Annotated in this window: 55 protein-coding genes, 1 tRNA gene and 2 pseudogenes (2 of these 58 running past the window's edge); 37 read left to right on the forward strand and 21 right to left on the reverse strand. The window is 66.6% G+C overall.

Translation table 11 applies throughout. The features are described 5' to 3' along the window. A protein-coding gene (locus HWX62_RS26535; protein WP_006488584.1) for a YggT family protein crosses the window boundary here: on the forward strand, positions 1-235 show its 3' end. The gene continues 329 nt to the left of window position 1, outside the view; only the last 235 of its 564 coding nucleotides appear in the window; its start codon lies off the left edge, out of view; the stop codon is at positions 233-235. A 13-nt stretch (positions 236-248) separates the two neighbouring features. On the opposite strand, the gene HWX62_RS26540 is transcribed toward HWX62_RS26535, so the two are convergent. From HWX62_RS26540 to HWX62_RS26550, 3 genes are all read right to left on the reverse strand, one after another. Next, positions 249-599 carry a DUF190 domain-containing protein gene (locus HWX62_RS26540; protein ID WP_175930100.1) on the reverse strand — a complete coding sequence of 117 codons (351 nt, stop codon included), beginning with the start codon at positions 597-599 and terminating at the stop codon, positions 249-251. A gap of 23 nt (positions 600-622) precedes the next feature. Continuing rightward, a complete protein-coding gene (crcB, locus tag HWX62_RS26545) occupies positions 623-1,009 on the reverse strand; it encodes a fluoride efflux transporter CrcB (RefSeq protein WP_175930099.1) in 387 nt (128 codons plus the stop codon). Positions 1,010-1,225: 216 nt separating this feature from the next. Then, complete coding sequence (locus HWX62_RS26550) at positions 1,226-1,396, reverse strand: hypothetical protein (protein WP_175930098.1); 171 nt, start codon at positions 1,394-1,396, stop codon at positions 1,226-1,228. A gap of 13 nt (positions 1,397-1,409) precedes the next feature. Between HWX62_RS26550 and HWX62_RS26555 the strand changes: the two genes are divergently transcribed. Further along, positions 1,410-2,621, forward strand: coding sequence for a S53 family peptidase (locus HWX62_RS26555; protein ID WP_175930097.1), 1,212 nt, complete (start codon positions 1,410-1,412; stop codon positions 2,619-2,621). A 37-nt stretch (positions 2,622-2,658) separates the two neighbouring features. On the opposite strand, the gene HWX62_RS26560 is transcribed toward HWX62_RS26555, so the two are convergent. The 3 genes from HWX62_RS26560 to HWX62_RS26570 form a co-directional block, all read right to left on the reverse strand. After that, entirely contained in the window at positions 2,659-3,528 is an 870-nt protein-coding gene (locus tag HWX62_RS26560) for a Sir2 family NAD-dependent protein deacetylase (RefSeq protein ID WP_175930096.1), read from the reverse strand. A gap of 180 nt (positions 3,529-3,708) precedes the next feature. After that, positions 3,709-4,089: a DUF4406 domain-containing protein gene (locus tag HWX62_RS26565; protein ID WP_175930095.1), complete on the reverse strand. Its 381-nt coding sequence runs from the start codon at positions 4,087-4,089 to the stop codon at positions 3,709-3,711. Then, positions 4,086-4,685, reverse strand: a complete 600-nt coding sequence (locus HWX62_RS26570; RefSeq protein ID WP_175930177.1) for an NUDIX domain-containing protein — start codon at positions 4,683-4,685, stop codon at positions 4,086-4,088. Before HWX62_RS26570 ends, HWX62_RS26565 begins: the two co-directional genes overlap by 4 nt. 90 nt (positions 4,686-4,775) lie before the next feature. Between HWX62_RS26570 and HWX62_RS26575 the strand changes: the two genes are divergently transcribed. The 3 genes from HWX62_RS26575 (at position 4,776) to HWX62_RS26585 (ending at position 6,812) form a co-directional block, all read left to right on the forward strand. Then, positions 4,776-5,531 carry a DeoR/GlpR family DNA-binding transcription regulator gene (locus HWX62_RS26575; protein WP_175930094.1) on the forward strand — a complete coding sequence of 252 codons (756 nt, stop codon included), beginning with the start codon at positions 4,776-4,778 and terminating at the stop codon, positions 5,529-5,531. Positions 5,532-5,661: 130 nt separating this feature from the next. After that, a complete protein-coding gene (locus HWX62_RS26580) occupies positions 5,662-6,273 on the forward strand; it encodes a chromate transporter (protein WP_175930093.1) in 612 nt (203 codons plus the stop codon). Next, entirely contained in the window at positions 6,270-6,812 is a 543-nt protein-coding gene (locus HWX62_RS26585) for a chromate transporter (protein ID WP_175930092.1), read from the forward strand. The genes HWX62_RS26580 and HWX62_RS26585 overlap by 4 nt, the downstream gene beginning before the upstream one ends. 182 nt (positions 6,813-6,994) lie before the next feature. Here HWX62_RS26585 and HWX62_RS26590 read toward each other — a convergent pair whose 3' ends face one another. Together HWX62_RS26590 and HWX62_RS26595 are read right to left on the reverse strand one after the other, a co-directional pair. After that, the gene (locus HWX62_RS26590) at positions 6,995-8,185 is read right to left on the reverse strand and encodes an enolase C-terminal domain-like protein (RefSeq protein WP_175930091.1); all 1,191 of its coding nucleotides are present in this window, start codon (positions 8,183-8,185) and stop codon (positions 6,995-6,997) included. Between the two features lie 330 nt (positions 8,186-8,515). Further along, on the reverse strand, positions 8,516-8,860 hold the full coding sequence (locus tag HWX62_RS26595) for a cupin domain-containing protein (RefSeq protein ID WP_006496617.1): 345 nt from the start codon (positions 8,858-8,860) through the stop codon (positions 8,516-8,518). Between the two features lie 289 nt (positions 8,861-9,149). Between HWX62_RS26595 and HWX62_RS26600 the strand changes: the two genes are divergently transcribed. Further along, a tRNA-Gly gene (locus HWX62_RS26600) sits at positions 9,150-9,224 on the forward strand. Between the two features lie 149 nt (positions 9,225-9,373). Beyond that, positions 9,374-10,150 (forward strand): tRNA (guanosine(46)-N7)-methyltransferase TrmB, encoded by a 777-nt coding sequence (gene trmB / locus HWX62_RS26605; RefSeq protein WP_175930090.1) that lies wholly within the window; start codon positions 9,374-9,376, stop codon positions 10,148-10,150. Between the two features lie 112 nt (positions 10,151-10,262). Here the strand turns inward: trmB and HWX62_RS26610 are convergent, their stop codons facing one another. The 3 genes from HWX62_RS26610 to HWX62_RS26620 all read right to left on the reverse strand — a co-directional run bounded on the left by HWX62_RS26610 (position 10,263) and on the right by HWX62_RS26620 (position 12,068). Next, complete coding sequence (locus tag HWX62_RS26610) at positions 10,263-11,093, reverse strand: undecaprenyl-diphosphate phosphatase (RefSeq protein WP_175930089.1); 831 nt, start codon at positions 11,091-11,093, stop codon at positions 10,263-10,265. 79 nt (positions 11,094-11,172) lie between these two features. Then, positions 11,173-11,754: a DUF1439 domain-containing protein gene (locus HWX62_RS26615; protein WP_175930088.1), complete on the reverse strand. Its 582-nt coding sequence runs from the start codon at positions 11,752-11,754 to the stop codon at positions 11,173-11,175. Then, positions 11,751-12,068 (reverse strand): YkgJ family cysteine cluster protein, encoded by a 318-nt coding sequence (locus HWX62_RS26620; RefSeq protein WP_175930176.1) that lies wholly within the window; start codon positions 12,066-12,068, stop codon positions 11,751-11,753. Before HWX62_RS26620 ends, HWX62_RS26615 begins: the two co-directional genes overlap by 4 nt. 175 nt (positions 12,069-12,243) lie before the next feature. Here HWX62_RS26620 and hemN point away from each other — a divergent pair, with 175 nt between their 5' ends. From hemN to ureG, 16 genes are all read left to right on the forward strand, one after another. Beyond that, a complete protein-coding gene (gene hemN, locus HWX62_RS26625) occupies positions 12,244-13,635 on the forward strand; it encodes an oxygen-independent coproporphyrinogen III oxidase (protein WP_175930087.1) in 1,392 nt (463 codons plus the stop codon). A gap of 94 nt (positions 13,636-13,729) precedes the next feature. Then, a complete protein-coding gene (locus HWX62_RS26630; protein WP_175930086.1) occupies positions 13,730-13,987 on the forward strand; it encodes a hypothetical protein in 258 nt (85 codons plus the stop codon). Between the two features lie 104 nt (positions 13,988-14,091). Further along, a complete protein-coding gene (locus tag HWX62_RS26635; protein ID WP_175930085.1) occupies positions 14,092-14,748 on the forward strand; it encodes a protein-L-isoaspartate O-methyltransferase in 657 nt (218 codons plus the stop codon). Between the two features lie 14 nt (positions 14,749-14,762). Continuing rightward, positions 14,763-15,086, forward strand: a complete 324-nt coding sequence (locus HWX62_RS26640; RefSeq protein ID WP_006488544.1) for a rhodanese-like domain-containing protein — start codon at positions 14,763-14,765, stop codon at positions 15,084-15,086. A 346-nt stretch (positions 15,087-15,432) separates the two neighbouring features. Next, the gene (gene urtA / locus HWX62_RS26645; protein ID WP_175930084.1) at positions 15,433-16,740 is read left to right on the forward strand and encodes an urea ABC transporter substrate-binding protein; all 1,308 of its coding nucleotides are present in this window, start codon (positions 15,433-15,435) and stop codon (positions 16,738-16,740) included. A 144-nt stretch (positions 16,741-16,884) separates the two neighbouring features. Then, positions 16,885-18,504, forward strand: a complete 1,620-nt coding sequence (gene urtB / locus HWX62_RS26650) for an urea ABC transporter permease subunit UrtB (RefSeq protein WP_175930083.1) — start codon at positions 16,885-16,887, stop codon at positions 18,502-18,504. Between the two features lies 1 nt (position 18,505). Then, on the forward strand, positions 18,506-19,693 hold the full coding sequence (urtC, locus tag HWX62_RS26655) for an urea ABC transporter permease subunit UrtC (RefSeq protein ID WP_175930082.1): 1,188 nt from the start codon (positions 18,506-18,508) through the stop codon (positions 19,691-19,693). Further along, positions 19,690-20,547, forward strand: a complete 858-nt coding sequence (gene urtD, locus HWX62_RS26660) for an urea ABC transporter ATP-binding protein UrtD (RefSeq protein WP_175930081.1) — start codon at positions 19,690-19,692, stop codon at positions 20,545-20,547. The genes urtC and urtD overlap by 4 nt, the downstream gene beginning before the upstream one ends. 4 nt (positions 20,548-20,551) lie before the next feature. Continuing rightward, positions 20,552-21,244 carry an urea ABC transporter ATP-binding subunit UrtE gene (gene urtE, locus HWX62_RS26665; protein ID WP_175930080.1) on the forward strand — a complete coding sequence of 231 codons (693 nt, stop codon included), beginning with the start codon at positions 20,552-20,554 and terminating at the stop codon, positions 21,242-21,244. A gap of 152 nt (positions 21,245-21,396) precedes the next feature. Then, entirely contained in the window at positions 21,397-22,272 is an 876-nt protein-coding gene (locus HWX62_RS26670) for an urease accessory protein UreD (RefSeq protein ID WP_175930079.1), read from the forward strand. 236 nt (positions 22,273-22,508) lie between these two features. Continuing rightward, positions 22,509-22,811, forward strand: a complete 303-nt coding sequence (gene ureA / locus HWX62_RS26675) for an urease subunit gamma (protein ID WP_006406310.1) — start codon at positions 22,509-22,511, stop codon at positions 22,809-22,811. An 8-nt stretch (positions 22,812-22,819) separates the two neighbouring features. Beyond that, positions 22,820-23,125 (forward strand): urease subunit beta, encoded by a 306-nt coding sequence (locus tag HWX62_RS26680; RefSeq protein ID WP_011544772.1) that lies wholly within the window; start codon positions 22,820-22,822, stop codon positions 23,123-23,125. A 28-nt stretch (positions 23,126-23,153) separates the two neighbouring features. Then, positions 23,154-24,860, forward strand: a complete 1,707-nt coding sequence (ureC, locus tag HWX62_RS26685; RefSeq protein ID WP_175930078.1) for an urease subunit alpha — start codon at positions 23,154-23,156, stop codon at positions 24,858-24,860. A gap of 18 nt (positions 24,861-24,878) precedes the next feature. Beyond that, positions 24,879-25,505 (forward strand): urease accessory protein UreE, encoded by a 627-nt coding sequence (gene ureE, locus HWX62_RS26690; protein ID WP_175985264.1) that lies wholly within the window; start codon positions 24,879-24,881, stop codon positions 25,503-25,505. Beyond that, complete coding sequence (locus HWX62_RS26695) at positions 25,492-26,172, forward strand: urease accessory protein UreF (RefSeq protein ID WP_175930076.1); 681 nt, start codon at positions 25,492-25,494, stop codon at positions 26,170-26,172. The genes ureE and HWX62_RS26695 overlap by 14 nt, the downstream gene beginning before the upstream one ends. Positions 26,173-26,188: 16 nt before the next feature. Then, complete coding sequence (gene ureG, locus HWX62_RS26700) at positions 26,189-26,836, forward strand: urease accessory protein UreG (RefSeq protein WP_175930075.1); 648 nt, start codon at positions 26,189-26,191, stop codon at positions 26,834-26,836. A gap of 66 nt (positions 26,837-26,902) precedes the next feature. Here ureG and waaA read toward each other — a convergent pair whose 3' ends face one another. From waaA to HWX62_RS26720, 4 genes are all read right to left on the reverse strand, one after another. Next, on the reverse strand, positions 26,903-28,264 hold the full coding sequence (gene waaA / locus HWX62_RS26705; protein WP_175930074.1) for a lipid IV(A) 3-deoxy-D-manno-octulosonic acid transferase: 1,362 nt from the start codon (positions 28,262-28,264) through the stop codon (positions 26,903-26,905). Positions 28,265-28,301: 37 nt separating this feature from the next. Then, positions 28,302-29,186, reverse strand: a complete 885-nt coding sequence (locus tag HWX62_RS26710; protein WP_175930073.1) for a Kdo hydroxylase family protein — start codon at positions 29,184-29,186, stop codon at positions 28,302-28,304. Between the two features lie 23 nt (positions 29,187-29,209). After that, positions 29,210-30,238, reverse strand: a complete 1,029-nt coding sequence (gene waaC / locus HWX62_RS26715) for a lipopolysaccharide heptosyltransferase I (RefSeq protein ID WP_347879944.1) — start codon at positions 30,236-30,238, stop codon at positions 29,210-29,212. A 138-nt stretch (positions 30,239-30,376) separates the two neighbouring features. Beyond that, a complete protein-coding gene (locus tag HWX62_RS26720) occupies positions 30,377-31,771 on the reverse strand; it encodes a phosphomannomutase/phosphoglucomutase (protein ID WP_175930071.1) in 1,395 nt (464 codons plus the stop codon). Positions 31,772-32,017: 246 nt separating this feature from the next. Between HWX62_RS26720 and HWX62_RS26725 the strand changes: the two genes are divergently transcribed. From HWX62_RS26725 to HWX62_RS26745, 5 genes are read left to right on the forward strand one after another with little or no spacing between them, the layout of a single operon-like run. After that, on the forward strand, positions 32,018-33,274 hold the full coding sequence (locus tag HWX62_RS26725) for an oligosaccharide flippase family protein (RefSeq protein WP_175930070.1): 1,257 nt from the start codon (positions 32,018-32,020) through the stop codon (positions 33,272-33,274). Then, positions 33,271-34,095, forward strand: a complete 825-nt coding sequence (locus HWX62_RS26730) for a glycosyltransferase (RefSeq protein WP_175930069.1) — start codon at positions 33,271-33,273, stop codon at positions 34,093-34,095. Before HWX62_RS26725 ends, HWX62_RS26730 begins: the two co-directional genes overlap by 4 nt. Before the next feature lie 43 nt (positions 34,096-34,138). Continuing rightward, positions 34,139-35,275 (forward strand): glycosyltransferase family 4 protein, encoded by a 1,137-nt coding sequence (locus tag HWX62_RS26735; protein WP_175930068.1) that lies wholly within the window; start codon positions 34,139-34,141, stop codon positions 35,273-35,275. 15 nt (positions 35,276-35,290) lie between these two features. Continuing rightward, positions 35,291-36,313: a UDP-glucose 4-epimerase GalE gene (gene galE, locus HWX62_RS26740; protein WP_175930067.1), complete on the forward strand. Its 1,023-nt coding sequence runs from the start codon at positions 35,291-35,293 to the stop codon at positions 36,311-36,313. Between the two features lie 27 nt (positions 36,314-36,340). Beyond that, the gene (locus HWX62_RS26745; RefSeq protein WP_175930066.1) at positions 36,341-37,447 is read left to right on the forward strand and encodes a glycosyltransferase; all 1,107 of its coding nucleotides are present in this window, start codon (positions 36,341-36,343) and stop codon (positions 37,445-37,447) included. A gap of 88 nt (positions 37,448-37,535) precedes the next feature. On the opposite strand, the pseudogene HWX62_RS26750 reads toward HWX62_RS26745, so the two are convergent. From HWX62_RS26750 to HWX62_RS26760, 3 genes and pseudogenes are all read right to left on the reverse strand, one after another. After that, a pseudogene (locus tag HWX62_RS26750) lies at positions 37,536-39,419 on the reverse strand (nucleoside-diphosphate sugar epimerase/dehydratase). Between the two features lie 12 nt (positions 39,420-39,431). Further along, positions 39,432-40,448 (reverse strand): glycosyltransferase family 4 protein, encoded by a 1,017-nt coding sequence (locus HWX62_RS26755; RefSeq protein ID WP_175930064.1) that lies wholly within the window; start codon positions 40,446-40,448, stop codon positions 39,432-39,434. Between the two features lie 5 nt (positions 40,449-40,453). Then, entirely contained in the window at positions 40,454-41,425 is a 972-nt protein-coding gene (locus HWX62_RS26760; RefSeq protein ID WP_175930063.1) for an SDR family oxidoreductase, read from the reverse strand. 488 nt (positions 41,426-41,913) lie between these two features. Between HWX62_RS26760 and HWX62_RS26765 the strand changes: the two genes are divergently transcribed. From HWX62_RS26765 to HWX62_RS26805, 9 genes and pseudogenes are all read left to right on the forward strand, one after another. Continuing rightward, entirely contained in the window at positions 41,914-42,882 is a 969-nt protein-coding gene (locus HWX62_RS26765) for a glycosyltransferase family 4 protein (protein WP_175930062.1), read from the forward strand. Between the two features lie 235 nt (positions 42,883-43,117). Continuing rightward, positions 43,118-45,163, forward strand: a pseudogene (locus HWX62_RS26770) (glycosyltransferase family 2 protein). A gap of 4 nt (positions 45,164-45,167) precedes the next feature. Next, a complete protein-coding gene (locus HWX62_RS26775; protein ID WP_175930060.1) occupies positions 45,168-47,708 on the forward strand; it encodes a glycosyltransferase family 4 protein in 2,541 nt (846 codons plus the stop codon). A 227-nt stretch (positions 47,709-47,935) separates the two neighbouring features. Continuing rightward, on the forward strand, positions 47,936-48,772 hold the full coding sequence (locus HWX62_RS26780; RefSeq protein WP_244136100.1) for a glycosyltransferase: 837 nt from the start codon (positions 47,936-47,938) through the stop codon (positions 48,770-48,772). Between the two features lie 100 nt (positions 48,773-48,872). Continuing rightward, complete coding sequence (locus HWX62_RS26785; RefSeq protein ID WP_175930058.1) at positions 48,873-49,856, forward strand: glycosyltransferase family 4 protein; 984 nt, start codon at positions 48,873-48,875, stop codon at positions 49,854-49,856. Position 49,857: 1 nt separating this feature from the next. Next, positions 49,858-50,907, forward strand: coding sequence for a glycosyltransferase (locus tag HWX62_RS26790; RefSeq protein WP_175930057.1), 1,050 nt, complete (start codon positions 49,858-49,860; stop codon positions 50,905-50,907). A 27-nt stretch (positions 50,908-50,934) separates the two neighbouring features. After that, on the forward strand, positions 50,935-51,525 hold the full coding sequence (locus tag HWX62_RS26795) for a histidine phosphatase family protein (RefSeq protein WP_175930056.1): 591 nt from the start codon (positions 50,935-50,937) through the stop codon (positions 51,523-51,525). Beyond that, positions 51,522-52,397, forward strand: a complete 876-nt coding sequence (locus HWX62_RS26800) for a hypothetical protein (protein WP_175930055.1) — start codon at positions 51,522-51,524, stop codon at positions 52,395-52,397. The genes HWX62_RS26795 and HWX62_RS26800 overlap by 4 nt, the downstream gene beginning before the upstream one ends. 173 nt (positions 52,398-52,570) lie before the next feature. Then, positions 52,571-53,644 (forward strand): phytanoyl-CoA dioxygenase family protein, encoded by a 1,074-nt coding sequence (locus HWX62_RS26805; protein ID WP_175930054.1) that lies wholly within the window; start codon positions 52,571-52,573, stop codon positions 53,642-53,644. A 54-nt stretch (positions 53,645-53,698) separates the two neighbouring features. On the opposite strand, the gene HWX62_RS26810 is transcribed toward HWX62_RS26805, so the two are convergent. The 3 genes in view from HWX62_RS26810 to HWX62_RS26820 are tightly spaced (each overlapping or abutting the next) and all read right to left on the reverse strand, a layout consistent with a single transcriptional unit that may run on beyond the window. Then, positions 53,699-54,751: a hypothetical protein gene (locus HWX62_RS26810; RefSeq protein ID WP_347879942.1), complete on the reverse strand. Its 1,053-nt coding sequence runs from the start codon at positions 54,749-54,751 to the stop codon at positions 53,699-53,701. Continuing rightward, positions 54,639-55,763 carry a glycosyltransferase gene (locus tag HWX62_RS26815; RefSeq protein ID WP_175985266.1) on the reverse strand — a complete coding sequence of 375 codons (1,125 nt, stop codon included), beginning with the start codon at positions 55,761-55,763 and terminating at the stop codon, positions 54,639-54,641. Before HWX62_RS26815 ends, HWX62_RS26810 begins: the two co-directional genes overlap by 113 nt. Then, a protein-coding gene (locus HWX62_RS26820) for a glycosyltransferase (protein WP_175930051.1) crosses the window boundary here: on the reverse strand, positions 55,760-56,203 show its 3' portion. The gene runs 789 nt beyond the window's last position; 444 of the gene's 1,233 nt are visible here — the last part of the coding sequence; its start codon lies off the right edge, out of view; the stop codon is at positions 55,760-55,762. The genes HWX62_RS26815 and HWX62_RS26820 overlap by 4 nt, the downstream gene beginning before the upstream one ends.

Consider the following 56,203-nt stretch of genomic DNA (forward strand, 5'->3'; position numbering starts at 1 on the left):
CAACCTCGTGATCTGGATGACGATCCTGATGGCGCTGCTGTCGTGGCTCAACCCGCGCTCGCCGGCGATGCCGATCCTCTACCAGCTCACCGCGCCGTTCCTGAACCCGCTGCGCCGCGTGATCCCGAACCTCGGCGGCATCGACCTGTCGCCGATCCTGCTGTTCGTGATCGTCCAGGTGCTGCTGATGATCGTCACGCGCGCGGCCGTGTCGCTGACGATGTTCGGCATCTGATCCGGGCCGCCACCTACGCCGCCGGCCCCTGCGCCGGCGGTGCATCGAGCGTGTCGATCACGCCGAACCGTGCGGGCATCGTCGCGTAGCACACGCGTACTTTCTCGTGCGACAACCGCTCGAGCAACTGCCGCGCTTCGTCCTCGGTGACGATGAATTCGACCTCGATCGCGAGCGACCCCTGCAGTTCGAAGAAGCGATCCTCGTGCAGCACGCGATGCCGGCCGAAACCGGCCATCGCGCGAAACGCGGAACCGCCCGCGACGCCCATCCGGTTCGCCTCTTCCAGCAGCCACTCCCATAGCGGCTTCCAGTGCAGCCGGTGCTGCTCGTGCACATAGAAGCGCAAGAACACCCTGTCCATCGCTCCCTCCGATGGCGGCCCGCTCAGGCCGCCGCGAGCCACGCGCGCGCGGTCCACATGCCGAGCGCCGTCAGCGCGAACGATCCAGTCAAGTGTAGGGCAGCCACCGCCAACGCCCATCCGAATTCGCCGTCGAGCGCGTGCGTCATCACTTCGACCGAATAGGTCGAGAACGTCGTGAGGCCGCCGAGAAAACCCGTGATCACGAACAGTCGCCACTCCGGCGGCAACCCGACGCGGACCGTGAACACGACGGCGGCCACGCCGATCACGTAGCCGCCGATCAGGTTCGACGCGAGCGTGCCGAGCGGCACGGCCGGAAAAAATTCGTTGAGCGCGAGGCTCAGGAACCAGCGCAGCAACGCGCCGAACCCGGCGCCGACGAAGATCGCGACGATCGAATAGAACAAGGGCACCCCTCACGGACGGCGCCGCGCGGCGCACGCGGCCTACGCTGAACTGTATGCGCAATCGCGTCGCACCGGCAATGCCGGCCGGCGGCGAATCGCACTGCGAACGCGTGACGCCCTTCATCGATTCCGCACGCGCACCGCCACGGATATTTACCGGACAATTACATCCGACATTACAAATCTTTTTTAATCGGCCGATTATTTATCGGATTTTTAAAAATCGGCAAAGCCGGTCGATTCCGCGCAGGCGAACCCTGCAAAACGTCCGTCCCGCGCCGGCTCCACGTATTTTCCCTTATCAGACATTCCCGTATCCGGCCGATATTCGATGTCATTACCGCCATCGATTTCGTAAAATTGTTTCGCAGGCCATTCCATCGACATGGAGACTCGAAAAATGAACAATATCCGCCCGTCGTCCATGTTGATCCCGGTGCTGTGTGCGGCGCTGCTCGCGTCGGGCGTCGCGCTCGCCGACGGCAACGAGCCGCCGTCCTACGTCGAGGGCAATCGCGCACCGAAAGGATTCGCGCGGCCGCCGTTCCACACGAAGCCGCGCGCGAGCACGGCGACGATCGCCGGCCTCACGCCGGCACTCGCCCGGCATGCATACGGATTCGACGCGATCGCGAACCAGGGCGAAGGGATGGTCGTCGCGATCGTCGACGCATACGACGACCCGAGGATCGAATCCGATCTCGGCGTGTTCAGCAACGCGTTCTCGCTGCCGGCCTGCACGTCGTCGAACGGTTGTTTCACCAAGGTGTATGCGCACGGTGCGCGGCCCAGGACCGATTCGGGCTGGTCGCTCGAGATCTCGCTCGACGTCGAATGGGTGCATGCGATCGCCCCGAAGGCGAGGATCGTGCTGGTCGAGGCCGCATCGGCCAGCTTCAGCGACCTGATGGCCGCGGTCGACGTCGCGGTCAAGCGCGGCGCGTCGGTCGTGTCGATGAGCTTCGGCGGCAACGAATTCAGCAGCGAGACCGGCTTCGACGGCCACTTCAACGTACCGGGCGTGACGTTCGTCGCGTCGTCCGGCGACAGCGGCACCGGCACCGAATACCCGGCCGCGTCGCCTTATGTCGTGTCCGTCGGCGGCACGACGCTGTCGTCCGATGCGTCCGGCAATTACATCGGCGAAGCGGCGTGGAGCGGCAGCGGCGGCGGCGTGAGCAGCGTCGAGGCCGAGCCGGCCGGCCAGGCCGCCTGGCCGATTCCGGTGGCCGGCAAGCGCGGCGTGCCCGACGTCGGCTACGACGCGAATCCGTCCAGCGGTTTCGCGGTGTACGACTCGGTCGCCTACCAAGGGCAGGCCGGCTGGTTTCAGGTCGGCGGCACGAGCGCGGGTGCGCCGCAATGGTCGGCGCTCGTCGCGATCGCGAATTCGTTGCGCACGGCAGCCGGCAAGAAATCGTTGAGCGGTGCCTACGACACGCTCTATACGGTCGGCAAGACCGGCTACGGCAGCGACTTCCACGACGTGACGACCGGGTCCAACGGCACGTGCGGCAGCATCTGCAACGCGGCGGGCGGCTACGACTACGTGACGGGCCTCGGTTCGCCGATCGCGCCGGCGCTCGTGCAGGCCCTCGTCGCGCGGCCGTAATCGCGCGGCGTCGGCTGCTCAGCGCGTAGCGCCGAGTTCAACCGCCGCGCCACGCGCGGTCGAGCGCGTTCAATGTCGCGAGCGCCCCGCCCTTCAGCCCGATCACGTCCGCCCGGCGCGCATGCGCCTCGCGCACGTTGATGCGAATCACGTCGGCGCCGAGCCGTTCGCTCAGCAGGCGCACGGTCGGAATCGCGGTACCCGCGCCGATCTCGACCACGGCGACGCGCCCGGCCTGCGCGATCCAGTCTTCCAGTGCACGTTCCTGCGCGTCGTAGCGCGCGCCGAGCCAGCCGGTATCGCCGAACATCAGGATGTTCGGCCGCGCAAGCCCGCCGCAGCGCGGGCAGCGCGGCATGTCGCCCACCAGGCGGCACGTCGCTTCGTCGACCTCCGGGACGAACGGCGCCGCGTCCCACGTGTGGTCCGTGCACGGGCGCAGGCATTGCATCGCATGAATCGAGCCGTGGATCTCGACGATGCGCGCCGGATCGAAGCCGGCCTTCTGGAACTGGCCGTCGACGTTGCTCGTCAGCACGAAACCGCCGTTCGGCATCGCATCGATCCAGCGGCGCAGGATCGCGAAACCCGCGTGCGGTACGGTCGCGCGATAGAGCGCGAGACGGTGCCCGTAGAACCCCCATGCGAGCGGCGCGCGCGCACGAAACGCGTGCGGCGACGCGATCTCGTGGAATTCGAAACGCTCGTGGCGCAGTGCCGGATACGCGCGCCAGAAACCGTCCGTGCCGCGAAAATCGGGCAGTCCGGAATCCACGCCGATGCCGGCGCCGGCCGTGACGAGCAAGGCGTCGGCGCGCGCGAGGGCATCGACGGCGGACGCGACGAGATCGGCAGGAAGCGGCGCGGCGGCGGAGTCGGCGGAGTCGGCGGAATCGGGAAGCGGCATGGTGGAAAAGCGGTAGCGTCGAACGTTGCGCGAGTGGCGTCGCGATCATACGCCGGTTCGGGTGTCGCGCCGCATCGACAATGCAACGGGTGGCGCTGCGCGTGCGGCGGCCGGCAACGCGAATACCGGCTGTCCGCAGGCGCCGCACCGGCGATGCGGCAACCCGGCGCCCCCGCTCGCTCAGTCGGCCGAATCGTCGTGCGCAACCGGAATCTCGTCGACCGCGAAATAGACCGGCTTGCCGAGTTGCCGCGCAAGCGCGACGTCCGCATCCGCCCCGCGCGACGCGCCGTCGATGCGCAGCACCGCATCGCAGCGTCGCAGCAGCCGGTGCGCGGCCGGATACAGGAAGGCCTCGCCGATCGCGTCGCCGACCTGCGTCGAGCCGGCCGCGGCGACGAGCGGCAGCGACACCCATTCGCCGATCATCGGCACGTGCCCGCGGCGATACACGGCGAGCGCCGCGGCTTCCAGCCGGCGCAGGTTCGCGGCGATGCGGGACGGGTCGCCTTCCGTGCCGCTGCGATACGGGCCGGCGACCAGCACGAGCCGGGGCGTCATGCTGCGCGTGCGCCGGCGGTTTCCCGCAGCGCGACGTACTGCAGCAGCATGATCGTCTTCGCGTCGACGATCTCGCCGCGCTCGACCGCGTCCAGCGCCGCCTGCAGCGGCATCTCGACGACTTCGAGATCCTCGCCCTCTTCCGCGACGCCGCCGCCGGCCCCCGTGCGCAGCGACGCATCGTATTCGCCGACGAAGAAATGCAGCTTCTCCGTCACGGAGCCCGGGCTCATGAACGCCTCGAACACCTTGCGCACGCCGCGCACGCGATAGCCGGTCTCCTCCTCGGCCTCCGCGCGGATGCGCGCTTCGGGCGTTGCGTCGTCGAGCAGGCCGGCCGCCGCCTCGAGCAGCATGCCGTCGTGCCCGCTCACGAACGCCGGCATCCGGAACTGGCGCGTCAGCAGCACGTCGCCCGTCTCGGCATGACGCAGCAGGATCGTCGCGCCGTTGCCGCGATCGTAGGTCTCGCGGCTCAGGCGCTGCCACGTTCCGTCGCGGCGCAGGAAATCGAACGTCACCTTCCGCAGCACATACCAGTCGTCGGACAGCACCGTCGTATCGACGATGCGCACGCGCTCCCGCGTTGCAGCGATGCCAGCCATTGCAGCCTCCGGTTCGACAAAGGACGGTGCCCATGGTAACGTGCAGGTTCGTGCAATTTCAAGAATTTTCGTGCAATCACGATGCTGACGACCCAACGCAAGAAGGCGATCCTCGATGCGCTCGCGCGCGACGGCCAGGTGCTGGCCGCCGAGCTGAGCGTGCAATTCGGCGTGTCCGAGGACACGGTGCGCCGCGACCTGCGCGAGCTCGCGGCCGAGGGGCTGCTGCAGCGCGTGCATGGCGGTGCGCTGCCGGCATCGCCGGCCGTGGCGCCGTTCGCGCAGCGCGAGACGCTCGAAACCGCGGAGAAGCGGCGCATCGCGCGGCGGGCCGCGCAGATGATCGCGCCCGGGCAGGTGGCGATCGTCGACGGCGGCACGACCTCCGCGCTGCTCGTCAGCCAGTTGCCGGCCGACCTGCGCGCGACGATCGTCACGCACAGCCCGAGCGTCGCGGTCGCGCTGGCCGCGCATCCGTCGATCGACGTGATCCTGATCGGCGGCCGGCTCTACAAGCACTCGATCGTCGCGGTCGGCGCCGCGGCGATGGAAGGCATCGCGCGCATTCACGCGGACCTGTACTTCATGGGCGTCACGGGCGTGCATCCGGTCGCCGGCCTGAGCACCGGCGATTTCGAGGAAGCGGCAATCAAGCGCGCGCTGGCCGAACGCGCGGCCGAGACGGTCGTGCTCGCGTCGCAGTCGAAGCTGCGCGCGGCGTCGCAGTTCGTGATCGGCGATATCGCGCTGGCGCAGATGATCGTCGTCGAGAAGGAAACCGACGCCGCGCTGACGAGGCCGATCGAGGCTGCGGGTGTGACGGTCGTGCGGGCGTAGCGGGCGGCGCGCTCGTACGCGCGAATCGGCTGCGGGCGGCACCGCGCCCATGCCGAAGCAATGTCAGCGTGCTGACAGGCACCGCTTGCTAACATGAGCGGTCGCCCGATCGCTCCGTGCTCGCCACCCGATGCCCCCGCCCTCCGTCACGACTCCCCCGGTACCGCCCGCAGGCGACGCACCGCCGCCGAGCGTCCTCGCGCTGTTCGTCGCGTTCACGCAGATCGGCCTGACCAGCTTCGGCGGCGGACTGAGCGGACGGATGATGCGCGATTTCGTCTACGAGCGGCGCTGGCTCGACGAAGAGGCGTTTCTCAACGGCCTCGCGCTGTCGCAGGCGTTGCCGGGCGTCAACGTGAAGAACCTCGCGATCTGGATCGGCTACCGGCTCGCCGGCTGGCGCGGCGCGGTGGCCGGCTTCACCGGCATCATCGCGCCGCCGGCCGTGCTGATCGTGCTGTTCGGCGTCGCGTTCTCGACCCTCACGCGCTTCCCGCTCACGCATGTCGCGCTCGCCGGGGCCGCGGCCGCGGCGATCGGGTTGTCGATCTCGATGGCGATCACCGCGGTGCGCCGGCTGCCGCGCCGCGTGCTGCCGTTCGCGGTGACGATGCTCACGTTCGTGTCGGTCGCGGTGCTGCATTGGCCGCTCGTGTGGACCGTGCTGATCGGCGGCACGCTGAGCGTCGCGCTCGAATACCGCCGTGCGGCCGCCGCGCCGGCCGGGACCGACGCACGATGAACACATCTGCGCGGTACGCAGCACTGTTCGGCGTGCTCGCGCCGCTGTCGATCGCGACGATCGGCGGCGGGCAGGCGGTCATCGCGGATATCCAGCGGCAAGTCGTCGATGTCCATCACTGGATGAGCGCCACGCAATTCGTGAACGACTTCGCGATCGCACGGATGGCGCCGGGCCCCGGCTCGTTGCTGGCGACGCTGATCGGCTGGCAGGTGGCCGGCTTCTGGGGTGCGGTGATCGCGACGCTCGCGCTGTTCGGCCCGACCGCGTTCCTGATCTACGGCGTCGCGCATCTATGGCGGCGGCACCGCGGCGCGCGCTGGCAGATCGCGCTCGAAGCCGGCCTGCGCCCGGTCGCGGCCGGCATGATCCTCGCGTCGGTGTGGGTGCTGCTGCAGGCGCTCGATGGCGGCTGGGCCGCCCGCGCGATCGCCGCGGCGTCGACGCTGTGCGTGATCTACACGCGCGTTCATGCGCTGCTGCTGATCGCGGTCGGTGCGCTGCTGCTCGTTGGCGTGCACGCGCTCGGCGGCGTGTAGCGCGCGGCATCGCGGCGCGGCCGAGAACCGGTTCGCTCCGCCGATTCGCAATGCTCGGCGATTGAGCGTGCGCGCACCGCGCGTGGCTCGCTCGTACGTTCGCGTGACGGCCGGGAAGTCGTTTCGTCATGCAGATCATGTGCGGTTTCTCGATGCGTGTCGCGATCGATGTGCTTGCGCGGTCAGCGGCGCGAGTCAGCAGCGTGATACGGTTCCGATGCCGATACCGCGCGGAATACGTCGCGTGCGTTGGCATGCAACTCGAAACCAATACCCGACGCCTGCGGCGCGCGCGCGTATCCCGCGTCGACAATTTCACCATCGGCGAGTCCGCTGAAGGGTTCGAACGCGAACGGGCTGACTTCCGCGCCGCCGAGCCCGAGCGCCGCGACGACGTGCAGCGAGAACAGATGGCCGCCGTGCGGCCAGAACGCGTCGCGCCGCCAGCCGCGCGACACGAAGTGATCGACGATCTGCAGATAGCCGGGCAGCCCGTAGCTGTGCACGGGATCGAACACCAGCACGTCGCGGTCGGCACGCAGGCCGCCGTAACGGTCGAGCAGCTTCGCTTCCGCGAGCGAGAACAGCGCCTCGCCCGCCGCGATCGGCGGCGCGTACCGCGCAGCGACGTCTGCCTGGAGCGGCAGATCGAGCGGGTCGCAGATGTCCTCGAACCACCACAGATCGAACGGCGCGAGCATGTCGACGGCCTGGTAGACGGTCGTCGCGTCGTACGTGTTCATCGCATCGACCGCGAGATGCGAAGGGCCTGCCAACTGCGCGGCAGCGGCTTCGATGCGGCGCCGGTCCTGATCGAGATCCGCGCCGCCGATCTTGATCTTCGCGTGCGTGTAGCCGAGATCGACGATCCGGCGCATCTCGTCCGACAGCCGCGCGAGATCGTCATGCGGATAGCGATAGCCGCCGCCTGCGTACACGCGCACGCGCGGTGTCGCCGTGCGTCCTAGACGATCGGCGAGAAAACGATTGAGCGGCAGATCGGCGATTTTCGCGGCGGCGTCCCAGATCGCCATGTCGAGCGTGCCGACCGCGACGCAGCGTTCGCCGTGCCCGCCCGGCTTTTCGCCGGCCATCATCGCGCGCCACGCACGGAACGGATCGAGGTTCGTGCCGGCTTCGTCGGCGAGCGTGTCGGCGGCGGCCAGCAGACGCGGCGCGAACCGTTCGCGGATCAGCCCGCCCTGCGCGAAGCGGCCGATCGACGCGTAGCCGTAGCCCGTCACCGGGCGGCCGTCGCGCACGACGTCGGTGACGACCGCGACGACGCTCGTCGTCAGGCCGCCGGACGGAATCGCCGGATCGGCATAGCGGGACACGGGAATCGCGCGTTCGTGGATCGCGGTGATGCGCATGATCGGGGCTCCGGAAGGACGCCCGGCGCTGGCGCAAGCTTCATGCGCCGTAGCTGGGACGGTGGGCGGATCGCTGCATCTTAGGGGTTTGTGCGACGGCGTGCAGGAGCGGTAACTAGCGTCGCCGCGTCGTCACCGGGCAACCCGGCGTCGCATTCGTCACGGGTTGCGGTGGGTTAACGGAAGCGAGCGCCTAGCCGGTGACCGCGCTCGGCGCGCTGCTTCCGAACCGAACCGAGTCCGATCGAGCCGGAATCCTCGGTGGCCGTCCCGGCTCCGCGAACCGGGAGGATGCGGGGCGCGTGGGTTCGGTCGAATCGACCACCCCGCTCAGGCAAAGACGAAGTACTTGCGCACCGTCTCCACCACTTCCCACGTCCCCTTCATGCCGGGTTCGATCACGAACACGTCGCCGGCTTTCAGGTGCTGCGGCTCCTCGCCTTCCGGCGTGATGATGCAGTAGCCATCGAGGAAGTGGCAGTACTCCCATTTTTCGTAGTTCACCTCGAACTTGCCCGGCGTGCAGATCCAGGTGCCCATGATCTTGCTGCCGTCCTTCGAGACGTACGCGTTGAGGTTCACGGTGTGCGGATCGCCGCCGATGCGCTTCCACTTGGTCGCGTCGAGGACAGGCGTCGGGCAGGTTTTGCGCAGAACGGTGATGAAATCGGACATGTCGGCTCCAGACTGACGATCGTTTAAGAGGCCTGTCACGTTAGTTCGAAAGCCTTGCCCGGGCTTGTATGCGTCCGACACCGACTCGTCTATTTTCGACATTGGCTGGCGTGCAAGCGTGCCGCCATCGTGTTGTCGTCGAGCCTCGGCGTCTTCTCTCGTTACAGTCGCCCTGCCTGCGTCACCGGCGCATCGGGAAGGCGCGCGCCACGAACTCGAAGTCCGTTTGCGGCGGCCTCAACGCACTACTTGTAACATCGCCACCAAACCCTGTACAATCACCCGTTCTGCGGGCGTCGTATAATGGCCATTACCTCAGCTTCCCAAGCTGATGACGTGGGTTCGATTCCCATCGCCCGCTCCACTTTCCGGCTGCACGGCAGCCTGCGCATGAGCCGCCTCGTCGAAGGCGGCTTTTTTGTACCATGCGCCGAATCGCCCGGCAGCGCTGCTGCGTAACGGGCCCTCGGGGCCCTCGGGGCCCTCGCCCGAACCGAGCCTTTTTCAGTACCGATGATGCACGACGACCCGAACGAAGCCGGCCAGCCGCCGCACGACGACGCCATTCCCGACGAGGCCGACCAAGCCGCCGAAGGCGCCGACGAAGTCAACCCGCTGCACCGCCGCCGCATCCGCAGCTTCGTGACGCGCGCCGGCCGCGTATCGACCGGCCAGCGCCGCGCGATCGACGAGTTCGGCCCGCGCTTCGTGGTCCCGTATGCGCCGGAGTTGCCCGACTGGGACGCGATCTTCGGCCGCAGCGCGCCGCGCATTCTCGAGATCGGTTTCGGGATGGGCGCATCGACGGCGGAAATCGCCGCGCACCGCCCGGGCGACGATTTCCTCGGCGTCGAGGTGCACGAGCCGGGCGTCGGCGCGCTGCTGAAGCTGATCGGCGAGCAGGATCTGACGAACATCCGCATCGTCCAGCACGACGCGGTCGAGGTGCTCGAGCACATGATCGCGCCGGAAAGCCTCGATGGCGTGCACATCTTCTTCCCCGATCCGTGGCACAAGGCGCGTCACCACAAGCGCCGGCTGATCCAGCCGCCGCTCGTCGCGCATCTCGCGTCGCGCCTGAAGCCCGGCGCGTACATTCACTGCGCGACCGACTGGCAGAACTACGCGGAACAGATGCTGGAAGTGCTCGGCGCGGAACCGACGCTCGAGAACACGGCCGCCGACTACGCGCCGCGCCCCGACTACCGCCCGGTGACGAAGTTCGAACGGCGCGGGCTGCGGCTCGGCCACGGCGTGTGGGACCTGGTGTTCCGCAAGCGCGCAGGCTGAGCGACTTCGCCGCGGCGGCACGCGCCGCCCTCTTCCGGACAAAGAAAAGCCCGATCGGCATCTGCCGGTCGGGCTTTCTTTCATGTGCGGCGCGATCGCCTGCGTGTCGGCTTCACGCCCAATTCAACCAGCCGCTGTAACCGACCAGCAGCACGAACAACCCGAACGCGATCCGGTACCACGCGAACACCGTGAAATCGTGCGTCGCGACATAGCGCAGCAGCCAGCGCACGCACACGAACGCGCTGACGAACGACGCGACGAGCCCGAGCGCGAACAGCCCGAGCGAATCGACGGTGAACGCCTGCCAGTCCTTGACGGTTTCGTAGAGCGTCGCGCCGAAGATGATCGGAATCGCGAGAAAGAACGAGAATTCGGTGGCCACGCGGCGGTCGAGACCGAACAGCATCCCGCCGATGATCGTCGAGCCCGAGCGCGACATGCCGGGCACCAGCGCGAAGCACTGCGCGATGCCGACCTTGAGCGCGTCGAGCGGCGTCAGCGCATCGACCGACACCACGCGCGGCGGCTCGCTGCGTTCGCGCTGCCGCGCCTCGGCCCACAGGATGATCGCGCCGCCGACCACGAGCGCGAACGCGACGGGCACCGGCGAAAACAGCACGGCCTTGATCTTCTTCTCGAACAGGAGGCCGAGCGCGATCGCGGGAATCGTCGCGATCACGACGTTCAGCGTGAAGCGCTGCGCATCGGGCCGGCTCGGCAGCCCGGACACGACGGACACGATCCGCTGCCGGTATTCCCAGCAGACCGCGAGGATCGCGCCGAACTGGATCACGACGTCGAACGTCTTCGCGTGCGAGTCGTTGAAATTCAGGAAGCTGCCCGCGACGATCAGGTGACCGGTGCTCGACACCGGCAGGAATTCCGTCAGCCCCTCGACGACGCCGAGGATCAATGCCTTGCAGATCAGGATCCAGTCCATCCGTGGCCCAACTCCGAAATGGTCGAAAGAAAAGGCCACTCTTGCGCGCGCGGCCCACCCGGCCGTGCGCGCCCCGTCGTCACTTTTCGACGATCGCCACGCGTATGCCGTTTGTAAGGATCGTAATTGTACCGGGTTCGTAGTTCACCCCGGCAAATTGCAGCTGTTCCGGCTTGAACGTGTAGATCGGGTAGTTGGTCAGCAACTGCGTCGCGAGCAGGCCGGCGGCGGCGCCCACCTGCTGCGCGTACATCTGCGCGTCGCCGTCGAGCACGAGGCTGTCGACAGCCGGCGCCTTCAGCACCACCGAGCGGCTCGGCGCGTCGTACGCGAGTTGCCCCGACACGGTGAACTTGCCGCTGACGGGCGCACGCAGGAACGGGCTCGCGAAATGGGCATCGAGCTGCACGGCGACGCGGTTCTGGTCGGGCAGCAGGTTGACGGCGGGGTTCGCGAGCGACACGTCGACGACCTGCGCGACCGTCTTCTGGTAAGGAAACTTGCGTGCGACGGCCTTCTGCACGTCGCCGCGCGAGAACGTGTAGTGATCGGGGATGAACGGGAACGTCGACGCGCACGCGGCAAGCGATACGCACACGCCGACGGCGCCGATAGCGCCAGCGAGAAAACGGCGCCGGCCGGGCGCGCGAGGGACGGTCATGCTGAACTCTCTCCTGAATGCGCCGGCCGCGTCGCGACCTCGAGGCGCGTGAGCCACGCGAGCGCGTCGTCGCGCGACGCACCGCACATGTCGGCGGACGGCTGCAGCCCGGAGCAGCACGCGGGGCGCTCGGGCCGGCCGAAGATCATGCAGCGCAGGTCGTCGCCGAGCTGCGCGCAGCGCACGCCGGCCGGCTTGCCGTCGGGCATGCCCGGAATCGGGCTGGAAATCGACGGCGCGATGCAGCACGCGCCGCAGCCCTCGCGGCACGCGTGCGGCGGCGGGACTTCGGCGGGCGCCGGGCGGACAGGTATTTCGACGGACACTCGGCTCTCTCGACGAACAACGGAAAAACGGGTGCGGCGACCGGACGCGGCGTCCGGCAGCCCCACCCCGCATTGTGCCATCGCCGGCTGCGACGTTATTACACAATGCAGGCCAATCGCGCGTTCATATACTCGAAAGCATCTAAAAAAGCGCGAGACCGCCATGCGTTCTGGTTCTGCCGACACGATGTTCCGTCCCGATTTGCTCGCGAAATACGGCGCGAACGGGCCGCGCTATACGTCGTACCCCACCGCGCTGCAGTTTCGCGACGATTTCGACCCGGCCGATTATGGTCGAGCGGCGAGCGACCCGGGCGCATCGTCGAGCGACCTGTCGCTGTACGTCCACATCCCGTTCTGCAATACCGCGTGCTTCTACTGCGGCTGCAACAAGATCGCGACCAACAACCGCCGCCGCGCGCGCCCGTATCTCGACCAGCTCGAGCGCGAGATGGCGCTGCAGGCCGCGCTGTTCGATCCGTCCCGCCGCGTCACGCAACTGCACTGGGGCGGCGGCACGCCGACCTTCCTGTCCGACGACGAAACGGCGGAGCTGATGGCGGCCACGCGCGAGCATTTCGCGCTCGCGCCGGACGCCGACGCCGAGTTCTCGATCGAAATCGACCCGCGCACGGTCACGCCGGCCACGCTCGTCCACCTGCGCACGCTCGGCTTCAACCGGCTGAGCCTCGGCGTGCAGGATTTCGATCCGGTCGTGCAGCAGGCGATCAACCGCATCCAGCCGCGCGCGATGACGGCCGACCTGCTCGCCGCGGCGCGGGCGACGGGCTTCCATTCGGTGAGCGTCGACCTGATCTACGGGCTGCCGCACCAGACGGTCGCGGTGTTCGCGCGCACGCTCGAAACGATCATCGAGCTCGCGCCCGATCGCCTGTCGGTGTTCGGCTACGCGCACATGCCGCACCTGTTCAAGATGCAGCGGCAGATCGACGATGCGACACTGCCGCCGCCGGAAACGCGCATCGCGCTGCTCGGCCTCGCGATCGACATGCTGACGTCGGCCGGCTACGTGTACATCGGGATGGACCATTTCGCGCGGCCGTCCGACGAGCTCGTGCGCGCGCAGCGCAACGGCACGCTGCAGCGCAATTTCCAGGGCTACAGCACGCGCGCGGATACCGACCTGATCGGCTTGGGCGTATCGTCGATCGGCAAGGTCGGCGACGTCTACGCGCAGAACGCGAAGGACCTGCCGGCATACGGCGCGGCGCTCGACGCGGGCCGGCTGCCGATCGTGCGCGGCGTACGGCTCACGCCGGACGACCGGCTGCGCCGCGACGTGATCACGCAACTGATGTGCAACCTCGAGCTGCCGTTCTCGCATGTCGAAGCCGCGCACGGCATCCGCTTCGCCGATCGTTTCGCACGCGAGCTCGACGCGCTGCGCCCATTCGAGCGCGACGGGCTGCTGACGATCGCGCGCGACCGGCTGACGATCCATCCGGCCGGCCGGATGGTCGTGCGCAACATCGCGATGGCGTTCGACGCGTACCTCGGCCAGACGCCGCGGCAGCGCTACTCCCGCACGGTCTAGGGCCGCTTCGCGCGGCCACCGACGGGCGCCGGCCGCGTGCAGGCGGCCGGTTTGATAGAGTGTGAGACTTACATCCGCTTCGCCAGCCCCCAAGATGCGCACCACCAAAGCGACCCATGCGGTCGAACGCCTGAAGGCCCGCTCCGGCAACCCGCAATTCGCGGCCGTCGCGATGGCGGGCGGCCTGTTCTATCTCGTCGACCGCTCGGGCGGCACCGCCGAGAAGCGCTGCGAGCCGTTGCCGCTCGACGAATTCGTCAAGTTCGTCGACGAATTTAGCCCCAAAAAGCCGCGCAAGGCGAGCAAGCTCGACCTCGCGTTCGAGGCGCAGATCAAGAAGAGCAAGGGGTAAAGGTCTGTTGCAGGCCGCCTGAAGGCTTCCCGGCCGTGCCGTTTGGTACAATCACGAAGTTTCTCTATCCCCGCTGATGGCCGACCCGGCTGCGTGACCACACCATGAATATCGAAAACGCGCGTTTCAACATGATCGAACAGCAGATCCGTCCGTGGGACGTGCTGGATCTGGATGTCCTGGGCCTGCTGTCGATCGTCAAGCGTGAAAACTACGTTCCGGCCCAATACCGCGATCTCGCGTTCGCCGATCTCGAACTGCCGCTGCCCGGCGGCGCCAGCAAGATGCTGTTCCCGCGCGTCGAAGCGCGCGTGCTGCAGGAGCTGGGCGTCAAGAAGCACGAGAACGTGCTGGTGATCGGCGCGGGCTCGGGTTACCTCGCCGCGCTGTTCGCGCATCGCGCGCAGCACGTGACGGCCGTCGAGATCGATCCGGCGATCGCGAAGTTCGCGGAAGACAACCTGCGCAACGACGGCGTGACCAACGCCGAAGTCGTGCTCGGCGACGGTTCGCGCGGCTGGGCGGCGAAGGCGCCGTACGACGTGATCTGCGTCGCGGGCGGCCTGCCGGTCGTGCCGCAGGAAATGCTCGAACAGCTGAAGATCGGCGGCCGCCTGTCGGCGTTCGTCGGCGGCCGTCCGGTGATGAAGGCGCAGATCATCACGCGCATCGACGACAAGCAGTACCGCGTCGCCGACGTGTTCGAAACCTACATCGACCACCTGGTCAACGCGATCGAACCGTCGCGCTTCAAGTTCTGAGCGGCGGAGCCTCCATGCAGATCCTGACGCCCGCGATGCTCGCGGAATGGCTCGGCGACACGGCGCGCCCCGCGCCGGTCGTGCTCGACGTGCGCGAGCCGTGGGAAATCGCGACCGCGCAGATCGCCGGCAGCGTATCGATTCCGATGCAGCAGATTCCCGCGCGCAGCGAAGAGCTCGACGACGAAGCGGAAATCGTCTGCGTGTGCCATCACGGGATGCGCAGCGCGCAGGTCGCGATGTTCCTCGAATCGCGCGGCTTCACGAAGCTGTACAACCTGCAAGGCGGGATCGACGCGTGGTCGCGCGACGTCGATCCGTCGGTGCCGCGCTACTGATCGATCCATCCGGCGGCGCATCGCGCGCCGCCGCGCCGCCCGGCACCTTGCCGCCGGCCACACCGATCCGCCGAACGGGCGCGCACCGCGCGCCCGTTTCTCTTTTCCTCCCCGCTTTCCCTGCGTTGCGACGCCGCCGCACCGCCGTGCACCATTTGCGCCCGTGGGTCTGCACCGCAACGGACCGCGCGTGCCGCACGACGCGTCATGCGCACCGCGCCGATGCCCGCCGATGCGCCGCACAGGCACGCCGGGCGTGCATGCGCGCGACTGGCACATGCCTTGCGTTACACGATGGCCGGCGCCGCCTCGGCGCACGCACATCCAACACGACAAGGGGATACCGATGAAACGTCGCAGTCTGTTGAAGTTCGGTTCGATGGCCGGCGCGCTCGCGCTGGCGGGCAAGAGCCCGTTCGCGCACGCGGCCGATGCGGGCACCGGCCCGATCAAGGTCGGCATCCTGCATTCGCTGTCGGGCACGATGGCGATCTCGGAGACGTCGCTGAAGGACACCGCGCTGATGACGATCGCCGACATCAACAAGAGCGGCGGCGTGCTGGGCCGCAAGATCGAGCCCGTGGTCGTCGACCCGGCGTCGAACTGGCCGCTGTTCGCCGAGAAAGCGCGCCAGTTGCTCACGCAGGACAAGGTCGCGTGCGTGTTCGGCTGCTGGACGTCGGTGTCGCGCAAGTCCGTGCTGCCGGTGTTCGAGGAGCTGAACGGGCTGCTCTACTACCCGGTGCAGTACGAAGGCGAGGAAATGTCGCGCAACGTGTTCTACACGGGCGCCGCGCCGAACCAGCAGGCGATCCCGGCCGTCGAGTACCTGATGAGCGCGGAAGGCGGCGGCGCGAAGCGCTTCTTCCTGCTCGGCACCGACTACGTGTATCCGCGCACGACCAACAAGATCCTGCGCGCGTTCCTGAAATCGAAGGGCGTGAAGGACGCCGACATTCAGGAGGTCTACACGCCGTTCGGCCACAGCGATTACCAGACCATCGTCGCGAACATCAAGACCTTCTCGCAGGGCGGCAAGACGACCGTGGTCTCGACGATCAACGGCGACTCGAACGTGCCGTTCTACAAGGAGCTGGGCAACCAGGGGATCAAGGCGACCGACGTGCCGGTCGTCGCGTTCTCGGTCGGCGAGGAAGAGCTGCGCGGGATCGACACGAAGCCGCTCGTCGGCCACCTCGCCGCGTGGAACTACTTCATGTCGGTGAAGAACCCGACCAACACGAAGTTCAAGGACCAGTTCGCCGCGTGGGTGAAGGCGAACAACCTGCCGGGAGGCGCGAAGCGCGTGACCAACGATCCGATGGAAGCGACCTACGTCGGCATCCACATGTGGAAGCAGGCCGTCGAGAAGGCGAAGAGCACCGACGTCGACAAGGTGCGCGTCGCGATGATCGGCCAGACGGTGGCCGCGCCGTCGGGCTTCACGCTCGCGATGGACGGCAACCACCATCTGCACAAGCCGGTGATGATCGGCGAGATCCGCGGCGACGGGCAGTTCAACGTCGTGTGGAAAACGAAGACGGCCGTGCGTGCGCAGCCGTGGAGCCCGTTCATCGCGGGCAACCAGGGCAAGCCGGACGTGGTCAGCTCGATTCCGGCGTTCCTGCGCCGGCAGCGCTCCGTGCTGGCCTGACGTCGTGCGGCGCGTCGCGCTGCGTGTGCGACGCGCCGCTCGCCCGCCCGCTGCCGATGCGCCGGCCATGCTCGCCGTGACGGACCGCCGGCAGCGGCGCAGCGCCGCCCCACTCCGCTTCCCCACGCCCGACAGGATTTCCCGATGCCTACACGCTTTCGTCGAGCCGCCCGCGCGATCGTGGCATGCGCCGCGCTCGCGGGCCTGCTGCCGCACGCCGCGTTCGCGCTGACGGCGGCCGATACCGCCGCGCTCGCCGGCGACGACTTCGACGCGAAGACGGCCGCGATCGAACGGCTCGCCACCGACACCGATCCGCGCGCGGTTGCGGTACTCAACGCGCTGTCGAGCGGCGATGCGCTGGCGACCGGCGACGGCCGCCTGCTGATCCAGTCCGGCGACACCGCGCACGATGCGCTCACGCAAGCCGCGACGCCGGCCGGCGACGCGCAGCCGGTGATGCTGAACAACCTGCTGCGCACGAAGATCGCCGGCGCGCTGTCGGGCCTCGCGCTCGCGTCGCCCGACGTGACCGCGCGCCGCGACGCGATCGACGCGCTGCTGAAGTCGCCCGACCCGGCGCTCAAGCCGATGATCGACCGCGCCCGCGCGAAGGAAACCGATCCCGTGCTGAAGCGCCGCCTCGACGCACTGTGGGCGATCGCCGCGCTGCACGACGCCGATCCGGCCAGGCGCCTCGAAGCCGTCCAGGTGGTGGCCGCGCGCAGCGATCTCGACATGATCGAACAACTGCGCCCGCTCGTCGCGAAGAACGCCGACGGCAGCTACGCGGAACCCGACGCGCGGGTGCGCGACGCCGCACAGCAAGGGCTCGATACGCTGCACGGGCTGCAGCGCCGCGGCGAGATCGCCGGCACGCTGTTCGCCGGCCTGTCGCTCGGCAGCGTGCTGCTGCTCGCCGCGCTCGGCCTCGCGATCACGTACGGGCTGATCGGCGTGATCAACATGGCGCACGGCGAATTCCTGATGATCGGTGCGTACGCAACCTATGTCGTGCAGACGCTGATCCAGCGCTACGCGCCCGGCGCATTCGACTGGTATCCGCTCGTCGCCGTGCCGGTGTCGTTCGCGGTGGCCGCGCTCGTCGGCATCGTGCTCGAACGGCTCGTGCTGCGGCACCTGTACGGCCGGCCGCTCGAAACGCTGCTCGCGACCTTCGGCGTGAGCCTGATCCTGATTCAGGCCACGCGCATGCTGTTCGGCGCGCAGAACGTGCAGGTCGTGAACCCGTCGTGGATGAGCGGCGGCGTGACGGTGATGCAGAACCTGATCCTGCCGTACAACCGGCTCGCGATCCTCGCGTTCGCGCTCGCGGTGGTGTTCGTCGCATGGGCCGTGCTGACGAAGACGCGGCTCGGCCTGTTCGTGCGCGCGGTCACGCAGAACCGCCGGATGGCCGCGTGCGTCGGCGTGAAGACCGCGCGCGTCGATGCGTATGCGTTCGCATTCGGCGCGGGCATCGCCGGCCTCGGCGGCTGCGCGCTGTCGCAGATCGGCAACGTGGGCCCCGATCTCGGACAGAACTACATCATCGATTCGTTCATGGCCGTCGTGCTCGGCGGCGTCGGGCAGATCGCCGGCACCGTGCTCGGAGGCTTCGGGCTCGGCCTCGTCAGCAAGGCGATCGAGCCGTTCTGGGGCGCCGTGCTCGCGAAGATCGCGGTGCTCGTGATGATCGTGCTGTTCATCCAGAAACGCCCGCAGGGGATGTTCGCCCCGAAGGGCCGCAGCGCGGAGGCTTGACGTGACTTCATACACCGATTCGATGCCGAACCCGGTCGCCGACACGTCGACGCCCGCGGCCGGCACGCGCGCGGCCGACGGCTTCGCGCTCGGCCTGCCGCCCCGCCCCGCGCTGCTGTCGCGCCGCGCATGGCTCGCGCTCGTCGCGCTGTGCGTGGCGATCGGCATCGGCGTGCCGCTCGCCGCGCTCGCCGTGCCGGAAGCGAGCGCGTTCCATCTGTCCGCGTACGCGATGACGCTCGCCGGCAAGCTGATGTGCTACGCGATCGCCGCGCTCGCGCTCGATCTCGTGTGGGGCTACTGCGGGATCCTGAGCCTCGGCCACGGCCTGTTCTTCGCGCTCGGCGGCTACGCGATCGGCATGTACCTGATGCGCGAGATCGGCCGCGACGGCAAGTACGGCAGCGACCTGCCGGACTTCATGGTGTTTCTCGACTGGCACCAGTTGCCGTGGTACTGGAGCGGCACGCAGCATCTCGCATGGGCGCTCGCGCTCGTCGTACTCGTGCCGGCCGTGCTCGCGTGGGTGTTCGGCTTCTTCACGTTCCGCTCGCGCGTGAAGGGCGTGTACCTGTCGATCATCACGCAGGCCATGACGTTCGCCGCGATGCTGCTGTTCTATCGCAACGAGACGGGCTTCGGCGGCAACAACGGCTTCACCGATTTCAAGCGCATCACCGGCTTCGCGATCACGTCGCTGGGCACGCGCACGGTGCTGTTGCTGCTGACGTTCGCGACGCTCGTGCTCGCGTTCATTGCGGCGCGCGCGATCGTCACGAGCAAGCTCGGGCGCGTGGTGACGGCAGTACGCGACGGCGAGACGCGGCTGATGTTCCTCGGCTACAGCCCGCTCGCGTACAAGCTGTTCGTGTGGACCGTGTCGGCCGTGCTGTGCGGCATCGCCGGCGCGCTGTACGTGCCGCAGGTCGGCATCATCAACCCCGGCGAGATGTCGCCCGGCAATTCGATCGAAATGGCGATCTGGGTCGCGGTGGGCGGGCGCGGCACGCTGATCGGGCCGATCGTCGGCGCGTTCGCGGTGAACGGCGCGAAGAGTTTCTTCACCGCGTACTTCGCCGAGTACTGGCTGTTCTTCCTCGGCCTGATCTTCGTGCTCGTGCCGCTCCTGCTGCCGCGCGGAATCATGGGCCTCGTCGAAACCGTCTTCGCGAAGGGGAAACGCGCATGAACGGCACGGCCCTCTACCAGTTCACGCCGCCGCCCGAGGACGAGCTGCTCGCCGTCAGCGGCACCGCGTCGATGGGGCGCGTCGTGCCGCCCGGCATCGATACGTCGCACGGCACGATCCTCTATCTCGAGGATATCGAGGTGAGCTTCGACGGCTTTCGCGCGCTGAAGAAGCTGTCGCTGTCGATCGACGCGGGCGAGCTGCGCTGCGTGATCGGCCCGAACGGCGCGGGCAAGACGACGATGATGGACGTGATCACCGGCAAGACGCGGCCCGATGCGGGCAAGGTGTTTCTCGGCCAGACGATCGACCTCGCGCGGATGAACGAACCCGAGATCGCGCGTGCGGGCATCGGCCGCAAGTTCCAGAAGCCGACCGTGTTCGAACAGCATCCGGTGTGGGAAAACCTCGAACTCGCGATGCAGACCGACAAGGGCTGGCTCGCGTCGCTGCGCGCGCGGCTCGACCGCACCGCGCAGGCGAAGATCGAGGAAACGCTCGCGCTGATCGGCCTCGAAAGCCATGCGTATCGCGCGGCGGGCGAGCTGTCGCACGGGCAGAAGCAGCGGCTCGAAATCGGCATGCTGCTGATGCAGCGCCCCGCGCTGCTGCTGCTCGACGAGCCGGCGGCCGGGATGACCGACCACGAGACGATGGAGCTCGCCGAGCTGCTGAACACGCTGCGCGGCACCTGCTCGATGATGGTCGTCGAGCACGACATGGAATTCGTCGCGGCGCTCGCGGGCGGCACGGGCCGCGTGACGGTGATGGCCGAAGGCGCGGTGCTCGCGCACGGCACGCTCGACCAGGTCAAGCGCGACGACGCGGTGATCGAGTCTTACCTCGGACGATGATGCGATGCTGAAAATCGAAGCGCTGAACCAGTACTACGGCGGCAGCCATATCCTGCGCAACGTGAACCTCGTCGCCGACGACGGCAAGCTCACCGTGCTGCTCGGCCGCAACGGCGTCGGCAAGAGCACGCTGCTGCGCTGCCTGATGGGCGTCGTCGCCGCGAAAAGCGGCAGCGTGTCGTGGCGCGGCACCGCGCTCGGCGCCCTGCCGCCGTATGCACGCGTCGCGGCCGGGCTCGCGTACGTGCCGCAGGGCCGCGACATCTTCCCGCGGCTCACCGTCGAGGAAAACCTGCTCGTCGGCGCGGCGAGCCGCAAGGCGCCGTCGAAAGTGCCCGACCGCATCTACGACCTGTTCCCGGTGCTGAAGGACATGCGCGCGCGGCGCGGCGGCGACCTGTCGGGCGGTCAGCAGCAGCAGCTCGCGATCGGCCGCGCGCTGATGAGCGAGCCGCAGTTGCTGATCCTCGACGAGCCGACCGAAGGCATCCAGCCGTCGATCATCCAGGACATCGGCCGCACGCTGCGTCAGCTCGTCGACGAATCGAGGATGACCGTGCTGCTCGTCGAACAGTATTACGATTTCGCGCAATCGATCGCCGATCGCTACTGGGTGATGAGCCGTGGCGAGATCGTCGCGGGCGGCGACGCGCGTGACATGGAGACGAACGGCGTACGGGAGCTGATCGCGGTGTGACGGGAGGCACGGCGGTAGGCACGGCGGTAGGCACGGCGGCCGCCGCGCGAAACGGCCGCACGCGGTGCTTTCAACGCGTGCGGCATCTGCATTATTGTTCCGGTAGCATCCACGTTCTTCGCACCCGCTTCCTCGTTTCCCGTTCGCCGCCGATGTCCGCCCCCGATTCGCACGCCTCGCTGTCCCGCCCCGCCATCGCCAAGTCGTGGCGCGGCCGCCTCGAACTCGGCTTCGAGCGGCACGGTGCACGCACGACGCTCGCGCACCGGCTGCACGACGGCCCGCTGCGCGTGCAGCGGCCGCTGTATCCGGAAGGCGACGCGATCTGCCATGCGGTGATCGTGCATCCGCCCGGCGGTGTCGCGGGCGGCGACCGGCTCGACATCGACATCGCGCTCGGCGACGGCACGCACGCGGTGCTGACGACGCCCGGCGCGACCAAGTGGTACAAGTCGAACGGCCTCGATGCGACACAGCGCATCGCCATCGCGGTCGGCGCGCACGCAAAGCTCGACTGGCTGCCGCAGAACAACCTGTTCTTCGACGCGGCGCACGCGAAGCTCGATTTCACGGTGACGCTCGGCGCAGGCGCGAGCGCGATCGGCTGGGATGCGACGCAGCTCGGCCGGCAGGCGGCCGACGAAACCTGGTCGGCGGGACGCATCGCGTCGACCTCGACACTCGTCGATGCCGACGGCCGGCCGCTGTGGACCGAACGCGCGCTGCTCGATGCCCGCGACCCGCTGCGCGGCGCACTGCAAGGCCTTGCCGGCTTTCCCGCGTACGGCACGCTGTGGGCCGCCGGGGCCGCGTGCGATGCGGCACTTGCCGAAGCGCTGGCCGTGCGCATGCCGTTCCACGACACGCTGCGTGCAGGCGCCACCTGCGTGACGCCCGGCGTCGTGCTCGTGCGGGCGCTGGCGACGTCGATGGAAGCGCTGCAGCGCCACTTCACCGACTGCTGGCTGCAGTTGCGGCCGATCGTGCACAGCGTCGACGCACGGCCACTACGTCTCTGGCAAACCTGAGCGCGTTCGCGCCACGCACCGTTTCGGCGCAGCGCCGCGCTGCGCGCCGCACGCTTGTCATGCATCACGCACCACGAACGCGCATGACGGCACGTGGATTGCCCATGGCACGCGCCTTGCTGCTTACATAAGCGATACACGACGCACGCAGAACAGCGCGGTGCTACGATGATCCGTGCACCTGCCCGATTGCGTGCGCACCGATAAAAATTACGTTTTCCTGAACGCCTGCCTTCATGAAACTGACTCCCCGCGAAAAGGACAAGCTGCTGATCTTCACGGCGGCGCTGCTTGCCGAACGCCGCCGCGCGCGCGGCCTGAAGCTCAACTATCCGGAGGCGGTCGCCTTCATCACCGCGGCGCTGATGGAAGCCGCGCGCGACGGCAAGACGGTGGCCGAGGTCATGCACTACGGCACGACGCTGCTCACGCGCGACGACGTGATGGACGGCGTGCCGGAAATGATTCCCGACATCCAGGTCGAAGCGACCTTCCCCGACGGCACGAAGCTCGTGACCGTCCATCACCCGATTCCGTGAGGCCCCGCATGATCCCCGGCGAAATCCTCACCGACGACGGCGAACACGAACTGAACGCGGGCCGCGCGACGCTGTCGCTCGTCGTCGCGAACACCGGCGACCGCCCGGTGCAGGTCGGCTCGCACTACCACTTCTTCGAAGTCAACGACGCGCTGTCGTTCGACCGCGCGGCCGCGCGCGGCTTCCGGCTCAACATCGCGGCCGGCACGGCCGTGCGTTTCGAGCCGGGCCAGACGCGCACCGTCGAGCTCGTCGCCCTCGCGGGCGAACGCGCCGTCTACGGTTTTCAGGGCAAGGTGATGGGGCCGCTGTAAGCCGCGCCCCGCTCTTCAGGAACAGCACATGACACTACGCTTGAGCCGCCGCGCGTACGCGGAAATGTTCGGGCCGACGACGGGCGACCGCGTCCGGCTCGCCGATACCGAACTGCTGATCGAGATCGAACGCGACTTCACCACGTACGGCGAGGAGGTGAAGTTCGGCGGCGGGAAGGTGATCCGCGACGGGATGGGCCAGTCGCAGCGCGTGGCCGCCGACGTGCCCGATACCGTCATCACGAACGCGGTGATCCTCGATCACTGGGGCATCGTGAAGGCCGACATCGCGATCAAGCACGGCCGCATCGCCGCGATCGGCAAGGCCGGCAACCCCGACATCCAGCCCGGCGTGACGATCGCGATCGGCGCCGCGACCGAAGTGATCGCCGGCGAAGGGCTGATCGTGACGGCGGGCGGCATCGACACGCACATCCACTTCATCAGCCCGCAGCAGATCGACGAGGCGCTCGCGTCGGGCGTCACGACGATGCTCGGCGGCGGTACGGGGCCGGCCACCGGCACCAACGCGACGACGTGCACGCCGGGCCCGTGGCACATGGAGCGGATGCTGCAGGCCGCCGACGGCTGGCCGATCAATCTCGGCTTCCTCGGCAAGGGCAACGCGAGCCTGCCGCAGCCGCTCGTCGAGCAGATCGCGGCCGGCGCGATCGGCCTGAAGCTGCACGAGGACTGGGGCACGACGCCCGCCGCGATCGACAACTGCCTGTCGGTCGCCGACGACACCGACACGCAGGTCGCGATCCACACCGACACGCTGAACGAGGCCGGCTTCGTCGAATCGACGGTCGCCGCGTTCAAGGGCCGCACGATCCACACGTACCACACCGAAGGCGCGGGCGGCGGCCATGCGCCCGACATCCTGAAGGTGTGCGGCGAGGCGAACGTGCTGCCGTCGTCGACCAATCCGACGCGCCCGTACACGATCAACACGCTCGACGAGCATCTCGACATGCTGATGGTGTGCCATCACCTCGATCCGTCGATCGCCGAGGATCTCGCGTTCGCCGAATCGCGCATCCGCCGCGAGACGATCGCGGCCGAGGACATCCTGCACGACCTCGGTGCGCTGTCGATGCTGTCGTCGGATTCGCAGGCGATGGGCCGCGTCGGCGAAGTGATCATCCGCACGTGGCAGACCGCGCACAAGATGAAGGTGCAGCGCGGCGCGCTGCCGGAAGATGGCGCGCGCAACGACAACTTCCGCGCGAAGCGCTACGTCGCGAAGTACACGATCAACCCGGCGCTCACGCACGGCATCGCGCACGAAGTCGGCTCGATCGAGCCCGGCAAGTGGGCCGACCTCGTGCTGTGGGAGCCCGCGTTCTTCGGGATCAAGCCGTCGATGATCCTCAAGGGCGGCATGATCGCGCTCGCGCAGATGGGCGACCCGAACGCGTCGATCCCGACGCCGCAGCCCGTTCACTATCGCGAGATGTTCGCGACGCGCGGCGGTGCGCTGGCGCGTACGTCGCTGACCTTCGTGTCGCAGATGGCGGCCGATGCGGGCATCGCGGAACGCTATGGCCTCGCGAAGCGGATCGTGCCGGTGCGCAACTGCCGCAACGTGACGAAGGCCGACATGATCCACAATGCCTGGCGTCCGTCGATCAGCGTCGACCCCGAAACCTACGACGTGATCGCCGACGGCCAGTTGCTCACCTGCGAGCCGGCGACGGTGCTGCCGATGGCGCAGCGCTATTTCCTGTTCTGATTTCCGGTTCCCCGCTTCATGCGCACCCTCGACAAACGCATTGCCCCGAACGTGAAACTCGCCGCGTCGCTCGTCGCGCGCGCACCGACGCTCACGCTCGCCTATGACGCCCGCTGCAAGAGCCGCCTCGCGGCGACGCTCGACACCGGCGAGGACGTCGCTGTCGTGCTGCCGCGCGGCACCGTGCTGCGCGACGGCGACGTGCTCGTCGCCGACGACGGCGCGCTCGTGCGCGTCGCAGCGGCGCCTGAAACCGTGCTGCTCGTGCGCGCGGCCGACCCGCTCACGCTGATGCGCGCCGCGTATCACCTCGGCAATCGCCACACACCGGTCGAGATCGGCGACGGCTACCTGAAGCTCGAAGCCGATCCGGTGCTCGCGGACATGCTGCGCCGGCTCGGCACGCAAGTCGAGGAAGCGCACGCACCGTTCCAGCCGGAGGCCGGTGCGTACGGCGGCGGCCACAAGCACGGGCACGACGCGACGTTCGCCGAGGACTACGCGCTCGCGCAGCAGGTGTTCGGCGAACACCACGGGCACTCGCACTCGCACGATCACGATCACGATCACGATCACGATCACGATCACGATCATCAGCATGGTCCCGGCTGCACGCACGACCACCACGGTCATGACCACCACTGAACTCGTCGCGCTGCTGCACCTCGCGTCGCCGGCACTGCCGATCGGCGCGTACAGCTATTCGCAGGGCCTCGAAGCCGCGCTCGACGCGAACCTGATCCGCGATGCCGATTCCGCGCGCGACTGGATCGCCAGCGGCCTGACCGACGTGCTCGCGCACGGCGAATTGCCGTTCCTCGCGCACCAGCTCGCCCGCTGGCAGGCGCACGACACGCACGCGCTCGTCGCCGAAAACGCATGGTTCGTCGCGAGCCGCGAATCGGCCGAACTGCGCCGCGAAACCGAACAGATGGGCTGGTCGCTCGCGCAGCTGTGCGCGTCGCTCGAATGGGGCGACGCCGCTCGCCGCGCGACGCTCGCGTCGCTATCGCCGGTTGCGCTGCCGACCGCGTTCGCGTACGCGGCGGCCACTCATGACGCCAGCGCCGACGCGACGCTCGCCGCGTACGCGTTCGGCTGGGTCGAGAACCAGACGTCCGCCGCGCTGAAGGCCGTGCCGCTCGGCCAGCTCGCCGGCCAACGCATCATCGTCGCGCTGCGCGGCGCGATCGACGCGGCCGTGCGCCGCGCGCTCGCGACGCCGCCCGACGCCGTCAACACGTTCGCGCCGCAGCTCGGCATCCTGTCCGCGCGGCACGAAACCCAGTACTCGCGGTTGTTCCGCTCCTGAACCTCATCGCCCGACCATGAACGCACCTGCCCCCTCCTCCGTCCGCCGCACGAAGAAACTTCCGCCGCTGCGCGTCGGCATCGGCGGCCCCGTCGGCTCCGGCAAGACCACGCTGCTCGAAATGCTGTGCAAGGCGATGCGCGAGCGCTACGACCTCGTCGCGATCACGAACGACATCTATACGAAGGAAGACCAGCGGCTGCTGACCGTCGCGGGCGCGCTGCCCGAGGAACGCATCATGGGTGTCGAGACGGGCGGCTGCCCGCACACGGCGATCCGCGAAGATGCGTCGATCAACCTCGAAGCCGTCGACCGGATGCTCGCGCGCTTTCCCGATGCGGACATCGTGTTCATCGAATCGGGCGGCGACAATCTCGCGGCAACCTTCAGCCCCGAGCTGTCGGACCTGACGATCTACGTGATCGACGTGGCCGGCGGCGAGAAGATTCCGCGCAAGGGCGGCCCCGGCATCACGAAGTCCGACCTGCTCGTGATCAACAAGACCGACCTCGCGCCGCTGGTCGGCGCGAACCTCGACGTGATGGCGTCCGACACGCGGAAGATGCGCGGCGAACGGCCGTACGTGATGACGAACCTGAAGGCGCTCGACGGCGTCGCGGACGTGATCGCGTTCATCGAAAAGAAGGGATTGCTGACGGTGTAAGCGGCATGGCGGCGGCTCACGTCGCCGCCATCATGCGCGCGCGGGCGGCGTTGCGCCGCCCTTCGTCTATTCGTCGTCGGAAGCAGTGCCCAGCCCGTCCGTCAGCGCACGCGCGCCGGCTTCGGCGGGCGGCAGCAGCGCGGCGAGCACGTCGACGGTGCGCGCGGTCGCGCCGCGGTGACGCGCCGCGAAGGCCGCGCCGGCCGCGCCCATCGCGATGCGCCGCGCCTTGTCGGCGAACAGCGCGTCGAGCACGTGCGCGAGATCGAGCGGATCCTCGACCTGCATCGCCGCACCGGCCGCGACCGCGTCGGCGGTCGCCTGCGTGAAGTTGAACACGTGCGGCCCGATCAGCACCGGCACGCCGACCGCGCACGCTTCGATCAGGTTCTGCCCGCCGAGCGGCAGCAGGCTGCCGCCGATGAACGCGACGTCGGCCGCCGCGTAGTACGCGCCGAGCTCGCCCATCGAATCGCCGAGCAACACCGCCACGTCGTCGGCCAACGGCTCGGCGGCCGGCCGGCCCGCGGCGAGCGCGGCCGCATCGGCCGCCCAGACCGAGCGCCGCACGCACTTGAGCCCGCTGCGCGCGACGAGCGCCTCGACCTCCGCGAAGCGCTGCGGATGACGCGGCACGAGCACCAGCAGCGCGCCGGGCGTGCGCATTTCCGCGAACGCCTGCAGCACCAGCGCTTCCTCGTTCTCGCGCGTGCTGGCGGCGACCCACACCGGCCGCGCGCCGATCGCGTCGCGCCACGCGTGGCCGCGTGCCGCGAGCTCCGGCGGCGTCGTCATGTCGAACTTCAGGTTGCCGAGCACCGTCACGTTGCGTGCGCCGAGCGACGTCAGCCGCTCCGCGTCGGCCGGGCTCTGCGCGAGCACGCGCGAGAAGCCGCCGAACACGTCGCGCGTCGCCGCGCCGAATTTCGCCGCGCGCCGGAACGAACGCGCGGACATCCGCGCATTGGTCAGCACGAGCGGCACGTCCGCGCGACGGCACTCGTCGATCAACGTCGGCCACACTTCGGTTTCCATCACGAGGCCGAGCGTCGGCCGCCATGCGTGCAGGAAGCGCCGCACCGCGCCCGGCATGTCGTACGGCAGGTAGCAGCGCAGCACGCGATCGCCGAAGATCTGTTCGCCGGTCGCGCGGCCGCTCGGCGTCATGTGCGTGAGCAGGATGCGCGCATCGGGGCGCGTGCGCATCAGCGCATCGATCAGCGGCTGCGCGGCGCGCGTCTCGCCCACCGACACCGCATGCACCCAGATCAGCGGCGCGCGGTCGTCGCGCGAGCGGCCGGCGACGCGACCGAAGCGCTCGCCGATATGCTCGCGATAGCCGCGCTCCTTGCGCGAGCGCACGTAGAGCCGGATGACGGCGGCCGGCGCGACGAGCCACCACAGCGCGCGATAGATCGCCCTCAGCATGCGGCCGCCCGGAGGTTGCGTCGAAGCAGGTGCGCGCTCAAACCAGCGCCCTGCCCGTCAGGCGCTCGAGAATGCCGAGCGGCGCGCATTCGCGGCGGACCATCGCGTCGACCGGCAGGAAGAAGGTCTGCTCGAGCATGAACTGGCCGGACATCACAGCGTGCGAAGTCTGATCCGAGAAACATATCCACACGCTGCCCGGCGGAAACGGCATCGTTTGCTGTGGACACGTCTTTTGATAGTCGAGATCGGCCTTCATCCCGTCGTGCAGGTTCAGCATCAGGTGGTCGTACGCGCTGCGCGGCGATTTCGTCACGTGCAGCAGGTTCAGCAGCCATGCCGAGCCGGGGAACTGCGGCCGGATCTTCGGCAGGAAGCGCTTCGCGACGTCCTCGAACGGCTCGCCGACGCGCCACACGCGCGGCACGCCGGCCGGGTTCACGTTCGTGAACACGCGCAGGATGCGCTCGCCGTAGTTCGGCCGCGACGGGAACGCGTCGACGTGCAGCCGGCTGTCGTCCTTGCGCCACGACGTCTGGCGCGTCTCGACCTGCATCAGCCGCAGGCTCGTCGGCGCGACGCGCAGCTTGCCGCGGTATTCGGGAAAGAGGCCGTCGACGAGCGAGCCGGCCTGCTGCTGGAAGCGCGCGACGAGCGCGCGCACGGCCGACTGCGTGACGCTGTCGCCGAGCACGCCGGCGAGCGCGCCGCCGTTCGGCGCGAGGCTGATGTTCTTGCGTTTCGGATCGGCGAGCGCCGGATCGAGCAGCGCTTCCTCGCCGCCTTCGATCGCGAAGCGCAGGTGCGGGAAATACAGCACCTTGCCTTCCTCGACCGCGGCCAGCAAGTGCTCGCGCGGCGCCGACAGGTTGTGTCCGCTCCAGTCGGCGGACGGGATTTCGATGATCTGGGATTCGCTCATGATCGGTTCGCGTGTGGACAGCGTTACAGGAGACCGAAGCCCGCGAGCGTCGACTTCACCTGCGCGATCGACGGGGGCTGCCCCGCCGTGCCGAGATTGACGACGTTCGGCGACCAGTAGCCGCCGGTCCGCCAGGCCGTCGCGAAATTGTACAGTTCGATCGTCGGTCGCTTCAGCGCGGCCGCGATGTGAACCAGACCTGTATCAACCCCGATCGTCGCGGCCGCGCCGTCGATCAGCCCGACCACGGCCGGCAGCGACAGCTTCGGCGGCACGATCGCCGCCGCGCCGAACTCCTTCGCGAGCCGCTCGCTGGTCGCCCGTTCCGCGTCGTTGCCCCACGGCAGCACGAGCGACGCGCCGCGCCGCACGAGCGCCTGGCCGAGCTCGATCCAGGCGGCGTCCGGCCACTGCTTGTCGGCGCGCGACGTCGCATGGACGAACACCACGTACGGCACCGGCAGGTTCAGGCCGAGCGCGGCCACCGCGAGCGCCGCCGCGCGCGTGTCGAGGCCGAACTCGACCGGATCGGCCGGGGTCGGTGCCGGGTCGCCGAGCGCCGCCGCGACGAGCTGGCGCGAGCGCTCGACCACGTGCGTGCGCGGCGCGATCGGCACGCGCTGGCGGTAGAAGAAGCGCACCGGCCATTCGTAGCCGGCGCCGTCGGTCCGGTTGCCGAGCCCGACGAGCGGGCCGCGCGCCCAGCTCGCGACCCATGCCGTCTTGATGAGGCCCTGGCAGTCGATCACGAGGTCGTACTGCTCGGCCGCGAGGCGCCGGCGGAATGCGCGGATCTCGCGCCACGTCGCGCCCGAGAACGGCTTCTTGCGCCAGCGGCGCAGCGAGAACGGCAGCACGTTGCGCACGCCGTCGACGAGCCGCACGAGGTCGACGAAGCTTTCCTCGACGAGCCAGTCGATCTGCGCATCGGGATGGCGGCGCCGGATATCGGCGATCACGGGCATGTTGTGCACGACGTCGCCCAGCGACGACACGCGCACGATCAGGATCTTTTGCACGCTGAAAAAACGCCGGCTGACAGCCGGCGACAGACATAAAGGGGGGATTTTATCCCGGCCGGACGACCGGACAGACAAAAAGCGGCCGCGCGCCGGGGGCGCGCGCCGCTTTTCGGGACAGGCACGGCCGATGAACGGCCGTCGTGCGGGCGGCCCGCCGGCCGCCGGCGCTCAGAACGGCAGCTTGACGTCCGGCTTCGCGGCCGTCAGCACGCGGCGGAAGTCTTCCTGGATGCGCTTGAGCCCTTCCTGCGTCTCGGCTTCGAAACGCATCACGACGACCGGCGTCGTGTTCGACGAACGCGCGAGGCCGAAGCCGTCCGGATACTCGACGCGCAGGCCGTCGATCGTCACGACTTCCTCGGCGCCGTCGAACTTCGCCTCTTTCTGCAGCTTGTCGATCAGGCTGAAATTCTCGCCTTCGTCGAGCCAGAGCTGCAGTTCCGGCGTGCTCATCGCGTCCGGCAGGCTGTTGAGCAGCGCGCTCGGATCGGCCGTCTTCGCGAGGATCTCGAGCAGGCGCGCGCCCGTGTACAGGCCGTCGTCGAAGCCGTACCAGCGATCCTTGAAGAACACGTGGCCGCTCATTTCGCCGGCGAGCGGCGCACCCGTCTCGCGCAGCTTCGCCTTCACGAGCGAGTGGCCCGTCTTCCACATCAGCGGCTCGCCGCCCTTCGACTTCACCCACTGCGCGAGGTGACGCGTGCACTTCACGTCGTAGATGATCTGCGCGCCCGGGTTGCGCGACAGCACTTCTTCCGCGAACAACATCAGCTGGCGGTCCGGATAGATGATCTGGCCGTCCTTCGTGACGACGCCCAGGCGGTCGCCGTCGCCGTCGAACGCGAAGCCGAGCTCGGCGTCGGTGTCCTTCAGCGCCTGGATCACGTCCTGCAGGTTTTCCGGGTGAGCGGGATCGGGGTGGTGGTTCGGGAACGTGCCGTCGATGTCGGTGAAGCGCTCGACGAGTTCGCAACCGAGCGCCTTGAACAGGCGCGTCGCCAGCGGCCCCGCGACGCCGTTGCCGGCGTCGACGACGAGCTTCAGCGGCCGCGCGAGCTTCACGTCGCCGACGATGCGCGCGATGTACTGATCGGCGACGTCGATTTCCTCATACGTGCCGCTGCCCGTCTCGAACCGCTCGTCGACGATGCGGCGGTACAGCGCCTGGATCTGCTCGCCGTAGATCGCGGCGCCGCGCAGCACCATCTTGAAGCCGTTGTAGTCCGGCGGGTTGTGGCTGCCCGTGACGACGATGCACGAATCGACGCGGCGCTCGCCGCCCTTGAGCGCCAACGGCACGTTCGCCGCGAAATAACCGACCGGCGTCGGCACCATGCCGACGTCGACGACGTCGACCCCGGCCGCACGCAGGCCGTCGGCGAGCGCGCCGACGAGTTCCGGCCCGGACAGGCGGCCGTCGCGCGCGACGACGACCGCATCGCCGCCCTGCGCACGCACTTCGCTGCCGAATGCGCGGCCGATCCCGCGCGCCGTGTCGACGTCGAGTGTCTTGCCGACCACGCCACGGATGTCATATGCCTTGAAGATGGATTGGGAGATCATCGATTCTCTTCTCTCTCAGTTGCGTGCATGGAAAATTGTCTGGCTTGGCTGGCCGCCTCTCGCCGGTGCCGCGCATGATACATGCGGCCCCGTAAAACAAGGAACGGAACGGCTGGAGCGGTCGCGATCCCACTTATAATCGCGGGTTTCGATGACACGCATACCGCCCATTTTAATGCCTAGCCGCCCCGCCGCCGCCCACCCGCCGCTTCCGGCCGCTCCCCGCGCGCGCCGCCGCTGCCGCGCATGCTGAAGCGCTTCGGCAACCCGGACGTCGCGAAGGCCGTCGCGAACCTCGTCTGGCTGGGGCTCGAACGGCTCACGCAGATCGGCGTCGCGATCGCGATCAGCGGCCTGCTGGCCCGGTATTTCGGGCCAGATGTGTTCGGCAAATGGCAGTATGCGAATACGCTTCTCCTGGTACTGGCGCCGCTCACCTGGGTGTGCGGCGCGGAAATCCTCGTCCCGACCATCGTCCAGCGCCCGCCCGCCCAGCTCGGCGCGGTGCTCGGCAGCGCGTTCGTGCTGCGCATCGCCGTGTCGGTCGCCGCGCTCGCCGCGACCTGGATCGCGATCGCCGCGGGCGCCTTCGATCCGCTCGTCGGCGCGATGCTCGCGGGCCTGGCGGTCACGATGGTGTTCCGCGAGCCGTTCGTCGGCGTGATCAACGCGTGGCTGCAGAGCATGACCTACAGCAAGCCGCAGCTCGTCACCAGCATGGTCACCGCGCTCGCCAAGGCGCTGCTCGTCTGGCTGCTGGTCCGCGCGGCCGCCGGCCCCGCCCGCTTCGCGTGGCTGTGGGCGCTGGAAGCCGCCGCGATCGGCGTCGCGCTGCTGCTGTACTACCGTCATCGTAACGGCGGCACGCTCGGCTGGACGTTCGACACACCGCTGTTCCGGCACTTTGCCACGGCCGGCACCGTGTTCTGGCTCGGCCTCATCTGCATGTACCTGTTCCTGAAGCTCGACCGCCTGATGCTCGAGCGCCATGTATCGTTCGCCGATCTCGGCCGCTACTCGGCCGCGCAACAGCTCAACGAGAACTGGATCACGCTCGCGCTGATGCTCGCGCAGACGATCGCGCCCGCGTTCGTGTACCGCGTGCAGGACGTCGCGCGGCTGCGCCGCAACATCGTCCGGCTGATCGCGATGACGGCCGGCCTGATGACGGCCGGCGCGCTCGTGCTCGACGCCGCCGCCCCGCTGATCGTCGGCAAGGTGTTCGGCCGCGGCTACGAAGCGTCCGTCGACATCTTCCGCTGGGCCGTCTGGCTGTCCGTGCCGGCCGGCATCGAGGCGATAGGCAATCTTATCGTTCTCAAATATCAAGCAAAATTCGTGTTGCTGACGAAATGGCTGCTCGCGCTGGCGATCGCCGCGCTCGTCAATCTGTTCGCGATTCCGCGGCTCGGCCTATACGGCGCGCTCGTCGGGCTGGCGGCCGGCTACCTGGCCGCCGCCGCCGTCAACTTTCATTACATCCGTTTCAAGCTGCAAACATGACGTCCCCCGCTTGCCCGCCCCCGCTCGACGACGTGGCCGTGCTGATGCCGGCCTACAACGGGCACGACGACGTCGTCCGGACCCTCGCGTCGTTTCGCGAGGATGCGCCCGTGCACGTGCTGATCGTCGACGACGGCAGCACGCCGCCGATCGCCGCGCCCGACCTGCCCGGCCTCGCGATCGACGTGCTGCGCATGCCGGAGAACGGCGGCATCGAACGCGCGCTGGCAGCCGGCATCGACGCGCTCGCGGCGCGCGGCTTCCGCTACGCGGCCCGCATCGACGCGGGCGATCTCGCCGCGCCGCAGCGCCTCGCGAAGCAGCGCGCCTATCTCGGCGCCCATCCGAACGTCGCCTGCGTCGGCATGTGGACGCAGGCCGTGTCGCGTGCCGGCGAGCCGCGCTTCATGCTGACGCCGCCCGCCGATCCGCGCATGCTGCGCCGCACGCGCTTCCTGCGCTCGCCGCTCGTGCATCCTTCCGTCATGTTGCGCATCGACGCCGTGCGCGAAGTGGGCAACTATCGCGCGAAGTACCGCGCGGCCGAGGATCTCGATCTTTTTTTACGGTTAATGCAACGCTACGATTGCGCGAACCTGCCGGAACTCGGCCTGTATTACGAGCTTAACGAGGGCGGGATCAGTGCGACCAAACGCCGGCGCCAGCTGGTGTCGACGCTCACGCTGCTGCTGCGCCACTTCAACGTGCTGAACCCGTACGACTGGGCCGGCCTCGCCAAGAACCTGCTGCACTTCGTGACGCCGTACCGTACGCTGCAGCGCATCAAGCAGACGCTGTTCGCCGCGCGGCCGTCCGCCTGACGCGTATCCGGCATTTACCACGCTTTATTTTTTCTTTTTTTTCATGTCCGCCACCTCCCCGCTGCGCATCGCGCTCGTCTGCAACACGGCCTGGGCGATCCATACGTATCGCCACGGGCTGATCCGTGCGCTCGTCGCGCGCGGCGCCGAGGTCGTCGTGATCGCGCCGCACGACCGCACGGTGCCGTTGCTCGAGCAGATGGGCTGCCGCTACGTGGCGCTCGCGGTCGCGTCGAAAGGCACGAGCCCACGCGAGGACCTCGGCACGCTTGCCGCGCTGGTGCGCCACTACCGCGCGCTGCGGCCCGATCTCGTGTTCCATTACACGATCAAGCCGAACATCTACGGCTCGGTGGCCGCGTGGCTCGCGCGCGTGCCGTCGATCGCGGTGACGACCGGCCTCGGCTACGTGTTCATCCAGAAGAGCCGCGCCGCGAGCGTCGCGAAGCGCCTGTACCGGTTCGCGTTCCGCTTCCCGCGTGAAGTGTGGTTCCTGAACCGCGACGATCTCGCGACCTTCACCGACGAGCGGTTGCTCGCGCATCCCGCGCGCGCGCGGCTGCTGCACGGCGAAGGCGTCGATCTCGAACAGTTCTCGCCCGTGCCGCTGCCCGCCGGCGACGCGCCCGTCTTCATCCTGATCGGCCGGCTGTTGTGGGACAAGGGCGTGCGCGAGTACGTGGAGGCCGCGCGTGTCGTACGCGAGCGCCACCCGAACGCCCGCTTCCAGCTGCTCGGGCCGCTCGGCGTCGACAATCCGAGCGCGATCGGTCGCGCGAATGTCGACGCGTGGGTCGAAGAAGGCATCGTCGAGTATCTCGGCGAAGCGCACGACGTGCGCCCGCACATCGCGGCGGCCGACTGCGTCGTGCTGCCGTCGTACCGTGAAGGCGTGCCGCGCACGCTGATGGAAGCATCGGCGATGGGCCGCCCGATCGTCGCGACCGACGTGCCGGGCTGTCGCGACGTCGTCGCCGACGGCGAAACGGGCTTCCTGTGCCGCGTGCGCGATAGCGCGAGCCTCGCGGAGCAACTGAATCGCATGATCGCGCTCGGGCCGCAAGGCCGCGCGGCGATGGGCGCACGCGGCCGGCACAAGGTCGCGGCGGAATTCGACGAACAGCAGGTCGTCGAACGCTACCGGGAGACCATCCATTCGTTGACAGGATTCACACTCTGAAGGAGCGCATCGGAAATGACCGCTAAAGGCACCATCCTCGTTACCGGCGGCGCGGGCTATATCGGCTCGCACACGGCCGTCGAGCTGCTCGACAACGGCTACGACGTCGTGATCGTCGACAACCTCGTGAACAGCAAGGCCGAGTCCGTGCGGCGCATCGAGCGGATCACGGGCAAGACGCCCGCGTTCCACCAGGTCGACGTGTGCGACGAAGCCGCGCTCGCGAAGGTGTTCGACGCGCACCCGATCACCGGCACGATTCACTTTGCGGCGCTCAAGGCCGTCGGCGAATCGGTCGCGAAGCCGCTCGAGTACTACCAGAACAACATCGGCGGCCTGCTCGCCGTGCTCAAGGTCATGCGCGAGCGCAACGTCAGGCAGTTCGTGTTCAGCTCGTCCGCGACCGTGTACGGCGTGCCCGAGCGCTCGCCGATCGACGAATCGTTCCCGCTGTCCGCGACGAACCCGTACGGCCAGTCGAAGCTGATCGCCGAGCAGATCCTGCGCGACCTCGAGGTGTCCGATCCTTCGTGGCGCATCGCGACGCTGCGCTACTTCAACCCGGTCGGCGCGCACGCGAGCGGGCTGATCGGCGAGGATCCGGCCGGCATCCCGAACAACCTGATGCCGTACGTCGCGCAGGTGGCGGTCGGCAAGCTGGAGAAGCTGCGCGTGTTCGGCTCCGACTACCCGACGCCGGACGGCACCGGCGTGCGCGACTACATCCACGTCGTCGATCTCGCGAAGGGGCACATCGCCGCGCTCGACGCGCTGGTGAAGCGCGATGCGAGCTTCGTCGTGAACCTCGGCACCGGGCAAGGCTACAGCGTGCTGGAAGTCGTGCGTGCGTTCGAGAAGGCGTCGGGCCGCCCGGTGCCGTACGAACTCGTCGCGCGCCGCCCGGGCGACATCGCCGAGTGCTATGCGAACCCGCAGGCCGCGGCCGACATCATCGGCTGGCGCGCGACGCTCGGCATCGAGGAAATGTGTGCCGACCACTGGCGATGGCAGGAGGGGAACCCGCGCGGTTTTGTATAATCCGCTGTCCATTTTCCGAGCGATCCCATGCTCAGCTTCGCGTCCGGCTTCATCGTCTCCCTGCTCGTCACCCTGTTCATCGTGCGCTACGCGCATCTGCACGAGAAATTCTCGGTCGACAGCGACCTCGCCGGCGTGCAGAAATTCCACGTGCGGCCCGTGCCGCGCGTCGGAGGCATCGGGATCCTCGCCGGGGTCGTCATTGCCGCGCTGGTGCTGTCCCGGCGCTATCCGACGATCTCCGGCAGCATTCTCGGGATCGCGGCGTGCGGGTTGCCCGCTTTCCTGTCCGGCCTCGTCGAGGACCTGACCAAGCGCGTGTCGCCGCGCGCGCGGCTGCTGTGCACGATGGGCGCGGCCGCGCTCGCATTCTGGCTGCTCGGTATCGCGGTCAAACGCATCAGCGTGCCGCCGCTCGATTTCCTGCTCGGCTACGTGGCCATCTCGGCGTTCATCACGGTGCTCGCGGTTGCGGCGCTCGCGAATGCGATCAACATCATCGACGGCTTCAACGGGCTCGCGTCGATGGTCAGCTTCATGATGTTCGCGTCGCTCGCGTATGTCGCGTTCCATGTCAACGACCCGGTCGTGATGTCCGCGTCGATCATCATGATGGGCGCCGTGCTCGGCTTCTTCCTGTGGAATTTCCCGGCCGGGCTGATCTTCCTCGGCGACGGCGGCGCGTATTTCATCGGCTTCATGCTCGCGGAACTCGCGATCATGCTCGTGATGCGCAACCGCGAGGTGTCCGCGTGGTACCCGGTGCTGCTGTTCATGTATCCGATCTTCGAGACCTGCTTCTCGATCTACCGGAAGAAATTCATCCGCGGGATGTCGCCGGGGATTCCGGACGGCGTGCATCTGCATATGCTCGTGTACAAGCGGTTGATGCGGTGGGCCGTGGGGACGAAGCACGCGCATGATCTGACGCGGCGCAATTCGCTGACTTCACCGTATCTGTGGCTGCTGTGCCTCGTCGCGGTGATACCGGCGACGCTGTTCTGGCGGCATACGGTGCATCTGTTCGTGTTCGTCGTGCTGTTCGCGTTGACCTACGTGTGGCTGTACATCAGCATCGTGCGGTTCAGGGCGCCGCGGTGGATGGTGGTGCGGAAGCATCGGCACAGCCGCTGAACCGCGTAACCGGCTTCCAGACGAAAAAAAGCGCCCGGCAGGGCGCTTTTTTTCGTCTTGCCGAGTCAGTTCACGACCAGGCATCGCGTCAACCGTTCGATACGACACGCACCGTCGGCACACTCTGCAACACGGGGGCCACGGCCGTCTGGTATTCCGGCACCCAGCGCCGCAGGTCGCGCCGCACTTCGTCATCCGACAGCACGCGATGCTGCATCAGCCACGGCAGCAGTTCGTCGAGGAAATTGTCCGGCACTTCGCGCGCCCGCGCGATCCGCAGCTTCGGGTGCGGCGTGCGTGTCGTCGCCTCGTCGTCCGCGAGCAGTTCCTCGTAAAGCTTCTCGCCCGGCCGCAGCCCGGTGAACTCGATGCGGATCTGTTCTTCCGAAAAGCCGTACAGGCGGATCAGGTCGCACGCGAGATCGACGATCTTCACCGGCTCGCCCATGTCGAGGATGAAGATCTCGCCGCCCTGCCCCATGCTCGATGCCTGCAGCACGAGCTGCGACGCCTCCGGGATCGTCATGAAGAAACGCGTGATCTCCGGGTGCGTGACCGTCACCGGGCCGCCCTTCGCGATCTGCTGCTGGAACTTCGGAATCACGCTGCCCGCGCTGCCGAGCACGTTGCCGAAGCGCACCGTCTCGAACTGCGTACGGCCGCTCGTCTGCTGCAACGCCTAGCAGGCCATTTCGGCGAGACGCTTGCTCGCACCCATCACGTTGGTCGGATTGACGGCCTTGTCGGTCGAGATCAGCACGAAGTGGCGCACGTCGTGGCGGATCGCCGCGCGCGCCACGCGATAGGTGCCGAGCACGTTGTTGCGCAGCGCCTGCCACGCGTTGTGCTCCTCCATCAACGGCACGTGCTTGTAGGCGGCCGCGTGGAACACGATGTGCGGCGCATGGCGCGACATCACCTGGTCGAGCAGCAGCGAATCCTTCGCATCGCCGATGATCGGCACCACGGGCAGATCCGGAAAGCGCTCGCGCAATTCCTCGGTCAGCCGGTACATCGCGTATTCGGACAGGTCGAACGCGACAAGCTGCGCCGGCGCGAAGCGCAGGATCTGCCGGCACAGCTCGGAGCCGATCGAGCCGCCCGCGCCCGTCACCATCACGACGCGGCCGCGCAGCAGCGCTTCGACGTGCGGCGTGTCGATCGTCACGGCATCGCGACCGAGCAGATCCTCGAGATCGATGTTCCGCACCTGGGACAGGAAGCCCTGCCCCGGCATCAGCGCGGTCAGCGAGGGCAGCACCATCGCCTTCACGCCGGCCCGCACGCACAGCGTCGCGACACGACGCTGGGTCTCGACCGACGCCGACGGAATCGCGATGATCGCGTATTCGACCTTCATCGCATCGGTCCAGTGCTTGAGGTCGTTGAACGAGCCCAGCACCTTGTAGCCGTAGATTTCGCGCCCCTGCTTCGTGACGTCGTCGTCGAGCAGGCCGACCAGGCGCCATTCGCCGGAACGCGACAATTCGCGCGCAAGGCTCGCGCCGGCCGTGCCCGCACCGAGCACCAGCACCGGCTTGCCCTTGCCGACGAGGCCGCCGTACAGGTAGTACTCCTTCGTCGCGCGATAGAGCGCACGCGCACCGCCCATCGCCAGGAACAGCATCAGCGGCGACACGAGCAGCACCGAGCGCGGAATGATCGGCTGCGGCTGGAACATCACGGCGCCGATCATCACGATCACGCCACCGCCAACCACCGCCTTCGAAATGCGCACCAGGTCGGGCAGGCTCGCGAAGACCCACAAGCCACGATACAGGCCGAACCCATGGAACATCAGCGCGTAGACGGGCAGCACCCACGTCAGCGCCATCAGCGCGCCGCTCAGGAAATCATGCGGGACGCTACCGTTGAAACGGACGAGATAGGCGAACAACCACGCGGCAACCACCGCCGTCAGGTCGAACAGGAAAGCGCTTAGCGAAAGCCATGATGCTTTGGATCGCAACATCGGCGGGAGACCTCAAGAGTTATTTTCGGCGGCCGACTGAAACCGGCGCCAACGCATGTCGATCACCAATCCGATACATGCCAGGACGCCATACCATGCGAAGAACGACAGCCACTGCTGCAGTTCCGGGCGGCCCTTTGCCCACACGGCGACGATTATGCCTGCGAGCATGATGAGGTACCAATAAAGAGCAGTCCGGCGGTGACCTACGCCGGCCCGGACCATCCTTTGATAATAATGCTCGCGGTGCGCTTGCCAGAACTTTTCGCCACGTAACAGACGTCTCAAAAGTGTTACAGATGCATCGGCAATAAAGGGCGCAAACACCAACGCCGGGAACCAGATCGGCCACACGCCCCTGCTCCAGCCCCAGTAGCCAAGCGCTCCAGCGAGGAATCCGAGCGGAATCGAGCCGGCATCGCCGAGAAACAGCCGAGCCGGGTGGAAATTAAGCAGAAGAAAGCCCAGCGCCGCGCCGGCGACCGCTGCGCCGGAGACGACGAGATCGGGCGACGCCGCTGCGCCGCCGAGCGCCGCGACCGCATACCCCCCGAAGCCGAACAACGCCATGCCGCCAGCAAGCCCGTCCGCGCCGTCCATGAAGTTGTACAGGTTCGCCAGCCAGACCATCGCGAAGCCCACGCAGGCCAGCAGCCACCAAGGCGCGTCAGCCGGAAACACGACGATCAGCGCGGTCACTGCCGCGAGATGCGCGGAGAACCGCACACGGGCCGGCAACCCGCGCCGGTCGTCGATCTGAGATATCGCGGCGAGCCCTGCCGCTGCTGCAGCGATCAGCCATAGCCGTGGTGCCAGCGCGAGTAGCGCGACGACGCATACCGGCACGATGCCCCAGCCACCGACCCGTGGCGTCGGCAGCGTATGAAGTGAGCGGTCGTTCGGAATGTCGGTAGCGAGACGCCACGCGAGGCCGGTGGCGAGCAGCACGCGCAGAATGGCCGTCGATGCGGCAGCAGCGGCCAGCGCCACTGCGAGCGCAGCGGGCCACGTGGATATCGGGAGATACATGGCGATTATTGTTGTGCGTCGCGCGAACGATACCACGCTGCCGTCGCTTCGAGGCCCTGCCGAGTCGTATAAGGCGGATGCCAGCCGAGCACGCGCGTGATCCTTGCCGTATCGAGCTCCAGGCTGCCGGTCAGCCGATCGATGGCCGCTCGGCGTCCAGTCACGGCACCGATCGCCTGCAGCACGATTGGCGGAACGGGCAACAGGCGTGCGGGCTTGCCGAGCACGTCACCGACCATGCGCAGCAGGCCGGTGACCGACGGCGCGTCGTCGTCGGCGACGTGAAAGCACTCGCCGGCCGCACGCGGGTCGGTTGCGCACTGCAACAATACATCGGCAAGGTTGCCGACATAGACGAGACTGCGCCGCGCGGTGATCGCGCCGAGCGGTAGCGGTATCCCCCGGGCGACCGCGTCCATCATCCGCAGGAAGTTCGCGCGGACGGCGGGGCCATAGACGAGCGGGGGCCGCACGATCACGATCTCGAGGCCCGACTCGGCGCCATAGGCAAGCAACGACTGCTCCGCTTCGAGCTTGGATATGCCGTAAGGATCGCTCGGCACAGCGGGGCACCGTTCGTCGAGTGGCGGGCGGCCCGTGCTGCTTTCCGCGATGGCCTTGACACTGCTGACGTACACGAAGCGCGTGGCGCCCGCCTGAAAGGCCGCGCGCGCGACCCGCAACGTGCCTTCGACGTTGGTCGCGCGGTAGCTCGCCAGCGGATCGACCGCGGTATCGCGCATCACGTGCACGCGTGCGGCAAGATGCACGACGCTGTCGCAGCGCATGTCCTGCATCCACCGCTCGTCGACGCCGTCAAAGTCGCTTGCATCGTGCACGCGTTCGACATCCACGTCAGGGGCGGTGCCCGCGGTGCGCACAAGCCCGACCGTTGCGATACCTTCGGCGCGCAACGCACGTGCAAGCACCTTGCCGACGAATCCGTTCGCCCCGGTAATCAGGACGCGACGACTCATCGGCTTCCCTCGCCACGGCGTTGCCGCCGGAAAGTGTAAAATTCAGCGGCTTTCATCTGAACAAAACGGCCGCACGCCGGGCGGCCTGCCGGCCCAGCCTGCGGTCGAATCGGTGCTCCCGTTAGAACAATCAGCGCGTATTGTATGCTGCACCGGCCGCCGCGACGGCATTCCGGGCCGGGCCGCTCCGTCGCTCTGGCGTGCGTGAACACCATGCGAGCCGTGCTGGCAAAGGTAACAGGACGTTGCATCGCTCGACGCCATGCACGCTTTCCTGCACGCTGTGTCGTTCGCAATCCCCGCTTCCCGCCTCCGTTCACGGCCCCTGCCGACGCTTTGTATGCGCCCCGGCAACGCGCCCCATTCTCAGCCGTCCCGTGCGCACCTACAATGTGAACTTTTCGGGACCCCCGAATTCGCGAGCGTAGTGTCTCGTCACACACGCGGATAATTGGGTCCAAATCAGAAACACAGAGATCGAGCCGTCTATGAAAGTGCTGTTTGCCACGTATCCGATGGCGTTCCATACCCCCGGCGGCGGAGAAATCCAGTTATTGGCCTATCGCAAGCATCTGCCCGCTCATGGTGTGGATGTGACGCTTTTCGACCCCTGGAACCCGCGTTTTCTCGAACACGACGTGGTTCATTTCTTTTCATGCGTCGGTGGCTCAGTACATTTCTGCAACTTCGTCAAGCAACTGCAACTGCCGCTCGTCGTGTCGTCGAGCCTATGGGTCACCGAGGACACGAAGCACCTGTACCCGATGGGCGAAATCCATCACCAGTTCTCTCTGGCTGACCGCGTCGTGACCAATTCGGACATCGAATCCGATACGCTTGCACGCGTATTCGAACTGCCGCGCGAAAAGTTCGTCAGCGTGCTGAACGGCGTCGAACCCATTTTCTACGACCGCCAGCCCGCGTTGTCATTCAGGGATGCGTTCGATCTGCGCGAGCGCTTCATCCTGAACGTCGGCAATATCGAGCCGCGCAAGAACCAGCTCGCGCTCGTTCGTGCCATGAAATCGTTCCCTGAACTGAAGCTCGTGCTGATCGGGCATCAGCGCGATCAGGCCTACGCACGTGCCTGTCTCGAAGAGGGCGGCGACCAGGTCGTCTATCTAGGCGCACTGCCGCACGAGTCGCCGATCCTGCGTGCCGCCTACGCGGCGTGCGAGGTGTTCTGTCTGCCCAGCACGCTGGAAACGCCCGGACTGGCAGCCCTCGAGGCGCACGCGGCGGGCGCACGCACCGCGATCACGCGTGTCGGTTCGACGCAAGAGTACTTCGGACACCATGTGACGTATCTCGATCCGAACGACGTCTCCAGCATCGCCCAGTCGATCCGGCTCGCCATGACCCTCGAACCCGCCGCCGCACGCCCCGAGCGGGATCTGTCGTGGCAGGCCGTGCTCGCACCGTTGAAGACCCTGTACACATCGCTTTCGCCGGCATGATTGTCCTGATCCACGCGGCCAGCCACGCCAGCCTCACCGCACGCTCGTCGTCCTGATTCGCACGCTGCGCGCGCGAGGCAGTCTCCTGCCGCCCCTAACAGCCATCCATCGCACTTCATCGAACATGAAACTCGAACTGCAACCGCTAAACAACGTTGAGGCATCGTCGGATGCCGCATACTCGTGGAACGCTACGACGAACGACCCGCAGTTCGCAATCGTTGGCTGGGAGCACATGCGGGGACGAACCGTCCACGTGTCGTTCACGCTGTCGACCGGCGAGATGCCGCGTACGCCGTGCATGCTCTATGTCGACAAGGGCGACGGCATGTCGGAGCAAAATGCAGTCTGGCTGCGTGTCGACGCCAACGGGAAGGTCGATCAGACCATGTCTTTCCCGTGGACCCTGCGGGCGGTGCGCTTCGATCCGATCGCGTTCGCCGGACCGTTTTCGGTCGGCGATTTCACGCTGACGGTCGACGAAGCATCGTTGCCGTTCGGTGAACCGAATGCCGCGGCACTCGCGCAATCCGACGCGGCCGCAACGGCCGCCCCGGCACTCGCACCGACATACGAGAACTGGATTTCGATCAACGAAGTGGCAGCGGAACGCTACCCGGCGCTGGTCGAATCGATGCAACAGTGGCATCGCCAGCCGCTGATCAGCATCGTCATGCCGACGTACAACTCTCCGGCCCAGTACCTGCGCAAGGCGATCGACTCCGTACGCAATCAGGTCTATACGAACTGGGAGCTCTGCATTGCCGACGACAATTCGACGCAGCCCCACGTGAAGGCGATCCTCGACGAATACGCCGCACACGATCCGCGCATCAAGATCGCCTATCGCACCACCAACGGCCACATCAGCGCGGCAAGCAACAGCGCACTGGCACTGGCCACCGGCGATTTCGTCGGCCTGCTCGATCACGACGACGAGCTGCATCCGCTCGCCCTCTACTATGTCGCCGAGCTGATCGACTAGGATCCGCAGGCTGCGCTGATCTATAGCGACGAGGACAAGCTCACGGTCGACGACCGACGTTACGAACCGTATTTCAAGTGCGACTTCAATTACGACCTCTTCCTCGGTCAGAACATGATTTCGCACCTCGGCGTGTACAAGACCGACATCCTGCGCCAGATCGGCGGATTCCGGGAAGGGCTTGAAGGTTCGCAGGACTACGACCTCGCGCTGCGCGTGATCGAAGCAATCGGGCCGGGCGCGATCCGGCACATTCCGCGCGTCCTGTATCACTGGCGCGTGCTGCCGGAGAGCACCGCATCGAGCGTCGACGCAAAGCCCTATGCCGTCATCGCAGCCGGCCGCGCCGTTCAGGAGCACCTGACGCGATGCCACATCGCAGCGAAGGTACAGTCCGCCGATGGCGCGTCGATGTATCAGCGGGTCGTCTACGCCCTGCCGGAAAACGAACCGCTCGTCGAAATCATCATCCCGACCCGCGACGGGGCGAATCTCATCAGACAATGCATCGACTCGATCCGCAATCTGACGACGTACCGGAACTACCGGATCACGATCATCGACAACGGTTCGGAAAAGCCGGAAACCTTCGAACTGTTCAAGAGCTACGGCAGCGATTCGCGCATCCGTGTGGTGCGTGACGACTCGCCATTCAACTATTCGGCGTTGAACAATCGCGTCGCGCTCGCGAGCAGCGCCGATTTCGTCTGCCTGCTGAACAACGACATCGAGGTCATCACGCCGGACTGGCTGAGCGAACTCGTGTCGATCGCGCAGCAGGACGGCGTGGGCGCCGTGGGTGCCAAGCTGCTCTACCCCGACGATACGATCCAGCACGCCGGCGTGTTCCTCGGCATGGGCGGGCTCGCCGGCCACGGCCACAAGCACCTGCCGCGCCACGCGCCCGGCTACTTCTGCCGCGCGGCACTGCGCAATGCGGTCAGTGCGGTGACGGCGGCCTGCCTCGTGATCCGCACGAGCATCTATCGTGAAGTCAACGGTCTCGACGAGGACCTCGTCGTCGCGTTCAACGACGTCGATTTCTGCCTGCGCGTACGCGAAGCCGGCTACCGCAACGTGTGGACGCCGTTCGCCGAGCTGTATCACCACGAATCCGTATCGCGCGGCTACGAAGACACGCCAGAGAAGATGGAACGCTTCGTGAAGGAAATCGATTTCGTGAAGAAGCGCTGGGGCAATGCGCTGTGGAACGACCCGTTCTACTCGCCGAACCTTTCCATCGATTCGACGGAATTCGTGATCACGATGAGCCCGCGTCTTGCCAATGCCGAATAACACCATGCACTTGACCAGAGACTGGGCAACCGAACACCGACATCCGTCACCCGCTGCGCTTTTCTCGCTGCCGAACGCGGTCTACTTCCTGCTGAAGTTCCGATCCGATCTCGCGTCCTTCGAGCACCGCACGGTCGAAGGACGGATGACGCTGTACTTCTGGTGGAAAGCCTACGGCGAGCGTGACTATCCGGACTTCGAATGGCTGCTGGACGACGCGGATACCGCGTACATGCGGCAACTGAGCGTCACCACGCTGCTCGAGAAATTCCCCCGCGCGGTGAGCTTCTGGCTGGCGGGCCACGCGACTGGCCTGCTGGACGACGGCGCCCTGCTCGACGCACTGCTCAAGAGCGACTTGGCGATCGGGCCGACCCAGGCTTGGCTGCCACGCTTCATGTCTCTGCTCGTCGACTCCCGGGCGGATTTGCGCATGCACATCGATCTCGGCACCTTCTCCGGCCAGCTTGCATCCCTGAGCTGGTGGGAAACGCACGGCCAGTTCGAGTATCCGCGACTGTCCTGGTCATCCAGCCCCGTATGGGATCGGCTGAATGAACTGGGCCTCGAGCAGGAGTCGACATCTATTGGCGTTCCCGCGTTCCTCGAACTGCTCGTCGACAGTCGAACCGATCTGCGCGCGAACCTCGACACGAAGACCTTCGGTGGCCGCTTCAACGCGCTGCTCTGGTGGAGCGAACACGGCCGGTTCGAATACCCACGGCTCGTCTGGCAAACGCAACCCGTCATCAATCGCCTGAACGAGATCGAGCCCGACGATCAGGGGACCCTCATCGACGTCCCGCGCTTTCTGGCGCCCCTGGTCGACAGCCGTGAGGACTTGCGTCTGCAGTTCGACCTGTCGACGTTTACCGGCCGCCTGAACATGCTGTTTTGGTGGAATGCGCACAGCAAGCGCGCGTACCCGCGACTGCGCTGGTCGACCGCACGGATCTTCGATCGGCTCAACGAGCTCGACGACGGCGATGCGCGCGGCCTGTTCCGCGTCCCGGCGTTCTTGTCGCGGCTGATCAACAGCCGTCCCGATCTGCGACCGCTGTTCGACGTCGAAACGTTCCAGGGACGGCTCAATGCGATGAGATGGTGGACCGAGCACGGTAAGCGCGAATATCCGGGGCTCGAATGGCACGTCCAGGACAGCGTCGGCGACTTGATGCAGACAGCCGCGCCGTCCGGCGCGACGATCGCCCTGCCCCGCTTCCTCGCGTCGATTCATGCTAGCCGACCGGATCTGGTGGCTGCCTTCGACGTTGCGACGGCAGACGGCGCACGCGCGCTGGTCGCCTGGTGGCAAGCGTGCGGCAAGAACGAATATCCGCTCCTCCAGCAACTCGACGTGGTGGTGCCCGACGGCAGCGAGCGGCCCCTCGTCTCGATCAGCGGTGGCTCGCTGCAAGCGCTCGCGCGCCCGTTCGGCGTGAATATCGTCGGCTTCCCGCAGGGCGTCCTCGGCCTCGGCGAGGACGCGCGAATGGCCGCGCAAGCGATGCAGCTCGGCGGTTTCGACGTGGCGCTCGTCAACGCGCCGATGAGCGGCCCGAGCAGGATCGACATGTCGATGAACCATTTGCTGCGCGACGATCTCGCGTATCAGGTCAGCCTGTTCTGCCTTCCGCCGCCCGAAATGGTCCGACTTACGCTTGAAGGCGGACGCCGGCTCGTCGAATCGGACACCTACCGAATCGGCGCATGGCCATGGGAGTTGCCTCACTGGCCGAGCGCGTTCGGCCCGGCGGATGCATTCGTCGACGAGATCTGGGCTCAGAGCCATTTCGTCGAAGCCGCCTATACGCGGCTCGGCTCGCCCCGCGTAAAGCATATGCCGATGGCCGTCGTGATCCCCGAGCCCCGCGAGATCGATCGAAAGCGCTTCGGTCTGCCCGAGCATGACTTCCTGTTCTACCTGATGTTCGACGGCAACTCGTGGCTGACACGGAAAAACCCGGTCGCCGGCGTGATGGCATTCAAGCAGGCATTCGCCCGGGAGACGAGCGGTGTCGGTCTCGTCGTCAAGGCAATGAACGTGCGCGACGACGATCCGACATGGCGGCAGGTCCGCGAGCTGGCCGTCGCGGATGACCGTATCCATATCGTGTCCGAACGACTCGACCGGCAGGACACGATCGACTTCATGGCAAGTTGCGACGCCTATATTTCGCTGCACCGCAGCGAAGGCTTCGGCCGCGTCATCGCCGAAGCGATGGCGCTGGGCCAGCCGGTCATCGTGACCAATTTCTCCGGCAATGTCGATTTCTGCGACGAGGAAACGTCGCTCCTGGTCGATGGCGAACTTGTACCGCTGCGTGCCGGCGACTATCTGTTCCATGAAGGGCAATACTGGTGCGATCCCGACATCGGAATCGCGTCTAAACAGATTGCGCGGGCGTTCGGCGACGCAGCGCTGCGCGAACGTATTGCCCGCGCGGGTCGCGCGCGCATCAAACGGGATTATTCGATGGCCGCCGTTGCGCGTGCCTATGAACAGCGCCTGAACGAGATCCGGCAAATGGTGGGGAGCCAATGAGACTGCTGATCTGCGCTCCCGACATTTTCGACGGCGACGCCGTCGGCAATCATTGTCTCGGACTAGCCGAGATGGCTGCTCGTGCCGGTTGGAATCCGCGTACGTACGCGCAGCGCTTCGATGCCGCGACACCGCACGTCCATCCGATCGAATCGCTGTTTGACGACGTGACGAGCGATGATCTGCTGTTCGTCAGCTATTCGATTTTCGATCCGTGCCTCGAACGGTTGCTCGCGCTGCCGTGTCGGAAGATCTGCTATTTCCACGGCGTCACCGATCCCGCCCTCCTGCGCGAATTCGAGCCGGTCACGGCCGAATACTGCGAGCAGGCGCTCGCGCAACTGCCGCAGCTGGCGAAATTCGATACCGTCGTGGCAAATTCCGCCTATGTGGCGCGCGGTCTCGCCGATCACGTCGACGTGCCGGATATCGTCGTCATTCCGCCCGTGTTCACGGACTTGCCGACCTTCCGGTACAACGGGACCGCGCGCCATCCACCCACCCAATTCAACATGCTGGTGCTGGGCCGCGTCGTCCCGCACAAGCGCGTCGAGGATGCGATCGAGGTACTTGCCCGGGTGGTGGCCGATGGCGTCGACGCGACGATGACGATCGTCGGCAGCATGCCGAACTACGATTACAGCAAACTCCTCCTCAAGCGCGCGCGCACGCTCGACGTCCTGGCCCGTGTCGATTTCACCGGCATGGTCGACGACGCCGATCTGCTTTCCAGCTACGACCGCGCATCGCTCCTACTGTCGATGAGCCGGCACGAAGGATTCTGCATCCCCGCGCTCGAGGCCATGTACCGCGGCATACCAGCGGTGGTGCGGGCCGGGCACGCCGCGGCCGAGGTGGTGGGCGACGCCGGGCTCGTGATCGGCGAATCCGAAACGGTCGACCGGATCGCCGGGCGAATCGTCGCACTGCGCGCCGATACGTCGAGCTGGGATGCATTGACGAACCGCGCGCGCACGCGCGCGGGCGAATTGCTCGAACTGACCGCATCCCGGCACTGGGAACACGTGCTCGAGCGCGCCTTGCACGGCAAGGAGGCGTCATGAACGCATCGCGAGATCGCGACGCCATCCATGGCCGCCAGATCGGGCACGTCGATACGTGCGGGGCAGAAATACCGGTCTTTACCACAGAGGGGCGTCGTACATGAGCGGCATGAAGATACTGCTGACCACTTACAGCACCGCGTTTGCAACCAGCGGCGGTGGCGAATCCGAGATGGTCCAGGTGGCGGAAATCCTCAACGCATCCGGCGTGCATGCGGACATCTACGGCATCGGCAGCCGCCCGTTCAGCTTCTACGACAGCATCATGCATTTCTCGGTCCACGCGGACGGCGATGCGATGATCCGCGAGGCGCGGCACCGCAACAAGCCGATCTTCCTGTGGCCGAACGTCTGGTGGAATGAGCAGCCGTCGGCATCGGAGCTCGAGCGGATCCCGAAGGTTTGCGACACGGCAACCAAACTGCTGTTCAAGTCCGAGTCGGAACTCCAGAACTTCAACCAATACGTGGACGTGCCCGCGGGTAAGGCGGAGATTGTTCCGGCATGCGTATCGCAGCGCTTCCTGACCCCCGCCGATCCCGATCTCGCGTCGGCGGTGTGCAGCGCAAGCGACTACGCGCTGTGTCTCGGCCTGATCGAGCCGGTCAAGAATCAGTTGCAGCTCATCCGCGCGCTGAACATCCTCGGCATGAACGGCGTGTTCGTCGGCGGTGCCCGCGATGACGCCTATTACGAGCAGTGTGTGCAGGAAGCGCACGCCGGCATCGTGTTCCTGCCGTTCGTGCAGCCATGCAGCGCGCTGCTCCGGTCGATCATCGACAACTGCAGCGTTATGGTCGAAGTCAGCAACGATCCGCCCGGGCGCTCCAGCCTCGAGGCGGCGATCATGAAGAAGCCTATGGTGCTGGCGGATGGTCCGTGGCAACGGGAGCACTTCGGCGGCGACGTGGGGTACGCACCGCCGGACTCCGCCGAAGCGTTGGCAGCGGCGATCCGGGAGAGCCTCGACGCCCCCGATCGCGACCGCAAGATTCTGACAACGTACGAACGCACGGTCAGCCGCCACTCGGCAACGACGGTCGGGCAACAACTCGTCGAGCTACTGGAACGAGAGGACATCTGACATGAGCAGTATTCCTCGGCTGCTGGTTGTCCAGCGGATTTCGCTATCCCACGACAAACTGATGTCGCGGTCGATTGCCGCGCGTTTCGGCCCGCTGTTGACCTACATGGCCAATGCGGGAATGATCGAATGGGAAGAGATCGTCGAAAGCGACGTCACGATCAGCCAGTTGCGGCGTTTCGATGCAGTGCTCTTCAACAAGCACACGTCGGCGCGCGCGGTCGACATCATGAAGATGGCGAATGATCTCGGGTTGAAGACGATCTACGACATGGACGACTGGATCATCGACCTGCCGATGTACAGCGTCACGGATCTCAGCGACGACCTGCTCGCCAACATCATGTGGATGGTACGCCACGCGTCCGTCGCGACCGTCTCGAACCGGGTGCTCCAGGAGCGCCTCAAGCGCATTCGATCGACCGTCGTCGTGATTCCGAACGGCTTCGACCATCACCTGTTCGAGCAGCACGATGCACCATGGCGCGAAGCCTGCCCGCCGCGCATCCTGTTCTCGAACACGGACGGCATCAAGCTGGTTCATTTCAAGAAGGGCTTTCTACGTGTCGTGTCCGAATTCATGGAGCGTCATCCGGAGGCGGAACTCGATTTCTGGGGCGACCGGTTCCCCGAAATGTCACGCATCCCCCGCTTGCGCGCGAACGGCTTCCTGGACAACGTCGCGTACAAGCAAGCGATTCGCGATGCCGGCTATCTGTTCGCAATCGTGCCGCTCGGCGGGCGCGAAGATCCGGATGCACTGTTCTTCAACAGCTGCAAGTCCTGCATCAAGTACATCGACTACGGTAGCCTCGGCATCCCCGGCATCTATTCGCGCACGCCAGTCTACGAGGATGCAATCACGCACCGCCGGACGGCATTGCTGGTCGACAACAACGTGGACGACTGGCAAGACGCGCTGGAGGAGATGTACCGGGACGCGGCACTGCGAAACGCACTGCGCGAGGCCGCGCATGAAGATACGCGAGCGCGCTTCGGGCTCGATCGTCCCGCGCAGACATTCATGCAACTGTTGCTGCAGGATGCGTAATTTCCGACCGATGGAATCGAGGTGTGTATGGATCTGTTGATTATTCGTCATGGCCAGTCGAACGCGAACGCGAACGGCCTGCTGATTTCTAACGACCAGGACGAATTGTCCGCACTGGGGCGCAGTCAGTCGGAGCGACTGCGCGACACGCTGGCTCAGCTCGACTACGCACCGTCGCGTGTCATCAGTAGCCCCTGGCGCAGGGCGCGGCAAACAGCCGAGACGATCTTCCAGCGTCAATCGATCGAATTCGATGCACGGCTAGCAGAAACACATCCGGGCGTCTTCGGTACATGGCTCGAACGCGATTTCAACGCCACTTACCCGGAATTCAACCGCGACATCCGCAATACGTACGAAGGCGGCGAATCTCACTGGGACATGACGGTGCGTGTTCGCTCATGGACGGACGAAACCGTTCGCCCTGCCGCCGCCGCACCCGGTCTGCTGGCGGTAGTCGCGCACGGCGGCCCGATCAGCGTGATCCTCCAGCATTTGCTCGGCGTACCGATCGAATCGCATTACCCGACGTTTACCGTGCCCAATGCGTCCTTCACCTACCTGAAGTGGCGTCCGGATCTCGAACGATTCTGCGTCGAGCGGCTGGGACACGTATGAGCGCCGACGTCGCAATCTTCGAGCCCGTTTTCGGCGAGGGCACCCAGCGTGTCGATCCCGCATTCGTGCCGCTGCCGTTCGAGAATGCCCGACCGGAATGGCGCGAACTGCAGATCATCCTTGAGCTCTACCGGAGCGACGCCCATCGGCAGCACACGCATACGGGATTGTTTTCACCGAAATTCGGCCTCAAGACCGGGATTCCTGGCGAGCAGTTCCTGCGCTTCGTGCACGACAACGCGGCGGCGGACGTCCTGTTCATCAATCCGTTCCCGCAGATCGCCTACTGGTCGTACAACGTCTGGATGCAGGGCGAATGCGCTCATCCCGGCATCGTCGACGCAGCGCAAGCGCTGCTCGACGCAAGCGGCATCGAGTTGAACGTGTGCAACATGCCGCGCAACGATCTCCAGTCCCTCGCCTACTGCAATTTCTGGGTCGGCAATCAGGCATTCTGGGATCGATACGTGGGTCGCGTGCTGGAGCCGATCGCCGCCTTTCTCGAAAACGAGCCGGAACATCCCGCCGCGCACGGCGTGATGCAGGATACGATCCACACCGACCAGGCGCCGTATCTGCCGTTTATCATCGAACGACTGTTCAGCACCTACCTGGCCAGCTGTCGTGAACTGGACGTGCGAGCCTATCCGTTCACCCCCGCGCAGATCGAATCGCATTGCATCAACGCGTTCGAGCGCTTGCTGCTCGAGCGCATGCGCGACGACGTGGACGCAGCCGACCGCGGCCCCGCCTTTCCGCCCGAACTGGTCGGGCGCATGGATCTGGTATGCAGCCTGTGGCAACAGCATTTCTTCGACTTCTACAGCGTCCACCCGCATCCCCATACCGGCCGCCCACTGGCTCCGTCGTGACAGGCGCGCGGCCTCGGACCCAATGCCGAGCCATTGACGCACGTTCCGGCAAACCGGTGGGCGTTTCATGCACGGTTCGTCATGAACGCATCGACCCCGCGCTGCGTATGTCGGAACATATTGGAACGATGTAATATCCTCGCTTTCGGTTGAATAATGAAAGCGAGGAGACAATGTCGCAAACGCCTTTCATCAATCCGCTTCCGGGCGTGCCGGATGTGGAGTCCCCATTTTTCGACGAAATATTCGCAACCAAGAATGCGTCCGACGAGGTCATGCGAGTGGCCCGGGATTTGCGCGAAAAGGGCTATGCCATCATCGATTTCCCGGATCCGAACTTCAATGAACGGGCCAACCGGATAAAGGCCAGGTTTTCCGAGCAGTTCGACTTCGATCACTGGCGCAACGAACTGTGGAAAATCAATGAAGGGCTTCGCATTCAGGATGCGTGGCAAACCGACGAAGACGTGCGCGCCATTGCGTCGAACCCGGTCATCCTCGACCTGCTCGGCCAGTTGTACGGACGCCGCGCGATACCGTTTCAAACGTTGAATTTCCCGGTCGGGACACAGCAGCCCATTCACAGCGACAGCATTCACTTTTCCTGCGTCCCCGAGCGATTCATGTGCGGTGTATGGGTGGCGATGGAAGATATCGACGGCACCAACGGTGCGCTGGAATATTATCCGGGCAGCCATTCGCTGCCGATCTACGTCAACGAGCATCTGGGTGTGTGCTCCACCACCCAGCACAAACGAACCGGCCACTACGGACAGTATCTGGATCTCTGGAAGCAGCTGATCAAAAAGGCGGGCATCAAGGCGAATACCTTCCACGCACGGAAAGGGCAGGCGCTGATATGGGCAGCCAACCTGTTGCACGGCGGATCCAAGCAGACCGATCCGGCAAGGACCCGCTGGAGCCAGGTGACACATTATTATTTTGAGAATTGCGTTTATTTCACGCCGGTCATTTCGGACCCGGCATTCGGCAAGACTCACTATCGCCAGATCAAAGACGTCACCTCCGGAAACGTCCAGCCCAATATCTATTCCGGGCAGGAGGTCGACAGCGAAGTCATCGAACGCAGCATGTCGAACACGTTCGACAAATACTTCAACAGCGTTCCGGACGATTTCGATCCCGCTGGGTATCTGGCGGTGAACCCGGACGTTGCCGACGCCGGTGTCGATCCGGTCGCGCACTACCTCGAGTATGGTCGGCGCGAGGGGCGTCGCTGGGCCTGAACGCGCCGTGCAGCATGCCTGCCGGCTCGGCCGGCATGACTGGCGGCCCCGATCTCAGGCAGACGAGACGGTCCGCCCCGTGTGCGGGTGCTGATTCGCCGCAAAGTGCTCGCGTGCGTATCGTACGTACAGCCGACACGCGAGATCCTGCATCGCGATCAGGTCTCGAGGGAATTGCCCGGACGCATCGGCGGCATCGACGATCGGCCTCATTCCGTCGACGAGTTCACGCTCGTAGTCGGTCAAGCAGTAGGACAACACGTCGTCGAACTGATACGCCGCGACCTTCAATTCCGGGCACAGCGACAGGAAGGTACTGAACAGGCGCTCGACGATGAACGGCAGGAACGGGGCGGCATCGCTGTGCCATGTGTCGCCCATCACGGCGCGCGCGGCCTCGTCGTCCGAATTCCGCTCAAGGAACGTCGCGAGCGGGTCCAGCACACCGCCGACGTACGCGTCCCAGAACCGCTCGGTGCCGACCCAGAAATTCGAATAGCACAACACCTGATGACCGTGGCGTGGCACGGCGTGCAGATCCCACTTCAGGCCGACCGCGTCGACGAGTGCCTGCGAGCGCGCGGTAAGGCCGGGGTGGTTGATTTCCCCCTGCATCCACACGTTGTACGAGTAATACGGGATTTGCGGAAACGGATTGATCAGACAAACGTCGACGTCGCCATGACGATCGACGAACGTCAGAAACCGGCTTGCGTCGACCCGCGTCTTCAGACCGAACTTCGGCGAGAAAATGCCGACCTTGCCCTTTCCACGATGATCGCCGCGCCGCCAGAAATCGACGAGGATGCGAAACTCCCGCCAAGCGGCATGCGAGTTGTCCGCTAGCCTCAGTTCATGGAACGCCGGCTCGGACAGGATTTGTCCTTGCTCGTACAGCGGCTCATAAATCATCACCATCATCGCTCCACCGGCGTTGCAGTGCCTGTCCAGTCCCCCGGCCGGCAACAAGAACCGGCTCGGGCCCACGCGCGCGTCACGATGCAACGCTTCGATACAGCGAACGATAGGCGTCGCCGAGCGCCGGCCCCGAGAACATCGCCTCGTACCGCGCGCGCGCGGCCTGCCCCATGCGTCCGGCCAGCGCATCGTCGGCAAGCAGTGCCTGCATCGCGTCGGCCAGCGCGTCCGGCCGCTGCGGTGGAACGACCAGTCCGGTCACGCCGTGCTCGTTGACGTACGACGTCCCCGATCCAATCTCGCAGCAGATCATCGGCTTGCCGAACATCTCCGCTTCGACGAGCACCATCCCGAACGCCTCGGAACGCAGATGGGACGGCAGCACCATCGCACGGCAAGCCCTCAGCAGCGCGACCTTCTCGTCGTGCGTGACCTGCCCCGCAAACACGACGTTGCGCGCCCCCAGCCGCTGCGCGAGCAAGGCCAGATTCTCGCGCTCAGGGCCGGATCCGGCGATCACGATACGCGCACCGGTGCGCGACGCGGCTTCGACCAGCGTATGCAGCCCCTTATAGTAGCGGAGCACGCCGAGCGCAAGAAAGAACGGCTCGTCATGCAGCCCGAGCCGCGCGATTATCGCGTCGCCGCCGGCCGACACCGGCACATCCCGATAGTCCGCAATTCCGAGCGGAATGGTTTGGAGCCGTTCCGGGCGCACGCAGGAATTGAGGATCGGGCTCGTCGCGGCGTACGCCGGCGATGTCGCGACGACTGCGTCCATGCTGCCCAGCATCCAGCGCATCAACGGCCCGTACACGGCGCCAAGCCATTTTTGCCGGACGATGTCCGAGTGGTAAGTCATTACGGCAGGGCGGCGGGCGCGGCCGAGTAGATGAAGCAGGTCCGCATACGGCCACGGGAAGTGAAAATGCAGCACATCGGCCCACTCGGCCATCTCGCGAAACAGCAACAGCGCACCGGGGCCACCGAGGTCGCACGATGCGGGTGCCGCCCACGAGCGCGCGCGCACGACAGCGCCTTCGTCGAATTCGACGCGCATAGGCTCGGGGGTCGGCGACAGCGTGAAAATCCGCGCATCGACGCCGCACGCGCGCGTCGCGCGTGCGATCTGGCGAATCGCTTCCTGCAGGCCGCCTGGCGGATCGGGGAAGTAGGTGCGGTAGACGTGCAGAACCTTCATGCAGCACCTCTGCGGCGCGCGTGCGCGCCATCGCGCCGGAACGTGATCGCCAGCATCTTGTCGAGTCGCCGCTCCCATGTATTGTCGCCGACCGCCTCGCACGCCTCGTCCGGCGTAAGCCGACCGCGCGTGAGTTGCGCGTCGATCGCTGCGACGAACGATGCGGCATCACCACCGGTGAGAAGGCCTGCGCGCGGCACTTTCGCAAAATCGAGCGGTGTCGACACGACCGGCAATCCGGCCGCGAGATATTCATAGAACTTCATCGGAAACATCGACCGCGTGTAATCGTTCAGCAGCGTCGGCAGCATCCCGACCTGCATGCCACGCAAGTACGCCGGCAGCGCATCGTAGCTGCGATAGCCGAGCCGGTGCACGTTCGGCAGCGCGGCGACGCGCGCCACCAGATCGCTACGCTGCCCTTCGCGTTCCTCGCCGAT

The organism is Burkholderia sp. BCC0506 (genome assembly GCF_902833145.1).
In the GTDB taxonomy this organism is placed as follows: Bacteria; Pseudomonadota; Gammaproteobacteria; order Burkholderiales; family Burkholderiaceae; genus Burkholderia.

Excerpts from the sequence above, each read along its gene's own strand:
- HWX62_RS26540 (WP_175930100.1), bottom strand. The coding sequence starts at position 599 with ATGGACAGGGTGTTCTTGCGCTTCTATGTGCACGAGCAGCACCGGCTG.
- HWX62_RS26550 (WP_175930098.1), bottom strand. The coding sequence starts at position 1,396 with ATGTCGATGGAATGGCCTGCGAAACAATTTTACGAAATCGATGGCGGT.
- HWX62_RS26555 (WP_175930097.1), top strand. The coding sequence starts at position 1,410 with ATGAACAATATCCGCCCGTCGTCCATGTTGATCCCGGTGCTGTGTGCG.
- HWX62_RS26560 (WP_175930096.1), bottom strand. The coding sequence starts at position 3,528 with ATGCCGCTTCCCGATTCCGCCGACTCCGCCGACTCCGCCGCCGCGCCG.
- HWX62_RS26565 (WP_175930095.1), bottom strand. The coding sequence starts at position 4,089 with ATGACGCCCCGGCTCGTGCTGGTCGCCGGCCCGTATCGCAGCGGCACG.
- HWX62_RS26575 (WP_175930094.1), top strand. The coding sequence starts at position 4,776 with ATGCTGACGACCCAACGCAAGAAGGCGATCCTCGATGCGCTCGCGCGC.
- HWX62_RS26580 (WP_175930093.1), top strand. The coding sequence starts at position 5,662 with ATGCCCCCGCCCTCCGTCACGACTCCCCCGGTACCGCCCGCAGGCGAC.
- HWX62_RS26585 (WP_175930092.1), top strand. The coding sequence starts at position 6,270 with ATGAACACATCTGCGCGGTACGCAGCACTGTTCGGCGTGCTCGCGCCG.
- HWX62_RS26590 (WP_175930091.1), bottom strand. The coding sequence starts at position 8,185 with ATGCGCATCACCGCGATCCACGAACGCGCGATTCCCGTGTCCCGCTAT.
- HWX62_RS26595 (WP_006496617.1), bottom strand. The coding sequence starts at position 8,860 with ATGTCCGATTTCATCACCGTTCTGCGCAAAACCTGCCCGACGCCTGTC.
- trmB (WP_175930090.1), top strand. The coding sequence starts at position 9,374 with ATGATGCACGACGACCCGAACGAAGCCGGCCAGCCGCCGCACGACGAC.
- HWX62_RS26610 (WP_175930089.1), bottom strand. The coding sequence starts at position 11,093 with ATGGACTGGATCCTGATCTGCAAGGCATTGATCCTCGGCGTCGTCGAG.
- HWX62_RS26615 (WP_175930088.1), bottom strand. The coding sequence starts at position 11,754 with ATGACCGTCCCTCGCGCGCCCGGCCGGCGCCGTTTTCTCGCTGGCGCT.
- hemN (WP_175930087.1), top strand. The coding sequence starts at position 12,244 with ATGCGTTCTGGTTCTGCCGACACGATGTTCCGTCCCGATTTGCTCGCG.
- HWX62_RS26630 (WP_175930086.1), top strand. The coding sequence starts at position 13,730 with ATGCGCACCACCAAAGCGACCCATGCGGTCGAACGCCTGAAGGCCCGC.
- HWX62_RS26635 (WP_175930085.1), top strand. The coding sequence starts at position 14,092 with ATGAATATCGAAAACGCGCGTTTCAACATGATCGAACAGCAGATCCGT.
- HWX62_RS26640 (WP_006488544.1), top strand. The coding sequence starts at position 14,763 with ATGCAGATCCTGACGCCCGCGATGCTCGCGGAATGGCTCGGCGACACG.
- urtA (WP_175930084.1), top strand. The coding sequence starts at position 15,433 with ATGAAACGTCGCAGTCTGTTGAAGTTCGGTTCGATGGCCGGCGCGCTC.
- urtB (WP_175930083.1), top strand. The coding sequence starts at position 16,885 with ATGCCTACACGCTTTCGTCGAGCCGCCCGCGCGATCGTGGCATGCGCC.
- urtD (WP_175930081.1), top strand. The coding sequence starts at position 19,690 with ATGAACGGCACGGCCCTCTACCAGTTCACGCCGCCGCCCGAGGACGAG.
- urtE (WP_175930080.1), top strand. The coding sequence starts at position 20,552 with ATGCTGAAAATCGAAGCGCTGAACCAGTACTACGGCGGCAGCCATATC.
- HWX62_RS26670 (WP_175930079.1), top strand. The coding sequence starts at position 21,397 with ATGTCCGCCCCCGATTCGCACGCCTCGCTGTCCCGCCCCGCCATCGCC.
- ureA (WP_006406310.1), top strand. The coding sequence starts at position 22,509 with ATGAAACTGACTCCCCGCGAAAAGGACAAGCTGCTGATCTTCACGGCG.
- HWX62_RS26680 (WP_011544772.1), top strand. The coding sequence starts at position 22,820 with ATGATCCCCGGCGAAATCCTCACCGACGACGGCGAACACGAACTGAAC.
- ureC (WP_175930078.1), top strand. The coding sequence starts at position 23,154 with ATGACACTACGCTTGAGCCGCCGCGCGTACGCGGAAATGTTCGGGCCG.
- ureE (WP_175985264.1), top strand. The coding sequence starts at position 24,879 with ATGCGCACCCTCGACAAACGCATTGCCCCGAACGTGAAACTCGCCGCG.
- HWX62_RS26695 (WP_175930076.1), top strand. The coding sequence starts at position 25,492 with ATGACCACCACTGAACTCGTCGCGCTGCTGCACCTCGCGTCGCCGGCA.
- ureG (WP_175930075.1), top strand. The coding sequence starts at position 26,189 with ATGAACGCACCTGCCCCCTCCTCCGTCCGCCGCACGAAGAAACTTCCG.
- waaA (WP_175930074.1), bottom strand. The coding sequence starts at position 28,264 with ATGCTGAGGGCGATCTATCGCGCGCTGTGGTGGCTCGTCGCGCCGGCC.
- HWX62_RS26710 (WP_175930073.1), bottom strand. The coding sequence starts at position 29,186 with ATGAGCGAATCCCAGATCATCGAAATCCCGTCCGCCGACTGGAGCGGA.
- HWX62_RS26720 (WP_175930071.1), bottom strand. The coding sequence starts at position 31,771 with ATGATCTCCCAATCCATCTTCAAGGCATATGACATCCGTGGCGTGGTC.
- HWX62_RS26725 (WP_175930070.1), top strand. The coding sequence starts at position 32,018 with ATGCTGAAGCGCTTCGGCAACCCGGACGTCGCGAAGGCCGTCGCGAAC.
- HWX62_RS26730 (WP_175930069.1), top strand. The coding sequence starts at position 33,271 with ATGACGTCCCCCGCTTGCCCGCCCCCGCTCGACGACGTGGCCGTGCTG.
- HWX62_RS26735 (WP_175930068.1), top strand. The coding sequence starts at position 34,139 with ATGTCCGCCACCTCCCCGCTGCGCATCGCGCTCGTCTGCAACACGGCC.
- galE (WP_175930067.1), top strand. The coding sequence starts at position 35,291 with ATGACCGCTAAAGGCACCATCCTCGTTACCGGCGGCGCGGGCTATATC.
- HWX62_RS26745 (WP_175930066.1), top strand. The coding sequence starts at position 36,341 with ATGCTCAGCTTCGCGTCCGGCTTCATCGTCTCCCTGCTCGTCACCCTG.
- HWX62_RS26755 (WP_175930064.1), bottom strand. The coding sequence starts at position 40,448 with ATGTATCTCCCGATATCCACGTGGCCCGCTGCGCTCGCAGTGGCGCTG.
- HWX62_RS26760 (WP_175930063.1), bottom strand. The coding sequence starts at position 41,425 with ATGAGTCGTCGCGTCCTGATTACCGGGGCGAACGGATTCGTCGGCAAG.
- HWX62_RS26765 (WP_175930062.1), top strand. The coding sequence starts at position 41,914 with ATGAAAGTGCTGTTTGCCACGTATCCGATGGCGTTCCATACCCCCGGC.
- HWX62_RS26775 (WP_175930060.1), top strand. The coding sequence starts at position 45,168 with ATGCACTTGACCAGAGACTGGGCAACCGAACACCGACATCCGTCACCC.
- HWX62_RS26785 (WP_175930058.1), top strand. The coding sequence starts at position 48,873 with ATGAGCGGCATGAAGATACTGCTGACCACTTACAGCACCGCGTTTGCA.
- HWX62_RS26790 (WP_175930057.1), top strand. The coding sequence starts at position 49,858 with ATGAGCAGTATTCCTCGGCTGCTGGTTGTCCAGCGGATTTCGCTATCC.
- HWX62_RS26795 (WP_175930056.1), top strand. The coding sequence starts at position 50,935 with ATGGATCTGTTGATTATTCGTCATGGCCAGTCGAACGCGAACGCGAAC.
- HWX62_RS26800 (WP_175930055.1), top strand. The coding sequence starts at position 51,522 with ATGAGCGCCGACGTCGCAATCTTCGAGCCCGTTTTCGGCGAGGGCACC.
- HWX62_RS26805 (WP_175930054.1), top strand. The coding sequence starts at position 52,571 with ATGTCGCAAACGCCTTTCATCAATCCGCTTCCGGGCGTGCCGGATGTG.
- HWX62_RS26810 (WP_347879942.1), bottom strand. The coding sequence starts at position 54,751 with ATGCGCTGGCCGGACGCATGGGGCAGGCCGCGCGCGCGCGGTACGAGG.
- HWX62_RS26815 (WP_175985266.1), bottom strand. The coding sequence starts at position 55,763 with ATGAAGGTTCTGCACGTCTACCGCACCTACTTCCCCGATCCGCCAGGC.